Origin of the sequence: Segetibacter koreensis DSM 18137, from assembly GCF_000374045.1 — a bacterium.
In the GTDB taxonomy this organism is placed as follows: Bacteria; Bacteroidota; Bacteroidia; order Chitinophagales; family Chitinophagaceae; genus Segetibacter; species Segetibacter koreensis.
Genome location: NZ_KB893315.1, coordinates 346,028 through 403,698, shown reverse-complemented (window position 1 = coordinate 403,698; position 57,671 = coordinate 346,028). Strand labels below are relative to the sequence as shown.

At 37.5% G+C, this 57,671-nt stretch carries 43 protein-coding genes and 1 pseudogene (1 of these 44 cut by a window edge); 21 read left to right on the top strand and 23 right to left on the bottom strand.

Annotated elements, in window-relative coordinates; all coding sequences use genetic code 11:
* Window positions 1-205: 205 nt before the first annotated feature.
* Window positions 206-421 (bottom strand): hypothetical protein, encoded by a 216-nt coding sequence (locus B154_RS0104340; protein ID WP_018612097.1) that lies wholly within the window; start codon window positions 419-421, stop codon window positions 206-208.
* A gap of 70 nt (window positions 422-491) precedes the next feature.
* On the opposite strand from B154_RS0104340, the gene ligD reads away from it, so the two are divergent.
* Window positions 492-3,128, top strand: a complete 2,637-nt coding sequence (ligD, locus tag B154_RS0104335) for a DNA ligase D (protein WP_018612096.1) — start codon at window positions 492-494, stop codon at window positions 3,126-3,128.
* 213 nt (window positions 3,129-3,341) lie between these two features.
* Here the strand turns inward: ligD and B154_RS0104330 are convergent, their stop codons facing one another.
* Window positions 3,342-4,052: a hypothetical protein gene (locus B154_RS0104330; RefSeq protein WP_018612095.1), complete on the bottom strand. Its 711-nt coding sequence runs from the start codon at window positions 4,050-4,052 to the stop codon at window positions 3,342-3,344.
* A gap of 86 nt (window positions 4,053-4,138) precedes the next feature.
* Here B154_RS0104330 and B154_RS0104325 point away from each other — a divergent pair, with 86 nt between their 5' ends.
* From B154_RS0104325 to mobC, 4 genes are all read left to right on the top strand, one after another.
* Window positions 4,139-4,357: a helix-turn-helix domain-containing protein gene (locus B154_RS0104325; RefSeq protein ID WP_026259953.1), complete on the top strand. Its 219-nt coding sequence runs from the start codon at window positions 4,139-4,141 to the stop codon at window positions 4,355-4,357.
* Window positions 4,358-4,937: 580 nt separating this feature from the next.
* Window positions 4,938-5,423 carry a plasmid mobilization protein gene (locus B154_RS0104315; protein ID WP_018612092.1) on the top strand — a complete coding sequence of 162 codons (486 nt, stop codon included), beginning with the start codon at window positions 4,938-4,940 and terminating at the stop codon, window positions 5,421-5,423.
* Window positions 5,408-6,670 carry a relaxase/mobilization nuclease domain-containing protein gene (locus B154_RS0104310; protein ID WP_018612091.1) on the top strand — a complete coding sequence of 421 codons (1,263 nt, stop codon included), beginning with the start codon at window positions 5,408-5,410 and terminating at the stop codon, window positions 6,668-6,670. The genes B154_RS0104315 and B154_RS0104310 overlap by 16 nt, the downstream gene beginning before the upstream one ends.
* Before the next feature lie 10 nt (window positions 6,671-6,680).
* Window positions 6,681-8,666 (top strand): conjugal transfer protein MobC, encoded by a 1,986-nt coding sequence (gene mobC / locus B154_RS0104305; protein WP_018612090.1) that lies wholly within the window; start codon window positions 6,681-6,683, stop codon window positions 8,664-8,666.
* 474 nt (window positions 8,667-9,140) lie between these two features.
* Here the strand turns inward: mobC and B154_RS0104295 are convergent, their stop codons facing one another.
* Entirely contained in the window at window positions 9,141-9,836 is a 696-nt protein-coding gene (locus B154_RS0104295) for a hypothetical protein (protein ID WP_018612089.1), read from the bottom strand.
* A gap of 387 nt (window positions 9,837-10,223) precedes the next feature.
* Window positions 10,224-10,673, bottom strand: coding sequence for an SRPBCC family protein (locus tag B154_RS0104290; RefSeq protein WP_018612088.1), 450 nt, complete (start codon window positions 10,671-10,673; stop codon window positions 10,224-10,226).
* 107 nt (window positions 10,674-10,780) lie between these two features.
* Between B154_RS0104290 and B154_RS0104285 the strand changes: the two genes are divergently transcribed.
* Together B154_RS0104285 and B154_RS0104280 are read left to right on the top strand one after the other, a co-directional pair.
* Window positions 10,781-11,281 carry a hypothetical protein gene (locus B154_RS0104285; protein ID WP_018612087.1) on the top strand — a complete coding sequence of 167 codons (501 nt, stop codon included), beginning with the start codon at window positions 10,781-10,783 and terminating at the stop codon, window positions 11,279-11,281.
* A 266-nt stretch (window positions 11,282-11,547) separates the two neighbouring features.
* Complete coding sequence (locus tag B154_RS0104280; RefSeq protein ID WP_018612086.1) at window positions 11,548-12,045, top strand: nuclear transport factor 2 family protein; 498 nt, start codon at window positions 11,548-11,550, stop codon at window positions 12,043-12,045.
* A 749-nt stretch (window positions 12,046-12,794) separates the two neighbouring features.
* On the opposite strand, the gene B154_RS30015 is transcribed toward B154_RS0104280, so the two are convergent.
* The 6 genes and pseudogenes from B154_RS30015 to B154_RS33765 all read right to left on the bottom strand — a co-directional run bounded on the left by B154_RS30015 (window position 12,795) and on the right by B154_RS33765 (window position 20,112).
* Window positions 12,795-13,130, bottom strand: a complete 336-nt coding sequence (locus B154_RS30015; RefSeq protein WP_051084275.1) for a DUF5615 family PIN-like protein — start codon at window positions 13,128-13,130, stop codon at window positions 12,795-12,797.
* Window positions 13,130-13,345, bottom strand: a complete 216-nt coding sequence (locus B154_RS33770) for a DUF433 domain-containing protein (RefSeq protein WP_425423101.1) — start codon at window positions 13,343-13,345, stop codon at window positions 13,130-13,132. The genes B154_RS30015 and B154_RS33770 overlap by 1 nt, the downstream gene beginning before the upstream one ends.
* Window positions 13,346-13,670: 325 nt before the next feature.
* Complete coding sequence (locus tag B154_RS0104265) at window positions 13,671-14,144, bottom strand: VOC family protein (RefSeq protein ID WP_018612084.1); 474 nt, start codon at window positions 14,142-14,144, stop codon at window positions 13,671-13,673.
* 325 nt (window positions 14,145-14,469) lie between these two features.
* Entirely contained in the window at window positions 14,470-16,278 is a 1,809-nt protein-coding gene (locus B154_RS0104260) for an ATP-dependent nuclease (RefSeq protein WP_018612083.1), read from the bottom strand.
* A 79-nt stretch (window positions 16,279-16,357) separates the two neighbouring features.
* Window positions 16,358-17,278 (bottom strand): restriction endonuclease, encoded by a 921-nt coding sequence (locus B154_RS0104255; protein ID WP_018612082.1) that lies wholly within the window; start codon window positions 17,276-17,278, stop codon window positions 16,358-16,360.
* A 20-nt stretch (window positions 17,279-17,298) separates the two neighbouring features.
* A pseudogene (locus B154_RS33765) lies at window positions 17,299-20,112 on the bottom strand (type IIL restriction-modification enzyme MmeI).
* A 501-nt stretch (window positions 20,113-20,613) separates the two neighbouring features.
* On the opposite strand from B154_RS33765, the gene B154_RS0104240 reads away from it, so the two are divergent.
* From B154_RS0104240 to B154_RS0104230, 3 genes are all read left to right on the top strand, one after another.
* Entirely contained in the window at window positions 20,614-21,021 is a 408-nt protein-coding gene (locus tag B154_RS0104240) for a single-stranded DNA-binding protein (protein ID WP_018612080.1), read from the top strand.
* A gap of 66 nt (window positions 21,022-21,087) precedes the next feature.
* Window positions 21,088-22,155 (top strand): DUF932 domain-containing protein, encoded by a 1,068-nt coding sequence (locus B154_RS0104235; protein ID WP_018612079.1) that lies wholly within the window; start codon window positions 21,088-21,090, stop codon window positions 22,153-22,155.
* A gap of 53 nt (window positions 22,156-22,208) precedes the next feature.
* Window positions 22,209-22,580, top strand: a complete 372-nt coding sequence (locus B154_RS0104230) for a hypothetical protein (RefSeq protein ID WP_018612078.1) — start codon at window positions 22,209-22,211, stop codon at window positions 22,578-22,580.
* Window positions 22,581-22,795: 215 nt separating this feature from the next.
* Here the strand turns inward: B154_RS0104230 and B154_RS27655 are convergent, their stop codons facing one another.
* Window positions 22,796-23,242 carry an SPFH domain-containing protein gene (locus tag B154_RS27655; RefSeq protein WP_018612077.1) on the bottom strand — a complete coding sequence of 149 codons (447 nt, stop codon included), beginning with the start codon at window positions 23,240-23,242 and terminating at the stop codon, window positions 22,796-22,798.
* 999 nt (window positions 23,243-24,241) lie between these two features.
* Between B154_RS27655 and B154_RS27650 the strand changes: the two genes are divergently transcribed.
* A complete protein-coding gene (locus tag B154_RS27650; protein WP_083934916.1) occupies window positions 24,242-27,499 on the top strand; it encodes a PVC-type heme-binding CxxCH protein in 3,258 nt (1,085 codons plus the stop codon).
* Window positions 27,500-28,604: 1,105 nt separating this feature from the next.
* On the top strand, window positions 28,605-29,189 hold the full coding sequence (locus tag B154_RS0104200) for a hypothetical protein (protein ID WP_018612072.1): 585 nt from the start codon (window positions 28,605-28,607) through the stop codon (window positions 29,187-29,189).
* 333 nt (window positions 29,190-29,522) lie between these two features.
* On the opposite strand, the gene B154_RS0104190 is transcribed toward B154_RS0104200, so the two are convergent.
* Complete coding sequence (locus B154_RS0104190; RefSeq protein WP_026259947.1) at window positions 29,523-31,997, bottom strand: glycoside hydrolase family 95 protein; 2,475 nt, start codon at window positions 31,995-31,997, stop codon at window positions 29,523-29,525.
* Between the two features lie 505 nt (window positions 31,998-32,502).
* Here B154_RS0104190 and B154_RS0104185 point away from each other — a divergent pair.
* Entirely contained in the window at window positions 32,503-33,336 is an 834-nt protein-coding gene (locus B154_RS0104185) for an MBL fold metallo-hydrolase (RefSeq protein WP_018612069.1), read from the top strand.
* 28 nt (window positions 33,337-33,364) lie between these two features.
* Here the strand turns inward: B154_RS0104185 and B154_RS0104180 are convergent, their stop codons facing one another.
* Window positions 33,365-33,796, bottom strand: a complete 432-nt coding sequence (locus tag B154_RS0104180) for an SET domain-containing protein (RefSeq protein ID WP_018612068.1) — start codon at window positions 33,794-33,796, stop codon at window positions 33,365-33,367.
* Between the two features lie 259 nt (window positions 33,797-34,055).
* Between B154_RS0104180 and B154_RS0104175 the strand changes: the two genes are divergently transcribed.
* Window positions 34,056-34,478, top strand: coding sequence for a secondary thiamine-phosphate synthase enzyme YjbQ (locus B154_RS0104175; protein WP_018612067.1), 423 nt, complete (start codon window positions 34,056-34,058; stop codon window positions 34,476-34,478).
* Between the two features lie 68 nt (window positions 34,479-34,546).
* Here the strand turns inward: B154_RS0104175 and B154_RS0104170 are convergent, their stop codons facing one another.
* From B154_RS0104170 to B154_RS33575, 3 genes are all read right to left on the bottom strand, one after another.
* Window positions 34,547-35,527: a 3-keto-disaccharide hydrolase gene (locus B154_RS0104170; protein WP_018612066.1), complete on the bottom strand. Its 981-nt coding sequence runs from the start codon at window positions 35,525-35,527 to the stop codon at window positions 34,547-34,549.
* A gap of 254 nt (window positions 35,528-35,781) precedes the next feature.
* Window positions 35,782-36,204: a hypothetical protein gene (locus B154_RS0104165; protein ID WP_018612065.1), complete on the bottom strand. Its 423-nt coding sequence runs from the start codon at window positions 36,202-36,204 to the stop codon at window positions 35,782-35,784.
* 59 nt (window positions 36,205-36,263) lie between these two features.
* Window positions 36,264-36,395 carry a hypothetical protein gene (locus tag B154_RS33575; RefSeq protein WP_018612064.1) on the bottom strand — a complete coding sequence of 44 codons (132 nt, stop codon included), beginning with the start codon at window positions 36,393-36,395 and terminating at the stop codon, window positions 36,264-36,266.
* A gap of 198 nt (window positions 36,396-36,593) precedes the next feature.
* Between B154_RS33575 and B154_RS0104155 the strand changes: the two genes are divergently transcribed.
* From B154_RS0104155 to B154_RS0104145, 3 genes are all read left to right on the top strand, one after another.
* Window positions 36,594-37,208, top strand: a complete 615-nt coding sequence (locus tag B154_RS0104155) for a hypothetical protein (RefSeq protein WP_018612063.1) — start codon at window positions 36,594-36,596, stop codon at window positions 37,206-37,208.
* Between the two features lie 487 nt (window positions 37,209-37,695).
* Window positions 37,696-37,995: an RNA recognition motif domain-containing protein gene (locus B154_RS27645; RefSeq protein WP_018612062.1), complete on the top strand. Its 300-nt coding sequence runs from the start codon at window positions 37,696-37,698 to the stop codon at window positions 37,993-37,995.
* Window positions 37,996-38,317: 322 nt separating this feature from the next.
* The gene (locus B154_RS0104145) at window positions 38,318-40,825 is read left to right on the top strand and encodes a hybrid sensor histidine kinase/response regulator (protein WP_018612061.1); all 2,508 of its coding nucleotides are present in this window, start codon (window positions 38,318-38,320) and stop codon (window positions 40,823-40,825) included.
* An 8-nt stretch (window positions 40,826-40,833) separates the two neighbouring features.
* Here the strand turns inward: B154_RS0104145 and B154_RS0104140 are convergent, their stop codons facing one another.
* The 3 genes from B154_RS0104140 to B154_RS0104125 all read right to left on the bottom strand — a co-directional run bounded on the left by B154_RS0104140 (window position 40,834) and on the right by B154_RS0104125 (window position 44,724).
* Window positions 40,834-42,159 (bottom strand): sigma-54-dependent transcriptional regulator, encoded by a 1,326-nt coding sequence (locus B154_RS0104140; RefSeq protein ID WP_018612060.1) that lies wholly within the window; start codon window positions 42,157-42,159, stop codon window positions 40,834-40,836.
* A 243-nt stretch (window positions 42,160-42,402) separates the two neighbouring features.
* Complete coding sequence (locus B154_RS0104130; RefSeq protein WP_018612058.1) at window positions 42,403-42,723, bottom strand: hypothetical protein; 321 nt, start codon at window positions 42,721-42,723, stop codon at window positions 42,403-42,405.
* Between the two features lie 795 nt (window positions 42,724-43,518).
* Complete coding sequence (locus B154_RS0104125; RefSeq protein ID WP_018612057.1) at window positions 43,519-44,724, bottom strand: DEAD/DEAH box helicase; 1,206 nt, start codon at window positions 44,722-44,724, stop codon at window positions 43,519-43,521.
* 306 nt (window positions 44,725-45,030) lie between these two features.
* Between B154_RS0104125 and ytxJ the strand changes: the two genes are divergently transcribed.
* Window positions 45,031-45,366, top strand: a complete 336-nt coding sequence (ytxJ, locus tag B154_RS0104120) for a bacillithiol system redox-active protein YtxJ (RefSeq protein ID WP_018612056.1) — start codon at window positions 45,031-45,033, stop codon at window positions 45,364-45,366.
* A gap of 21 nt (window positions 45,367-45,387) precedes the next feature.
* Here the strand turns inward: ytxJ and B154_RS0104115 are convergent, their stop codons facing one another.
* Window positions 45,388-45,798, bottom strand: a complete 411-nt coding sequence (locus tag B154_RS0104115) for a response regulator (protein WP_018612055.1) — start codon at window positions 45,796-45,798, stop codon at window positions 45,388-45,390.
* Window positions 45,798-47,702: a PAS domain-containing sensor histidine kinase gene (locus B154_RS27640; protein ID WP_071595255.1), complete on the bottom strand. Its 1,905-nt coding sequence runs from the start codon at window positions 47,700-47,702 to the stop codon at window positions 45,798-45,800. The genes B154_RS0104115 and B154_RS27640 overlap by 1 nt, the downstream gene beginning before the upstream one ends.
* A 287-nt stretch (window positions 47,703-47,989) precedes the next feature.
* Between B154_RS27640 and B154_RS0104105 the strand changes: the two genes are divergently transcribed.
* Both B154_RS0104105 and B154_RS0104100 read left to right on the top strand, forming a co-directional pair.
* Window positions 47,990-48,748, top strand: coding sequence for a glucose 1-dehydrogenase (locus B154_RS0104105; protein ID WP_018612053.1), 759 nt, complete (start codon window positions 47,990-47,992; stop codon window positions 48,746-48,748).
* Window positions 48,749-49,080: 332 nt separating this feature from the next.
* Window positions 49,081-51,723: an MGH1-like glycoside hydrolase domain-containing protein gene (locus B154_RS0104100; protein ID WP_245542542.1), complete on the top strand. Its 2,643-nt coding sequence runs from the start codon at window positions 49,081-49,083 to the stop codon at window positions 51,721-51,723.
* Between the two features lie 163 nt (window positions 51,724-51,886).
* Here B154_RS0104100 and B154_RS0104095 read toward each other — a convergent pair whose 3' ends face one another.
* Together B154_RS0104095 and B154_RS0104090 are read right to left on the bottom strand one after the other, a co-directional pair.
* Entirely contained in the window at window positions 51,887-53,683 is a 1,797-nt protein-coding gene (locus B154_RS0104095; protein WP_018612051.1) for a RagB/SusD family nutrient uptake outer membrane protein, read from the bottom strand.
* A 26-nt stretch (window positions 53,684-53,709) separates the two neighbouring features.
* The gene (locus tag B154_RS0104090; protein WP_018612050.1) at window positions 53,710-56,913 is read right to left on the bottom strand and encodes a SusC/RagA family TonB-linked outer membrane protein; all 3,204 of its coding nucleotides are present in this window, start codon (window positions 56,911-56,913) and stop codon (window positions 53,710-53,712) included.
* Window positions 56,914-57,335: 422 nt separating this feature from the next.
* On the opposite strand from B154_RS0104090, the gene B154_RS27635 reads away from it, so the two are divergent.
* Window positions 57,336-57,671 carry the 5' end (the start) of a ligand-binding sensor domain-containing protein gene (locus tag B154_RS27635; RefSeq protein ID WP_033411093.1) on the top strand. Its footprint extends 2,859 nt past the window's final position, so only the first 336 of its 3,195 coding nucleotides appear in the window; its start codon is at window positions 57,336-57,338; its stop codon lies off the right edge, out of view.

The window sequence follows — 57,671 nt, the reverse complement described above, 5'->3', positions numbered from 1 at the left end:
GAAAAAGATAAGTTTGAACAAATGCTGCTGGAGAAAGAAGTTGGCGCAGGGGATAACTAAAATACCTTAACTTTTTATTGACGATAAAAAGGTACGTAGACTATTTATTTACGGGAATGAATACTATTAAAAGCTATCATACTTACATCAATTTTGATGAAATAGCAACCCGCACCTATCGTTAATATTTGAACTAGAACAGTCCTTAATTATCGCCTTTATATTTGGGAAAGTTGAGTTCGTCATGTAATCGTAAATCTACAGTCAAGTCATAGACATCCCCGTATTTAGTAACTATTTGTTGAACTGGTTGGGAAATTCCGGCGGCAAAACCTATTTGGGGATCATGAATAACATTTTGTGCAACTTCAATTAATTTATTAATGTCAAGTTCACCGTCCTGTTCGTTATCAAATTTCATATACTGGGCGTTTTTAAAATAGCCATTCAAATTTTATCCCCGCTGGCATAAGATTAGAATTAATGTTTTTATGCCTCTTGAAGAATACAAAAAGAAAAGAAGATTTGATAAAACACCTGAGCCGACAGGCGGGGAAATTATTGATAACAAACTTCATTTTGTTGTCCAAAAGCATGCTGCATCCCATCTGCATTACGACTTCAGCCTTGAACTAAAAGGTGTTTTGAAAAGTTGGGCAGTTCCTAAAGGCCCCTCACTAAATCCGGACGAAAAACGCCTTGCAATGATTACGGAAGATCATCCTTATGATTATAAAGATTTTGAAGGGATCATTCCAAAAGGACAATACGGGGGTGGAACTGTTATTATTTGGGACGAGGGAACTTATGAAACACCCCAAGTGGATAAGGATGACAAAAAAGCCCAGGAGCATTCATTAATGGGGCAGTTCTTCAAAGGAGGAATGTTATTTAACCTGCATGGGAAAAAACTAAACGGTCAGTTCGCATTGATAAAGGATGCGGAACGTGATGAAAAATCATGGTACCTATTGAAGGTAAAAGACAAGTCAGCATCAAAGTCAGATGTAACAAAAAAGAATAAGTCAGTTGTATCCGGATTGACTGTAGAAGAAATGGCAGAAAATCCAGAGTCGAAAAAATGGCAAAGTAGCCGTGCAGTTAAAGAAAAAACTGCTGAAACAAAAGGTTTGGATATCGGGATTTTACAACAAGGTACCCAGGCACCAATGCCTGAAAGGGTTGAGGCAATGAATTGCACCCTTATTAAAGAACCTTTTAATAATCCTGATTGGACTTACGAAGTGAAATTGGATGGGTACAGGATAATTGCTATTAAAAACAATGATGCCGTTAATCTTTTTACTCGAGCCCGCTTAAATTATTCAAAATATTATCCCGCGGTTGTAGAAGCACTGAAATCCATCTCCTACGATGCAGTAGTTGATGGTGAATTGGTGGTCCTTGATGACAAAGGAAGACCGAATTTTGACCTCCTACAAAAGTATCGGGAAGGAATGGCAGTAACCTATTATCTCTTCGACGTTTTATGGGTAGATGGTTATGACGTTACAGGACTAAAATTAACCGACCGTAAAACATTACTTAAACAAATAATACCGGAAAATGACGTCATAAAATATAGTGATGATTTTGAAGATGGCGAAGCATTGTTTGAGCAAATAAAAGCGATGCAACTTGAAGGAATAGTCGCTAAAAGAAAAGACAGCAAATACCAACCGGGAAAGCGGGTAAAAGATTGGCTAAAACTTCCGACTGAAATACGGCAGGAATTTGTAATTGGAGGCTGGACAGAAAGCGAGAATGGAAGGCCTTTCCGGTCAATCGTCTTTGGCGCTTATGAAAATGGAGAATTAAAGTTTGTGGGTCATTCCGGAAGCGGTTTCCAGGATAAAGTAATGGATGAAGTGATGGACAGGCTACAACCGTTAGAGATCAAAAAGAAAGCGTTTGTTGACGAGGTGGATCACGACACACCTTCTCATTGGGTTGAGCCGAAATTGGTAGGCATTTTTAAGTTTGCTACGTGGACAGCAAGCGGAAAAATAAGAAAACCGGCTATTTTTCTAGGTTTCAGGGACGATAAAGATCCGAAAGAAGTGGTACGCGAAGTACCATTATCTGCAAATGATGAAGAGAAGATTATAAAAGAAATGCCGGAACCGGATCTGGAAAAAGAAAAACCAACATCGAAAACGCTTGCAAAGCCGAAAATCATTGAAAGCGCTGAAGATAGCAATTGGCCTATTATAGAAAATGAAACAATTACGAGCAAAGAGATATTTAATATCGAAGGGAAGGACGTTACGATCACTAATATTGGAAAACAACTTTGGAGCAATGTCACCAAAAGTGAGCTCATCATTTACTATCACAATATCGCACCTTATATTTTGCCTTATTTAAAAGACAGGCCACAGTCGCTCCATATAAAGAACATTAATGCAGGCGCTCCCGGGCTTTATATAAAAGACATGGAAGGAAGGCAACCTGAATGGGCCGATATATTTAGCACACCAAGGAAGCATAAGAAAAAAGGCAAAAGAAGTGAGATTGATTATCTTGTATGCAATAATGAAGCAACTTTATTGTACATGGTAAACCTGGGTTGCGTTGATATCAACCCATGGACCTCCAGTACCAACAGTTATCAACAACCTGACTTTGTAATCATTGACCTCGACCCATCAGATGAAGACTTTAAAAAGGCGATTGAAACGGCTACTGCAGCAAAACAATTTTTTGATGCAAACAAGTTAAAAGCCTTTCCTAAAACTTCTGGTAAAACAGGTATTCATTTATATGTTCCATGTGAAGGCTTTTCCTTTCCTGAAGCGCGAAAAATAGCTGAACATATTTGCGAAGAAGTTCAGCTACTGATGCCAGGTATAACGACAACAGAGGTAGCAATTGCTAAGCGTGGAAATAAATTGTATATAGATCCAAACCAAAATGACGAAGCGGATACGGTGGCCGCCCCTTATTCAGTTCGTCCATTTCATCATCCTTCGGTTTCTACACCCTTACTCTGGAAAGAGATAAATGACAAACTCGATCCATTGAAATTTGATATAAATACAATTTTTAAAAGACTGGAGCAAAAGGGAGACTTGTTTGAAAAGGTATGCGATAAAAAAGATAGCGACCGCCAACACCAAAATTCTTAGCCAGTTTTTGTAAAGATTAGGTTGTCACGTTGAAAATTTAATGAAATTGTCTTTTTAGTAGCTCGTAAATTATTATTGCCATACCAATAAGAAACGAAATAACTCCGATGACAAGGAATGTATCTGATAAGTCACTGTGCCGTATTTTCAAAATGCTTCCCAGAGTTGTTATTAAGAACGAAGCTAACAGTGTATAAAGTCCATACTTCTTTTTCATTGTAATGTATCTAAGGGTAAAGCCAATAAACTGTCTTTATTTAAATGTAATATAGAGTCTATGCCGGAACCAAGTAAAAAATCGGCAGAATCCACTAAATGTAAAGAAGGATAGGGTTTAGCCTTACAAGTGCATGCAATTGCTATCACAATCACTACAAGCGGCTGAGTGTCGACTGCTATACAAGAGATAAAGGAATCACAAAATTCATCCGCTTCAGCTTTATAACAGTTGGAAAAACTTTCACCCGCCATCCTTTGACAAAAACCGTGTCCTCCGTGATACTGTGCTGTAAAATAATACTTCCATTGCTTACGATCTAAATCGTCAATCACAGCTACACCGTTAGAGACAGTTATGAGGACGGCCTCTCCATTCTTCAGAACTGCCATCCTCCCATTGCGTCCATCTGGCTGCATCATTCCAGAATACAGGACCTCCTGCCCGAAGCTGCTTACTGCATAAATTCGGTTGCCGTTGCTCTTGAACCTAACCATGTAAATTTTAATACCCTCTGCCGCAACAATCATTTTCGTATGAGTTAAATCCAGTGAATCCTTAAACCGTTTGAACATTGGTCCAACGTTACTCAACATTTCCTGGCTTTGCGTTTCAACAGCATTTAAAAATATTTGACGTTTTAACTCTGTCCGCTTACAACCCGTTAATACGATTAATACAATAAGAAACAAGATAAGCCGTTTCATAAAATATATTTTTAGTGCAGACTAAAGGTAAGCAAAAGCAACGTATCTGTTGTCATCAAACTAATATTTATTTCCAACCTTGCGTTGTGACCAAATCAGAATATCTTGCTAAACTAGGCAAGCATATTGCCAATAAGCGAAAAGAAGCAGGGTTAAACCAAACTCAGCTTGCGGAGAAGTGCGATAAAGACAGGCAAAGTATTCAACGACTGGAAAAGGGAGGCATGAATCCGACAGCTTATTATCTCTGGGAAGTTGCAAAAGCACTTAATATTCCTACCAAAGAGTTGCTCAATTTCGACTAAATTGTAAATATCTAATTCCCTCAATTGGGTAATTCTTGCGTGTTACCTATTGCTGCACTCGCATTATCATTACCTGTTCAATAATTGAATATCTTGTTTAAAGCCTGTTCCACTACTTACATTTACAATTGAAATAATCTGAAAAGTGTTAAAGAAAATTGAGGTACTATGAAATTCAGAATTAACTTTTGTAACAAGTATCAAATTAGCAAAAAGTACAAGAAATGTGTATTGGCAGCTAAAAATAATTTCAACAGCATTATTGTGATTCTCCAATCGCACTCTGACAAATTTTCACTTTATATGAACCCAAATATTTTCAAATTCCACTGCTGCAAATTACTTTTCCAATTTCCTCATTTCTTATTTCTTCAGAAATATTAATTACTGGATTTATTAGAATGAACGGACAAAAGCATAAAAGTTTTAGAAGAATGGTTTCAAAAAATAGTTTAATAAGTCTTGGTGTATTAAAGCAAAAAGTCTTTAAAAAATTATTAAAAAAGGTTTGTGATTCGTGGCATTTTAGAGAATTAAGTTGCTGTGTCTGCAACTGGCAAGATGTTCAATTGTCCGACAATTGGGAAATCTTTCCCCTTTTGCCTCGGAACTCGGAGGTGGAAAAGACAAAGACATTCAACGATTTTTTAAAGTTAAACTGAGAGAGAAAATGAAAGCGGAAATAAAATCTAATCCTAACTTAAGGGTAACAATACGTTTTAAACCCGAAGAATATAACCAGGTACAAAAGAAATTTCTCGTAAGTACTTGCCGCAAACTAAGTGAGTACATTCGTAAAACTTCTTTGAGTAAACCCCTCGTTTTTACCTACAGGAACCAATCAGCAGATGAATTTTTGGCAGAGATGGTTAAGCTAAAAAATGAACTTAATGCTATTGGAAACAACTTTAACCAGTCAGTAAAACGTCTGCATACTTTAGATCAGGTTAATGAAATGAAAGCCTGGGTATTGCTTAACGAAGTCAGTAAGCAATCGTTATTCAGGAAAATTGAAGAAATTAAATGCCGAATTATTCAACTGCATGAACAATGGTTGCAAAAATAAAAACACCGACAAGCATTGTTCGTGCGCTTAACTATAACGAACAAAAAGTTCAGAAGGGAGTGGCGGAGTGTATTTACGCAGATAATTTATTGCGTGATGTGAATGACCTGAATTTCTATCAAAAACAGAAAAGGTTCAATACGTTAATTTCTTTAAATGAAGCTAAAACAAACAGTCTACACATTTCTCTCAATTTTGATCTATCTGACAGACTGAGTAAAGATAAGTTAGTTGAGATAGCCTCTCACTATATGGAACGAATAGGTTTTTCCGATCAACCTTACCTTGTCTACCAACACCATGATGCAGCTCATCCTCATTTACATATTGTTACCACCTCAATTAAAAATGATGGTAGTCGGATAGACACTTTTAACATTGGACGAAACCAATCAGAGAAAGCCCGCAAAGAAATTGAATTAGAATTTAATTTGGTTATTGCTTCAGGCAAAAACAAGCTAGCTAGCCAACAAATAAAACCGGTCAATATACAAAAAGTGATTTACGGCAAGTCTGAAACTAAACGGGCTATAACTAACGTATTAGATGCCGTATTAAATACTTATAAATACACTTCTATAGCTGAACTAAACGCGGTCTTAAAACAATACAACGTAGTTGCAGATAGAGGGAAAGAAGTTTCAACAACTTTTAAAAAAGGAGGAATTGTGTACAGGATTTTAGATGAAAAGGGAAGCAAAGTGGGTATTCCAATCAAAGCAAGCTCCATTTACAGCACACCAACACTTACTCATCTCGAAGAGAAATTTAACGCAAATGAGGTAAAGAGAAAACCGGATTTAAAAAGAGTAAAAACATCGATTGATTGGATACTGGTAAAGCCTCCCCGGACATTAAATGACTTTATAAAATTGCTTGAAAGAGAAAAAATAGCAACTGTAGTTAGGCAAAACGAAGATGGACTGGTTTATGGCCTTACATATATTGATCATCAAACAAAAGCTGTTTTTAATGGCAGTGATATTGGAAAAGAATACAGTGCCAAGGGTATTATGAACAGATGCGGGATATTGCAATCATTTCAGTCAGCCATCAAGGAACGTTATTCCGAGAAATCAGATCAGGAAGCTGCAGATAAGCATGTATCTCCTGCCAATCCCTTTGTACAGGGAGCCTCGAAAGTTTTTGGAGCACTTCTCAAGTCTTCTACCCAAAATGATCAAATGCCTTTTGAATTAAACCAAAATCAAAAGCCCAAGAAAAAGAAACAGCGTTCACATTCTTAATGCAATTGTCATGGCATCACCGACAGGAGAAAACGAACAGGGACTCAGAAAGATTATAGATTTAACCAGGATGATAAGTATAATTATTCTGCTTTTACATTTTTATTTTACCTGTTATGCGACTTTTAAAGAATGGAATTTAACAAGTACAATCAGTGACAGGATTTTAAATAATATTGCTCACACCGGTCTGTTTACAACCTTTCATACATCAAAACTTATTGCTCTTGCATTTCTAACAATTTCTTTGATAGGTGTGAGAGGAAGAAAAACAGGAGCCCTTAATTATAGGCTTGCCTTTACACATATCGGCATTGGCTTATTAATTTATTTGGCCAGTGCTTATGTTTTCAGTCTTTCCGTTCCTTATTCAACAATAGCTATCACCTATATAGTTGTAACAACCGTCGGTTTTTTGCTTTATATAACTGGTGCTGGTTTACTAACCCGTATTATTAAATTTAAATTAAATAATGACATTTTTAATAAAGAAAATGAAACGTTTCCACAGGAAGAAAGGTTCATTAAAAACAATTACTCCATTAATCTACCTGCACGATACAAGTTAAAAGGAAAAGTAAGAAAGAGCTGGATAAATATAATTAACCCTTTTAGAGGTTTGCTGGTTATGGGATCACCGGGAAGTGGAAAGTCTTATTTTGTTATTCAGCATATTATTAAGCAGCATATAGAAAAAGGCTTCAGCATGTTTGTTTATGATTTTAAATATGACGACTTGACGAAGATCGCTTATAACCATTATTTAAAACACAAGAAGTCGTATCCTGTTACCCCCAAATTTCATATCATTAATTTTGATGACATCAGCAGGTCTAATCGCTGTAATCCACTTGATCCTTCCTCGCTGTTTGATTTGTCAGATGTAGCGGAGTCAGCAAGAACAATTATGCTTGGGCTTAACAGGGATTGGATAAAAAAACAGGGAGATTTCTTTGTCGAATCATCTATCAATTTTGTAACTGCTATTATCGAGTTTTTACGACTGTACGAGAAAGGGAAATACTGCACATTACCGCATGTAATCGAGCTTATCCAGGTTCCATATGATAAACTTTTTTCGGTCTTACGCACACAACCCCAAATTGACGTCCTGGTTAACCCATTCATCTCCGCATACCTGCATAACGCCATGGAGCAGTTGGAAGGCCAGATTGCAAGTGCTAAAATTAGCCTGGCAAGGTTGTCTTCACCGCATTTGTATTATACGCTTTCGGGAAATGATTTTACTCTGGACATTAATAACTCGACAGATCCCAAGATAGTATGCATGGGAAATAATCCGCAAAAAACACAGGTGTACGGAGCGGTTATATCCTTGTATATTGCAGCATTAACAAGGTTGATAAACAAAAAAGGACATTTTAAATCCAGTCTTGTTTTCGATGAATTTGCAACCATTTATTTTAATGGCATTGATAGCCTGATAGCTACGGCAAGGTCCAATAAAGTAGCGACCACTATAGCGGTGCAGGATGCCAGTCAACTGATTTTTCATTATGGAAAGGAACAGGCAGAAGTAATCATGAATATTACGGGAAATGTTATTTCAGGGCAGGTGACCGGGGCAACAGCCAAAACCCTTTCAGATAGAGTTGGTAAAACCATGCAGGATCGGGAAAGCTTTTCAACAAACAGTAGCGATACTTCCGTCAGCCAATCCAAACAGCTTGAAATGGCAATACCGGTATCAACTATTGCATCTTTATCTTCAGGAGAATTTGTTGGAATGGTCACCGACGACCCTGACGAAAAAATTGAATTGAAAGCTTTTTACTGTGAAATTGTAAATGATCATAAGGAACTTCAAAAAGAAGCCGCTGTTTACAAAAATTTAGAAATAGTGTCAAATGTTGAACAGCGGCAAATAGTTGAGAACTACTTGGCTATTAAAAAAGACGTAGCAGCCATTGTCGAAAATGAACTGGAGAGAATGCTGAATACTCCGGGATTAGAAGCTTTAATGGTTAAAAAGTAGATGAATTTAAGACGCCGATAATAACTCTGAAGGCGACTAGCCAGTTTAATGTTCGGAAGCTTCTAATTTTGATGTTTTGCAGGTACAATGCTTGCAAAAAAGTCTTGTTGGGACAAAATCCAAATTAATGGCAAAAACTATAATTGAGTTTGCTGTTTTCTTTGTTTAAAAAATACTATTAAACTTAAAATCAGAAGTCCAAAGGATATCCCTTTTATAAAACCGTCCGTGCCATCTGATAGCGACATATACCGCTTAATAATAAAACTTGAACTCAGTAATAATGTTCCTAAGAGTAGAAGTGTAACATTGGTTTTGTTAAGTTGCGTCATTTTTATGTAGTTATAGTATTAGAAAATTTTGTTAATCGTTATTTGTTTATGTTCGCCCACTTCGCTTGGCGCTAACAGCCTATAACAAAAGTAGGAACAAAGGAGTGACCAGGTCAGTCCACTTCGCAATTAATAATTTTGCCTACAATTGCCCTACGAATTGAATGAGTTTCTCCAGGTTCTCTTTGTTATTAAAAACTGTTGTGTTTCCCTTTAAATAGCTATTAATAGATTGTTCTTGTTTTGGAAAAAGTTTTATGAAGTTCTTTTTAGTAGCTAAGACAAAATGATTGTAATTATCTGCAATAAAATATTGCACTTTTTTTGCCAAAATAAGGTCCTGCATGACTGTTAAGCGAAAATCTTTTGATCCGTCATTATACGAGTTGTAGCTAACTACATCGTCATTGGAACTCGTCATCCCATACGCCCCTAATTTTTCTTTGTCCATAACCCGCAGTATTTGTTTTATCCCGAGTTTTACATTGGCAGCCCTACTCAGCAATTTGATATATCCCTGGTCGTAGAAAAAGGTGTCTTCAGCAATATTAATAAAGGCAATGTTTTTTTGGTCGATCAGTGTAAGCGTGTCTCCTTTAATTGTAATAAACTGCATCTCATCCAAAAAGCGGTTGTAATTCATCTGTGCCCCGGAACTTTTACCATTCTTGAGAAATACTCTTCCACCTGTGAATTGAGGATACTCGTATACATCAATAGCCGGTACCGATTCTTTAATCGAAGTACCGGCTTTTACAATTATAAAAGTGTTGTTCTGTGCAAATAAATTACAGTATACTAAAGGAAGCAGAAACAACAAAAGGTGTTGTATTTTCATATTGATGGCTTTAATTTGCGCATTTAAATTTATTTGAGTTACAGGAATTTATTTAAGCTAAAAGCTCTAATTATTACAACTTAGAATTTTTTCTTTATTCTTTAACCATATTCCGCTCCCTTAATTGGGCAAATGCCGGGTGTTCATGTAACAATTAATTTATAGTCAGCATTAAAAAACTATTCTCCCACATATTGCTTTACGACATCTTCACTCAATTGCAGATTATTATTCAAACGGTTTCCGACTGGTTATCAAGCACAACGCCGGATCGCTTTTCAAAACTGGCTATCGCTCTTCCGTCATGCCTCACTCGCCCAAAACTGCCTCTTCAGCAGTGCTTAACAGTTTATTTAAAAATCTTTTAGGAAACGCTGCCAAAATAAATTACATGTCTGGAATTTCCGGCTCCACTAATTTCGCCAACTTCTCCAAAGATTCTTGCCAACCTAAATAACACATTTCTACAGGTATCATAGAAGGAATATTCTCCTGCAAAATTTTTATTTCCGTACCCACCGAAACCTTTTGCAGCCAAACTGAAGTAGTCATTTCACCTGGAAGGTTAGGGTCATCAAATTTATCTGTGTACTTTAAAAACTCATTAGGTTTAATCTCAACATATTTACCTCCGAAGGAGTGGCCATTACCAGTGGAAAAATTATGAAATGACATTTTATACGTCCCGTCTACGCGCACATTCATTTCATGAACGGTACAAAGGAAGCCATAAGGAGGTATCCACGAAGCAAGTGCACTCGCTTCAGTAAATGCACGATAGACTTTTTCGGAAGATGCCTTAAGAACTCTATGTAACGAAACGCTGTTGCTAGGCATAAAATTTAGTTTTTTAGGTTTACTCGTTTTATTAATGGGTGACCTGAAGGCTTTGTAAATCTAAATCATTTTCTTCGCAGATTGCCACTTGCTTTTAATTGTTTAAAATGTCAATTGCCAATATTTCTCTGCAGAAAAAGAACGGCAGGCTTTCGTATTCGGGTAGGAAAAATGCCTGGTCAGGGCAGGTGACCGGGGCAACAGCCAAAACCCTTTCTGACAGAGTGGGCAAAACTATGCAAGACAGGGAAAGCTTTTCAATAAACAGCAGCGATACTTCTGTAAGCCAATCCAAACAGCTGGAAATGGCAATACCAGTATCAACCATTGCATCTTTATCTTCAGGCGAGTTTGTTGGAATGGTAACTGATGATCCTGATCAAAAAATTGAATTAAAAGCTTTCTGCTGTGAAATTGTAAATGATCAGGAGGAACTTGAAAAAGAAGTGGCATCATATAAAAATTTAGAAATAGTGTCAAATGTTGAACAACGACAGATAACCCGTAATTATTTGTGCATTAAAAAAGATGTAGCAACCATTGTTGAAAGTGAACTGGAGAGAATGTTGAACACTCCGGGTTTAGAAGCGTTGATGGTTAAAAAATAAATATACAGATTTAAGTCTGCCAATGGACAGCTCTATGTGCGCCTTATTTATACGGAACAATCTGCAAGAAATTGCATCAGTTCTTGCTAACAAGCTTATCAGCTTGCTAAGTTTGAAAAAATGATTACGAAAAATTTCAGCAGCAAAATTTTTCTTACTGGACATTTAATTAATTATACTGTTTTTACCCTATCCAAGCATTATTTCGAAGCCTTTGCATAATAGATGAAATTTAATAACTTGGCCACAAATCAAAATGCAAAAAGATGTTTAAGAAGAAAAAAATGTATCTCGCGGCATTGGTACTAACTGTTGTATCTGCATGTTCAGACAATACCTCCACCGCAATATCTAATACGCCTAAAAGTCAGGAGATCGTTAGCAGTCAGAGTTCCGCCAACAGTATAAGTGAGGATAAGACAAAAGAGGTACTTGACCACCACTGGAAGGCTTTTATGCAGAACAACCTGAATGAGGTAATGGCTGATTATACTGAGGAATCCGTTTTAATTACTCCCGATGAGACTTTTAAAGGACTGGATGCGATCCGGAAAAACTTTCAAGATGCGTACACAAAATTCCGGAAAGATAAAACAGCCTTCCAGTTAAATAAATCAGTGATAGATAGGGATGTGGCATATATTCTCTGGCAGGCAAAAACACCCACCTTCAACCTCACCTACGCAACCGACACTTTTATCATAAGAGACGGGAAAATCATTAGACAGACGTATGCCGGAGTAGCTAATGTTTTCGAAAAATAACGTGGCATTTCATCATTAGAATACTTCAATCTTTTTCTTATTGTAAAGCTCAACTTATGGCGTGCCACTATTAACTTTTTTTGATTTTTCCATCCCTAATTCAGTTTCACAATTTACTTGCAATGGGGAAGCGGTTCATAGTTAAAAAAACGCAAAGAGGTTTATTTGTTTTTGTCATACCAGGTGTCTTTGAAGTCTGCGGTCGCCCTGTTGCGCCTAAGGGACCGACTTACCTTCAGAATATCGGATCACATTGAACTAAAGGCACTGATCAACGATGCTATTGCGCAAATATTTGAATTAGGATGATGTTGCCTGAAAAGTGCGGTTGTGATGGTACTGACTAATTAGTAGTGCGTTAATATTCTCGCCTTTCAAATGTCCCAAGGAATGGAAATCAACAGCAAGTAAAAATTGCTAAGACAATTAATAGCCTGGTCTACGACAGCGAATGTAGGTGGTTTTAATCGGCCGTTTTATTAGAACCTACGCAAGTAATGGTATCATTTCTTGCTGAGCAACTTGTTAGTAATCTATATTTTATCGGATACGGGCTAATATCCGTGAAGGACATTTTGAAGGCAAAATTGTTAACTTGCACGAGCAAAACCTTTTTAATACAATCTGATCCAATGAAATTTGCAGGTGAAAGACATCTGGAAGGCGGAAAGACTCGCTTTTGGGGACACTACAGGGGCAGAAGAGGCCGAAAATTGAATCAGCTGACCTGAATCAGTACTTCCTTTGCCTCACGTTCTTCCCATCGTACACAGTAAGGCTTCGGGCAGTTTGAATGCCGAGGATTGCAAGTAGTTCGTGAACATGTTTGGCAGGTTCTTCACGGCTATAACTATCAAATCTAAGATAAAATATTCCCTATTCCACTTATAGTTGTGTTTATAGATCAGTTCTCCGTAATCTCTGTCGAACGTCTGAATTATTCGTTGTTCTGCTTCCGCAATTTGCATTACGGATCGGTCACTTATGCTGGGACTATCTTCTCCGATTGAGGTCACGTCATATCCTAAACTTCGTAACAGTAAAACACTTGCTTTCGGAAAGTTTTCATTGGCTAACAGCTTCACTAAGCAGATTTTTTAAAGGAACCGACAAACATGCCATCTTGCATGCATTCGTAAATATAAGCAAAAATAGCTTTAAGGCTGTCCTGAGTTAGCCGTGGGGAGTTGTTTAAAACCTGCTGTTCGGTCCAACCCTGGGCGAAAAGAGAGATGACGTGATCAACGGAAAGCCGGTGCCCCTGATAGTTGGTTTCCCCACTAGTCCGTCGTTGTCTGATACGATATAGTCCTGCCAGTTCATAATGAAATTGCCTACAAAAAGTAGTAATTTACTACAAAAAGTAATAATTTGTTACAAAAGCAATTTATAAAGTAGACCTGAAGATGTAAATATTGACGTTGGGTAAAGCACAGATTTGCACGCCAAGAACATTTGCACATGCGAAGGGAAATGGTATTCTAATTTTTTTTAATAATCCGCTTCTTCAAACTCCATCTTACCTTCCGCAGGAGCGATTGCCTACATTTCCAATTTAAAATTCCGCCCTTGAAAAAACCGTAAGGAACCCAGTTGCGGACAAAGCGAAAAAAGTCTTAGGAGCCTCACTGCTCAATTGCATCTTTTATTTTTGCAACGTCAATTTTCTTCATTGTCATCATTGCTTCAAATGCCCGTTTTGCTACTTCGCCACCCCTGGCTATTGCATCAGTCAGAACACGTGGAGTGATTTGCCACGAAAGTCCCCATTTGTCTTTGCACCAGCCACACTCGCTAGGTGTGCCTCCGTTGTCTATAATCGCATTCCAATAAAGGTCGGTCTCGGCCTGATCATCTGTAGCAATTTGTAAGGAAAACGCTTCGCTATGTTTAAATACATCGCCGCCGTTAAGTCCTATACAAGGTACTCCACAAACAGTAAACTCTACTGTAAGCACGTCGCCTGCCTTGCCTCCCGGAAAGTCTGAAGGCGCCTGAAATACCTTTCCAACGGAACTATCTGGAAATGTGTTTGCATAAAAGTGAGCGGCCTCCACGGCGTCGTTATTGTACCATAAATAGATCGTGTTCTTTTGCATGGCTACGTTTTTTTATATTTAATCGTTGTTTGCCTTTTATTAATTGAACATATTAATCCAACAAATCTATAAGCAATATACCCTTTGCTTATAGAATTTGAAAGTACGAGTGGTAGATTTTCAATCTAGCATCGTCACTCCCTTGCAATACAATACGATTTAGCAACTATGTCTAGTAACGGGATTTTTGAATTAAGCAAGAATTTCCATTAGCGCTTATTCCGCAAATAATCATGTGACAAAGAGTGCCACTAATAAGCATTTAAAACTTTGAGCAATCTAGGGTAGATCCTATTTATGCCCGTCCTGTAGAATTCATTGCTTGTCAACCTGCCTTTTTCACATCAATCTTTTTTTGCAAAAAGGCTATCACTTTTTCAAACTTATCTATTGTTTCTACTGACAATTGACATTTTTCATTCTTTACGTACAGTTCTTGAATACTTCTATTGAAAAGCTTTTTGTTATATTTTTTTTCAAGAGGATAACTTTTAGCTTGAATTTGTAATAGTTCATCTTTTGAGAAGAGCTTTTCCGTCTCAATATTGTCCCAAGTACTATCAATATCTTTATAACTACTAAGATTATCCAAGACAGAAAGTCCGTACTCTTCTTCATACCGTTGTTTTTGCTCATTCCCAGCCTTGTCAGCGTCCAACAATACAACAAAAGGGGTTCCCCAGCCAAGATAAAGGCTTATAAGTGTACCTAGGTTAGTTGAACTTGTACCTGGAATAAATTTCAAAACGTCTCTTTTTTCGAGAATGACTTCTTGAATATAATTAAAGGTATAAAAGTCATTTTTACCCTCGCTGATAACAACTTTCCCAACTAATTCAAGATTTGTCGGACGGTAGTCAAGGACTTCCAAAATGGGCTGAAAATAACTCGTTTGATTTGGATGGTTAACAGCAAATTCTCGATATTTAGAAATTCGGATATCTGTATTTTTGGATTTGAAGTTTTCTTCCTTGTCATAATCTATAGCCTCATTTTTTATAACGAATGTATTTTCTAGCCACTTGGGATTTATTAAATAATGACTATGAGTAGTATACAAAACTTTAGGAAGTCTCTCAAAACTTTTTAATAGTTCTTGCTGTGCAGAGGGGTGCAAATTAGATGCTGGTTCATCAAATAAGAAAAAGACATTGTCATATGATTTTCTGTAGCTTCTAAATTGAGTTAATAATATATAAACAAAAAACCATCTAAAACCCAAGGATCTTTCTATAATTCGATAGGTATCAACATCGTCCTTTATGTTAAATTCTAAGAATGTTCCTTTATCATCTGATCCCGTATATAGAATAACTTCAATTTTAGATAATTGCTTTTTAAAAATTTGGTTCCATTTACTAAATATTACTTCAGTTAACTGCCTTTGCATTTTACCCAACAGACTATTTAGATTCCTTTTTTCTTTTTCATCATTTGATTCGATTCTTGCTATTAAATGTTCTGGGATGTTTGTTTCGTTATTTAGAGAATCTAGAACATCCTGAATTATCGTCTGAAAGTAAAGATGTTTTGGGTCGGTAATAGTTGTGCTTAAATAGATTTTTTCCGGAAATTCAAAAAGAAAATTTGGGAAATATAAAATGCTTGGCATTCTTTTGATAATAATTTCATGTGCTGTTAGCGCATTTACATTTTCTAACGGTTTTGCTATTCTGCTTCTACCGGTTTTCCCTTTAAAATCATAAACCCAATTTCTTTTGTCTTTCTCTTTCTGATGCAAAGAATTACTAAAAAAATATTTTTGTGTATATATAATTTTTTTAGAATATTCTGCCAACGAAATACCCTTTTGCAAAAAAGCTTTTCTTATCTCATCAATATCTTTATCATCAAGCTCGATTCCAGCTTCGATCGTTATCGCTCCATTAAAATTATCCCTTTTATTAATTGGAATTAGGTTGTGAATATCTTCAACTTCATAACTTTCTAGTTTTAACGCATTTAGTGTTTCACGCTTATAAGCAAAATAATTTATAGCTTCTAGTATTGTAGTTTTTCCACTTTCATTCAATCCAACCAAAGTAAAGACCTTTGAATCCGGGTTTTTTGATAAGTCTAATGTTTGGCTTTCAACCCCCTTAAAATTTTCAAACTTGAAATAAGTAAATTTCATAAATACCTGTTTTAAAGCAACTATAATTTCTTTTTTATTATACTAGAGCGTATGCGGGCTTCTAATAATGGCTGCATTATTAATCGTTTGAACCCAGAAAATATATTGGTTGTAGAGGCAATAGGTTCTTGTCTTCGTCACTTAACTTATCATAGAATTTCTGCCAAAGCGTTATAAGTTCTTCGCCATTTATTAGTTTTATGTGAACATTTGCTTCCCTTGCAAATCGTTCTGCTTCGTTGCTAAACCTTCCACTTGTTACAAATAAACCTGCCTCGTCAGCGTTATTTATTAGACCTTTTAGACTTCTTATAGCATCTGGTGGAACCGGGTTATCCGGGTAATGTTTTACTTGTACCTTAATTCGGGGCGTTTGAACACCTAGAGGATCTTGATAAGCAATTATATCGATCCCTCCATCTCGCCCTTTTGGAGAAATGAATGGAGTATAGTATCCCATTGCACGTAATAGCGCTGCAACAAAATCCTGAAACTCATAAGGTCCTTTACTTATTAAAAACTGCCTGATTCCTGCGACTGCTTGCTCTTCTAATTGGTCAAGGTTTGCTTTTTGTGTTTGTTCAATATTGTCTTCCAACTCTGATGGTTCATCGGTTGGTGACTTCGTTTTTGTTTTATTTTCTGCTGCCCATTTTCGATATGCCGTACTTGCAGATTCTAATAATCCTATAGCACCTTTTTTAATTGCATCTTCACCTTCTGGAGTTAGATACCATGTGCCTTTTGATTTTCGTAAATATCCAGCCTTCATGCAATCAACAGTATAAAAATGCATAATTGACTCCCATCTTACATACCCTGTTTTTTCATAAACTTCTTTTTCCCAATCAGAAAAAGTTAAGTTTTCCCTTACTTTATCAATTACCGTTTTCCCGGGCAATTCACCGCCTTCAGCTTTCAGTATCTTGAACGCTTCATAAATTGTTTTAGCCGCAACAGCTTTCGATTTTGATAATTCTTTAGGTGCTTTTTCAGACATTATTTTAAATTTTTGCCTTTTTACTTTTTACTTTTTACTTTCTCAAACATCCCATACGTATACTTATCATACAGCTCAAACAAAAACTCTATTCGCTTGGTTTCGTTGATGAAGGGTTGGGGGCGGTAGCAGAGATCTACGGCTTTGTCTAATGCCTGGTGGGCTTTTACTAATACGGGTGGCATTGTGTTGGGGTCGTATAGGTCTGCAAGACTTGCATGGGGAAATTGTGCCCGTGCATCTAATACATTTTGTGCGGCGGCTTCTATGGCTTGTACCTGTTTTTCATTTGGATTTTCTGGCCAGGGGAAATTGTTATAGACAATATCGTTTGAATAACGATAGTCACTTTTTATTCTACCACACACATACTTAATCCAGATGTTATGCATCAAGGAATTCAATACACCGAAATGATATTTGGTTGCATTAGGAATAGAGTTGCAGCTATCAGAAACAATATAATCTTTAGAAAAGAAACCAAAAGGAATGTACTGTCTATTTTCAGAAGAGTGCCTCGGGATTAGTATATAATCAGAATTAGGTTGTCGTATTTCAGTAAACATTGTTGGCATTTGCGCCCACTTTATTGTAGCTGCTTTTGTGCTTTTTAATCTGAATTGTTTTACTGCGTCTACTCTATTTATAAGATTCGGGCATTGTTTTAATTCTGAAGGATTTGCATTTTGAAGCCAAAAGCACCAACGCCTTTGATTATTTAAAAATTCTTTTGCACTGTTTAATGGTTTAATAAATTTTTCTGCCTGTGGTTCTTTGGTTATAAACGCAATCTTTTCTTCATCATTCAGTATAAGATTTCCATCATCCGTCGGCTGACAGCCTTTTATCATTTCAGGAACATTTGCAATCGATTTTTTTCGTGTTGTTATTGCAAAATCTTTTCCTTCGACCAAATAAGGATTGATGTTTTTAGCATTAACGGCATGTGGTTCGCCTTTTATATTTTCGTACTCGTAAAATACTTTGTTAGGTACATCGAAGTTTGAAAATCCAATTATTACAACGTGAACTGCTGCATTGCCTCTCGCTTCATTACTCCAACTAAACGTGCGATGAGCGAAATGAATTTTTACTTTATACTTGTTGAATAATTCGTTCCATAGCAATCCAACCTGTTCCCCTTGCGATATCGAATTGGTTGATACAAATGCTGTTTTTGTTAGCGGCCCATTGTTATCTTGTATAAGAGTGCGACGCGACGGCTGTTCAATCGAAGTATCTTCTGCCTGGTCCATAAAATTGTATTCCTGCATGTACTTCGCTGCTTTGATGTGCCATGCAGTTACATAATCTAAAACACCTGCTCCGTTTACGCCGTTAAAGATGATATCCTGTCTGCTTTTTGTGCAGTGTTCATTAAGCTCTTTCCTATAAAAGGCGGATTACCTAATATATAATCATACTTCGGCTGGCCTTTCTCAAAGGGCAGTGGGTCAATAAGACTTTGCCAATCGGTTCTGAGTGCATTGCCGTGTTTTATAGTGGCGCTTTTGCGTAGGGGCAGGCGCACATAATACTCACCAAAGGTGTTGCTTACAAGTTGGTTCATCTGGTGGTCGATCAGCCACATGGCTACCTGTGCTATCTGTGCCGGAAACTCTTCGTACTCTATGCCATAAAATTTATCTACATCGCATTGTACCAGGTAGCCTACATCCATCTTTGCTTCACGAAGCACTTCTTCCCTGAAGCCTTCGAGCTTTAGCCTTTGTTTGATGATATCTATCTCGAGCAAACGCAGTTCACGATAGGCAATGATTAAGAAGTTGCCGCATCCGCAGGCCGGGTCTAAAAAGCGAAGACGGCTTATTTTGTCGTGGAAGTTTTTGAGCTTTTGCTTGCTGTCTTTTACACTGTTGTATTCGCTGTACAGTTCGTCGAGAAACAGGGGCTTGATGAGCTTGAGGATATTTTTTTCGCTGGTATAGTGTGCGCCTAAATTTCGACGTGCCTTTGCATCCATCACGCTTTGAAACAGGGAGCCAAAGATGGCGGGAGATATCTTGCCCCAATCGAGCAGGCAGCAATCCATGAGTATCTTTCGCATCTGGCTGTCGAAAGCAGCAGTGGGCAAATGTTCTTCGAACAGTTTACCATTTACATAAGGGAAAGCATTGAGGCTTTCGTTGATGTTGCGAAGGCGCTTTTCTTTCGGTGCGTTAAGTACCTCAAAAAGTTGTGCAAGATGGGCGGCAAGGTCGCTTCCATCTTCGTCAGTAGTTAGATCAAGGTAATCGTAAAAAATACCTTTCTCAAAAATGTTGGTATCGTCGGCAAACAATAAGAACACGAGGCGAACGAGGTATAGCTCGAGCGCATGACCTTCGTAACCGATTTCTTTTAGTTTGTCGTGCAGCCGGCCCATTAGTTCTGCAGCTTCTATATTTACCGGGTACTGCTCTTTATAGGTGCGTTTTTGGTAACCTACGATAAAGCCAAAAAGGTGCACATGGTCTACCAGTTGCGCCAGCTTGAAATCGTATTGCTGTCCATCTTCGAGGTCGTATAATTTGAACCGTTCGAAATCGCTTACCAGTATATATCTCGGAAGTTCTTTTTCGGTCAATCCAGGGAAGTAGTCTTTGGCTTGTTTGTAGGCTTTTTCCAGATCTTTTCCCCGGCTCTTGTGTTCTATGAGGATAACGCCTTTCCATAGGAGGTCGATGTAGCCTTGTTTGTCGTCAATCTTCTTTACTTGTTGTTCAAAAGATGCAACTCTTCTCCGGCTTATTCCGAAGACGTTGAAGAAATCATCCCAAAAGGATTTGGCTTCGGCATCTTCGCTTACTTCGTCTTTCCATTCTTGTGTAAATAATAAAGCTCTGCTTTTGATCTCGTTCCAGCTTAAAGGCATCTATCGTTATAAGATTAGTTTCAAAACCGAAATATAAGAATTTCTTTTAAAGCCATGTCAAAGTTTAAACATATATTTTTTTGACAGTAGGAATTGCAATATCCAGAACGTAAAACACTCTTAAACTGAAACGTACTCAACAATTTTCTTGATAGTTTGCTCACGGTATTAGGAGAATAAAAGCACTCATTCATATCAATCCTTCGCAAAGTTCCTAACAGCATTTCTGAAAGCAAGGTCTACGCCTTCGTGCCTACGGCTTGCCACTGGTTTTTCAAAAATAATCTCCACCGCCTGAACGCCCATTTTTTCAATTGCAGGCGGTAGTATTTTTTTTGAAAAAACCTTGCTTTCTGAAATCCTGTTTTTAGGGCCGGGTAGCTACGATTAGAACGAACGAGGTATATGCCGAGTTCCTACTACATACAATTTATTCAATCACCATTTAAAAATTACAGTCATGGAAATCACAGGACGAATCACAAAAGACGCTGTTGTTAATCAACTAAAAGATGAAAGGCAGGTTATCAATTTCACTGTTGCCATTAATGACTATTATAAGCCTAAGAATAGTTTAGAAGGGAAAAGGAAAACCACGTTTATTAATTGCAGTTATTGGCTAACAAGCAAAATAGCACAACGGCTGACAAAGGGAACACTGGTAGAACTTTCCGGACGTATCGGGGTAAATGCTTACGTCGATTTACAAGGTGAAGCAAGAGCTACACTCACGTTTCATGTGAACAGTATCAAAATTCATGGTTTTGGAAAGTCAGCAAGCGAAACATCTGTTCCAACTTATAATGAGGTAAGAAATTCATTAGCAGCAAGCAGGATAACAGAACCTGCAGACGATTTACCTTTTTAAACCAATCAATTAAACAAAACCGCAGAAGTACCGCCTGCGGAATATAAATAAGCTGGGTAACCAATTATGGCACATAACATCAATTTTAACGAACGAACAGGAAAACATAGTTTTTTTTCAGTGAAGGAAAAAGCGTGGCATGGACTGGGACAAATAGTAGAAGGGTATCCTACAAGTGCCGAAGCAATTCAACATGCGGGTTTAGATTATACAGTAGAAAAAAGACCCATATTTACCTATGGAAATGACAACATGATACCTGATGATGACATCTGTATAAGAATACCGGAAATAGAAGTACCAAACTTTTTTGCAACAGTAAGAACAGATACAGAACAGGCTTTAGGTGTGGTAGGTAAAGAGTATGAAGTAGTACAAAATAAAGATGCTTTCACTTTCTTTGATGCTATTATACGTGGAGAAGGGATTATGTATGAAACTGCGGGAGCATTAGGCAAAGGAGAGCGTATTTTTATCACAGCTAAACTTCCCAATTATATTAAGGTTGGCAATGAAGATTTGATAGAGCGATATTTATTTTTAACAACATCACATGATGGATATGGAAGCATAACAGCTGCCTTTACTCCCATCCGCATTGTTTGTAACAATACTTTAAATGCAGCCCTTAGCAATCATTCTAATAGTATTAAAATCAGGCATACAGTAAATGCAAAAGAAAGGCTGGAACAGGCTCATATAGTAATGGGCTTAGCTAATAAACTATCAGAGAATTTAGAAGGCATTTTTAACAAGTGGTCAAAGGTTAGCATCACAGATAAGGAAGTTAGAAAATTAATCCAGCTTGCTATGGTTCCTAATAAAGAGGTACTAAACAACCTTCAAAGTGGAAAGGAAGACGAACTTTCAACTGTTTTTAAAAACATGTGTGACAATGTTTATGATTATGCTATGAGTAGCCCTACTCAGCAAACTACTACCACTGCAGGAACTGTCTTTGGTGCTTATAACGCAGTTGCCGGATTTTTCCAAAATGTACGGACTTATAAAAATGATGAAGCAAAATTGAAATCATTTTTATTTGGAGGTATAGCACAACTGCGCACACAAGCAGCATTTGATTTATGGGAAGCATATTCTCAAAAAGGCTCGCACATATTTCTTCTTAATTAATAATCGGGGGAACATTCCCACCGCTTTTCTCCACTTTTTTAAAAATACTTTTTATGAAACCGCTAAATAAATTAACTCCTTTAGAAAAGGCTGAATTGTTATTTGAATTATTTCCGCAGGAGATGCCAGGCCTTATAGAATTTTCAACGGAACTAACTCAGTCTATTATAGACAATCCAGAAGAGATGAAAAAAAGCATTAACCTGCTACATTCTACCCCGTTTTGGTTCCAATTAGTACACAAGGCCAAAATTAATTTTGATACTTATGGCAACAGCCTTGCCGAAATAAGTAGTTTGTTTTCCAAACAGTTATTCGACAGGTATGACCATATCTATGCATCTTATTGCCTCCATCAGTACCTAATAAAAGAGAAATGGACGAACAGAAAGTTTAGAGATGCGATAATGTTACTTTTTTTCTAAACAATAATGCCCGGGAACTAGCCAACCTTGAAGGGTCGCCTCGTTTGTTCTTTTATTAAAAATAAAATTCTGCTACTGCTAGTACCATTGGCTCTTTACCATATGGAAAAGCTTCTTGCATATATAATCCTAGTTTAATTTATTTTAATTATTTAATAAATTTAGCCATGCCGGAAATTGAGTCTTAATTGGCATCCTGCTCTAATTTTTGCGTTTTATTTTCTGTCTGAAGAATCTACTTTTTGAAAACGATCATTCAATCGTGCCATTGCATCAATTCTGCTTGCATTGAATATGGGTAGATTTGATTCAGTAGGGACATAAAAAACAGCATTAGGATTTTTTTCCATATTATCAATCCAAAGCCATTGAAGGTATTGAGGGTTGTTTTTTAACGACTCTCCGATAATCTTGTTAGATTTTGCTATACCTATCGCTCTTATAGTATCTGCCTGTGCATTGTAAGCTGCAGATTCCATCTTGGCCTTTGCTTCAGCCACTGCAACTTCTTTAGAAGCTTGCGCATGCGCCAATAAAGCCTCCCCTTCCATTCTTTGAGAATAAACACGGTATTTTGGGCAGCCCCACATTGATAATATGATCACGGAGATAATTAATAGAAATGCCAGTACGCCTGCTGTGATTGTTCCATTTGGTGTCATAATAGATTTTATAATTTTTCGAAAACTACGTCAAGTTTTATTAAGATTTTGGTGTCCTTTTAAAAGCTTACTTATTCAATCATTTTTCAAGCCTTGGCAATAAAACGGCTAGCGTTTTTTATTTGTAACAGAAGTTGAAGACGCGATTAAAATAAGTGTTGACGCAATACTTTTAATAATAGCAGCTGTGCCAATAGGATGATTAGTTGGAAAATCCTTTCAACAGTGCCAACTTCCGCGCCTCCATATTTCTTATGTAAAAACAGATCGTTAATCAAACACCTACTTTGGCAATCATTATTTTAAAACTATTCTAGATGGGACGACACCTCATATTTCTGTTGTTGCTAATACTATTATCGTTGGCCTGCTTCAACAACTTCCAAATAAGGTCAATATTGTACAAGTAATGTTTTATAAAGTGTTACCGTGGCAATTGTATTTCAAATAAGTTTGGAAGTGCTATAAACAATTTAATGTTCCATGTGATTAATATCAATTAGTAAGTCAGTCAGCATGCGAACGTCCTAAGGGAGCATATTTATGTAGAACGAGTTTTTGGCTTTTTGGAAAAAAATGATTGCGGAAGGCGCAAATTGTATTGGTTATGACATGGCTTAGCCTGCATCCTGTCTTAGCAATGGTATTGCAACAACTTACGAAAAATAACTGTGCACCATTTGTATTAGATATAGAATTAAATTTTAGAGATAAAATAAATACATTGGGATTTAAGAAGGCGGAAAACTCCGGTTAATGTTTTGAATGGAAAAAAATTGGGAGCCATGTACATAAGCAAACTAGAAAATGATTCCTATACTTACGAAAGGAAACCAGTAGATGGTTCTCCTTGTGTGTTCCAGGACAAGATGTACTTTATACCTATTCTGCAAAGAGAAATTGAAAAAAAAACAACCTTGAACAGAATCCGGGCTGGTAAAAGAATAAGCTTTTTCCTTTAATGCGGTTGTCCGACAATCTATAAAATAATAGTAATTTATGTTAAGAAAGTGTATGTTTCAGAGCTTCTATCTCGCATTATGTTTTTCTTTTTTTCTTTTATCTTCTTGTTACAACAAACATAACAATGTAAAGGAGTTGAAACCCGAACAAAACAGTCACATTGTTTTTATAGGAAATACTTTTGCAGAGCGCTTACAACACTTTAATTATTTTGAAACGTTTTTGTATAAAAGCTTTCCAGAAAGAAACTTAGTAGTAAGGAATATGGGATGGAGCGCTGATGAAATAAATCTTCAGCCTCGTCCACTTAATTTTGGTTCGCTCGATGAACACTTGACTGAACAAAAAGCAGATATCATTGTCGCCTGCTTCGGGCTCAACGAAGCATTTAAAGGATTGGATAGCCTGGAAAGTTTCAAGCGGCAGCTTGGCAAATTTCTTATCCATTTGCAGCAACAAAAATATGATGGACAAAAAACACCTGCGGTCATCCTTGTTTCACCTGTTGCTCACGAAAAGTTGGGAGGTTTTTTGCCTGACCCAAGTCAGCATAATAAGAATTTAGAAATGTATACTAATGGTATGCAGCAGGTGGCGGAAAACTTGAAAATTTCTTTTATTGATCTTTACCATCCGACTAAAGAGAGAGAAGCTGATTCCGATTCATTAACCATAAATGGCATTCATCTGAATGAGAACGGATATAAGGAAGTAAGCGAAATGATGGCAAAAGCTTTGGAGCTCCCAGTTTCTTCCTGGTCGTCTGGTAGTGATTTTACCAATCTTAAGAAAGTAATTGATGACAAAAACAAACAGTTTTTTTACCTATTCAGGGCAGTGAATGGTGAATATATTTATGGAAGGCGTAAGGAACCTTGGGTTCAGCCAGCAGGGGGACCAATCTCATACCCAGGTGAACTTAAAAAATTGAACGCCATGGTAACTCGGCTTGACAGCGTTGTCTGGAAAGAAAGCCAGGCTGATGCGGATATCAATTTGGTAAGGGTTCAACGTATTATTAAGGACACTGTACAATATGAATTATTAGACAGGAAAGCTCCTATCAGCGAGCCTTCCACTGCGCAGTTCCTATTGCCTAAAGGATACCAGATCGAGCTTTTCGCTTCCGAAGTGGATTTCCCGATTGCCAATCCCGTAAAAATTACTTTTGACCCTAAAGGAAGATTGTGGGTAGCTAGTATGCCTTCCTATCCGCAGTATTTACCTGGTGCCCCACCGAATGATAAGATTATCATTTTGGAAGATACGAATGGTGATGGCAAAGCGGATAAACACACAATATTTGCCGACAGCCTGTATCTGCCTTTAGGATTTGAATTAGGTGATGGAGGCGCGTATGTCACCCAGGCACCTGACCTGGTATTTTTAAAAGATACAGACGGTGATGGGAAGGCGGATCTTAAAAAGATCCTGCTTCATGGTTTCGGCACGGAAGACATCCATCATTCTATTAGTGCTCAAACCTGGGGACCAGATGGCGCATTATATTGGCACATGGGAACTTTCTTGCATACGCAGGTTGAAACACCTTATGGACCAAAGCGTGACGAGTATGGAACTACCTGGAGGTTTGAACCTCGTACATTAAAACTAGAGCCTTATATTTCTTACCCATATGCAAATCCCTGGGGAAATGTATTTACCCGTAACGGCACGCATTTGATTGGCGATGTGTCTACCGGTATGAATTACTTTGCACCACCCCTTACTGTAGCTACTGACTATCCAATAAAACATGCGGCGATGAAAGACTTCCTTACATCGAAGGTTAAACCAAAAACATGTGGAATGGAAATCATTTCGAGCAGACAGTTCCCCGACGATGTTCAGGGTGATGTTCTCTTCAATACTTTCATTGGCTTTCAGGGGATAAGAGAGCATAGTATTGCTGAAGACGGAAGTGGAATTATCGGTCATGAAAAAGAGCCTCTGTTACAATCGTCAGATCCAAATTTTCGGCCTGTTGACCTCCAGTTCGGACCAGATGGCGCCTTGTATGTAGTGGATTGGTTCAATCCAATTATCAACCATGGAGAAAGAGCATTGCGTGATCCAAAACGAGATCATTCCCATGGCCGAATCTGGAGAATCACCTATAAAAACAAAAAACTATTACCTCGCATTGATCTAACGAGGCTTAACGTTGATCAACTGCTAGACCAGCTAAAGGCATATGAGGACAGGCAAAGATACAGGACCAGGATGCAACTGTGGGAGTTACCTGAAGGCCAGGTACTGCCTGCAGTTCAAAAATGGATCACCGGGCTTAATCCTAATGACAAGGATTACGAGCAAAACAAACTGGAAGGATTATGGTTGTACCAACAATTTAATCGTCCAAATCAGGAACTTGTTACTCAATTACTTAAAAGCAGGGATTACCACGTCAGAGCGGCTGCCACCAGGGTTTTGTTTTATTGGAATGACCAAATAAAAAATTCTGAACAAATGCTCATTGGGATGAGTCGCGATTCTTCTCAAAGAGTAAGATTAGAGGCCATTATTGCCTTAAGTCATTTTAAAACAGGAGCGTCGGTAAAGGCTTTGCTCGCAACAACAAATCTCTCAATGGACGGTTACATTACGTATGCTTTACAGGAATCCTTCAAACAACTGAAACCCGTGTGGATGGCAATGTTCAAAAAGGACAAAGATTTTCTATCAAATGACCCCGAAAAAGCAAAGTATTTACTTGAGCCACTTTCTTCAGACAAGTTAGCAGATGTCCCTGGTTTTATAAAAGATGATCCTGAATGGCGAAAATATTTCAGAACACCTTTTTCAAATGAAGACTATAAAGTTCTATCCGACGTTCCAGCCGTAACCAAATTCGTTGCTAACCAGAACATGCTTACGTCTAATACTTCAGAAATAAAAGATATTGCAGGAAAAGGTAGAAGAATTATTCACTTGTCTACACTATCGGCCAAAATGCTATTTGACAAAACATCCTTTACTGTGAAGGCAGGAGAAAATCTTTCTCTTATTTTCAATAATCCTGATGATATGGCCCATAACGTAGTCATTTCAAAACCTGGTAGCCGCGAAGTCGTGGGTAAAGCGGCTGATGCGATGGCTGCAACAAAAGTTGGTTACGAAAAAAACTTTGTGCCAGATATACCTGAAGTTTTATTTGCTACTCCATTGGTAAGCGGAGGAAAGAGTTTTCAACTTGATTTTAAAGCTCCCGTAAAGCCTGGGGAATATCCTTTTATTTGTTCCTTTCCCGGCCATTGGCAGATGATGAAAGGCGTGATGAAAGTAAATATGTAATAAAGTTTTTAGTATGACTCATCTTTTAGTATTATTTTTTTAGTGGTAACAAATTGTTGTCTTGCACAGCAGGAGTTTCCTTTGTATCCAGGCAAAATTCCTAATGCAATTGAGTCTTCAAATCTGGAAGTAAAAAAAGCAAACGACGTCGTAGACTCCCTTACTTACAATGTATCTTTTCCTACGCTGTCTGTTTTTCTTGCTTTCAAAGGTAAAATCGAACGGTTCCGCGGTTGTTATTTGCGTGGGCGGTGGGTATCATGTATTACTGACTAAACGTGAAGGTACAGATGTCGCCAGGACTTCAATAAAATGGGAATTAATGCTTTTGTATTGTAATATTGGCGGCCGTTTTGCTTACTTCATCTTTGCTAGTAGAAGGCATGTCGGCAGGTTTAACGACAAGGCATTTAATCCCTTTGTTGTTAAGTTGTCGATGTGTCCAGTAACCAAATTTACGGCTATGGTAAGTACATACTCAAGAAGCGCAAGGATAGTGTGTTGATAGATACTTACAATGCGTCTGTGGAGAAGGTGGTTGATAAATGTTGCGCAAGTAGAGATGGTTTAAAAACAAGGCAGCATTCCAGCTACGTTTGTACATCCAGACCAACAAAAATCGTTTGTTCGTTGACGTTTGCCGTAACTTTATTCGGGGCGTTTAGATTTAGTTGTATTCAACGGTTGTTACTTGTGGTCAAAGCTTAAATTTGATCTACTTCGCTGTCTAAACGCCTCTTTTTCTTATAGCGCAAGGGCTTTAAGGAGAATAAGGATAAGACAGTGTAAGTATCTAAATAACAGGGTAGAAGGGGACCGTACTTGGATGACTCATATTTCTGTCGTTAATAACGTCAATATTGTACAAGTAATGTTTTATAAAGTGTTACCGTCGCAATTGTATTTCAAATAAGTTTGGAAGTGCTACAAACATTCATTGTTCCATCTCTGTGATTTCCGGAACATAGTTGTGCACCATTTGTATTACCTTAAATTCAGATGACATAGAATTCAATATTAGATATAAAATAAATAAAAGAAATCTTATAACTAACCAAAGGAGCAGTTAGCGCTTCACCTTCGCTTAGTTTTTTAATTAGCTCCTATGAATCGATTGTTTGCTTTTGTATTTTCTTTTTTTGCATTTGGATCCGTGACTAACGCACAGGTTTCTTTAGAGCAATTACCGATGGAGTTGCAAAGAAAACCTTGGAATGCAGAATGGATAACAGTACCCAATACTCCCGAAAAAGAGTATGGTGTGTATCAGTTCAGAAAGGTTTTTAGCATCAGTACAAAACCTGCATCTTTTGTAGTGCATATTTCGGGAGACAATCGTTATAAATTATTTGTAAACGGTGAATTAGTTTCATTAGGCCCTGCACGTTCCGATATTTCGCACTGGCATTTTGAAACAGTGGATATTGCACGTTACCTGAAAGGGGGAAAAAATACCTTGGCGGCGGTGGTATGGAATTTTGGAGAAAGCATGCCATTCGCGCAGCAATCTTATCGCACAGGATTTATTCTGCAGGGTAACGGCAATGGGCAGCAAGTGGTTAATACAAATCAATCCTGGAAGTGCATCAAAGACGAAGCATATTCGCCAATTCATACCAATCTGAACGTTTACTTTGTAGTAGGGCCAGGTGATAAAGTAGATTTTAGCAAACATGCCTGGGCACCGTAGGTATAGATGAAGAAAAGATTAAGAGATATGTAAAGTATCAAGAAGGTGAGGAACGGAAAGAGTATGGGAGTGACGGGAGTACACTCTTCTAGGATACTTACCCCTTATGGGATTATTTCCATTTTAAACCCCCACCTTTGGTGGGGGTAGTTAATTTCCTCTTCATTTAAATAAATAGCATCAGACGCTTCATCGACTATTTTAAATTCTCCGAGATCAATAGTTGTGATTATTTTCTTTCTTATCATATTTACCATTCTAATGGTATAATTGTAATTTCTAACTGTTACTGCATTGCTTTATATTGAATAACTGCAATGACCATTTACCGTATTATTCTGCAACGAGTGTATATGCTTTTCCACTTTGCGTTGGTAGGTCATACAGTATTGTTTCTTTTAACTCAGGAGCCACATTCGTTACACTTGGTGATACAATTGGCGCAGGTGTTTCTTCTGTTTGATAAAACGGATTGGCATTTGTGCCCTTTGCTTTTTTTAAGGAACCTACACCGCTTACTTTTAATGCATTTTGAACCCGCAAACGAAGATTGCCTCCTAGTTTTGACCGTACAACTACCTTTACCAGTTTTGAGTTGCGCCATTCCATGCTCACCAGTTCAAAACCGCCCCTTGCCCTCAGTCCGCTAATGTTGCCGGTTTGCCAAACATCGGGCAGCGCAGGCAGCAAATGCAGCGCGCCATCAGCACTTTGCATTAGCATTTCAGTAATTCCCGAAGTGCAACCAAAATTGCCATCAATTTGAAACGGCGGGTGGGCATCGAAAAGATTGTTGTAGGTACCTCCGCCTCCTTCGTAGCGCACCTCTGGAGTAGTTGCGACCGGTGAGAGTTGGCTTTGAATAAGCTTGTAAGCATGGTTGCCATCCAGCATCCTTGCCCACCAGTTTACTTTCCATCCCATGCTCCAACCTGTCGATATATCACCCCGTTGAATGAGCGTATTTTTTGCCGCACTATATAATTGCGGCGTACGGTAGGGTGATATCTGGTTGGATGGAAACAATCCATACAAATGAGAGATGTGGCGGTGATTGTCTTTCGGGTCATCAATATCATCGAGCCATTCCTGCAACTGACCATATTGACCGACATGCATTGGTGCCAAACGGCTCCGCATCTGTTTTAAGCTGTCTACAAAAGTCCCATCTTTCTTCAAAACTTGCGCGGCGCGGATAGCCGTACTGAATACATCAAAAACAATTTGGTTAGACATTGTTACACCGGCATCAAGTGAAGAACTTTGGTGCGCCTGAGGTGCATTCTCAGGCGATTCGTCGGGGCAAATGACAAGCCAGTGATATTTTGGATGTTCAATCAGAAAATCAACATAAAACAATGCTGCCCCTTTTAAAATGGGATACACTGATGCCAGAAACGCTTTGTCACCCCCGTACATGTAATGTTCCCACAGGTGCTCACTAGTCCATCCCCCACCGTTGCTCCATGCACCCCAAAAAGCGCCATCAACAGCACCCGTAACCCGCCAGATGTCGGTGTTATGGTGCGCCATCCAGCCCCTGGCTCCGTACATTACTTTTGCCGTCTCCTTCCCTGCTTCTGACATGTCTTTTACCATTTGAAGAAACGGTTCGTGCAGTTCGGCAAGATTGGTTTTTTCTGCCGGCCAGTAATTCATCTCAGTATTAATGTTAATCGTGTATTTACTGTCCCAGGGCGGATTGATACCCCCGTTCCAGATGCCCTGCAAGTTCGCAGCCTGTCCACCGGGCTGAGAGGAAGAAATCAACAAGTAACGACCAAATTGATAGTACAAGGTGACAAACGAAGGATCGTTAGTTAATTTGAAATTTTTCAACCGTTCATTGGTAGGAAGGTCTGTCGCACCAGCGTTCCCCAAATCGAGTTTTACCCGGTTAAAATATTTTTGATAAGCAGCAACATGAGCAGGTAAAATAGCGGCAAAGGATTTTGAAAAGGCTTTATCCAGATAGCTCGCCGCTCTTTTATTTTCATCACCGCTAATGTCATGATAATTATTGAAGTTGGTGGCTATAGAAATATAAATGGTTGCTGCATTGGCGTTGCTGATTGTAAGAGAGGTATCGTTTGCAGTAAGCGCACCGCCATCCAGCTTTATGCGCACGATACCTTTGTAATTTACCATGCCTTTAACCGTTTCGTGATCCGAAGTAGTTCCAGAAATGGTCAGTTCTTTAGCAGGTGTGGTTTTAATTGTTGCTTTTTTCTGAGGTGTTGTAAAAAAAGCTGTAAAGGAAATATTGCCTGGTTTGCTTGCAGTTAATCGCATAACAATAACACGGTCAGGAAAAGAAGCCAACGCTTCTCGGGTGTAAGTGACATCTCCAACTGTATATGAAGTTTTGGTTACAGCTCTTTCTATATCTAATTCTCTATTGTAGTTGGAGAAATCATCATGTCCATTAAAAGTAAGCTGCAGACTGCCTACCGGTTCAAATTTTTGGCCTTGTGATGTTTTGGAAACAATAACTCTGTTGGCAATTCTTTCTGCATCTTTTTGCTTGCCTTCAAAAATCAATTGCCGGACGATGGCAAGAGAATCAAGCGCTAATGGGTTATCATTACGGTTTGGACTACCGCTCCAAACCGTATTTTCATTTAACTGAATCGTTTCTTTTTCCACATTACCATAGATCATGGCGCCCAACCTGCCGTTACCTATTGGCAAGGCGTTCTCCCAGGTTTCCCCGGACGGGGTTCTATACCAAAGCTTCAGTCTGGATTTAGTCTGCGAAAAACTTACAATCGTTATCAACAAAAAGAAAGCTGAAAATAAATGTTTCATTTCCTGTTTTTTTATCATTATACAAATGCTGCTATTCAAAATTTAAAAGGCCGACTATCCTTTATTTAGCGTTAATCATTAGTGTCCAATTTGCGGGCTACATAAGCAATTATAAAAGAATAAATTAAAAATAAGAGTTTCTTTGTAAGAACAAGTCTAACTATGCGAGGGAAATGTAAGATTTGACAAATTGTCTTGTAAGTAATGGTGAGGGTATAAAAAACAATACCTTTTGATAGTGCAGTTTTTGTAAATTCATACACAGAATTTGTGCAACTGGTAAAATCAAAATATCCGGCTGCTGACATAGCTCGTTAAGTAGCACGATGATCAATGGAAATTTCGGATTACTTTGCAGAAATCTTTGGCTGCAGTAACGGAAAAAATAGATTCTGTATATCCATCAAAAAAAACAATAGTATTATATCTTTTTGAACGAAAGACTTATTCCATTCTTTAAAAAACTATTGGAATAGATTATTGGTAAAGTTTTATATAGTTTGTTATGTCATTATTCATTACATCTTTAAACTCAGGCAGCAACGGAAACTGTTATTATATTGGTAACGATCGTGAAGCAGTACTGGTAGACGCAGGCATATCGTGCAGGGAGATAGAAAAACGAATGAAGCGGCTTGGATTGAGTATGCAAAAAGTAAAGGCAGTTTTTGTATCGCACGAACATACGGACCATATTAAAGGCATACCAACTTTAGCTAAGAAATATCAACTTCCCGTATACATAACTGCAGCTACACTTTTCAATTGCGGATTTATTTTAGATGACCACCTTGCCTCGACCTTTGTTGTTAATGAACCAGTCATAATAGGTAACCTTGCCGTTATAGCTTTTCCAAAAGTACACGATGCTTCAGACCCTTATAGCTTTATCATAACGTGTGATAAAATAAAGGTTGGGGTATTTACAGATATAGGCATACCATGTAAAGAGGTGATCAAGCATTTTAAACAATGTCATGCAGCATTCCTCGAAGCAAATTACGATGAGGAAATGTTGAATGCCGGTAATTATCCTTATTATTTAAAAAAGCGTATCACAGGGGGTAAGGGACACTTAAGTAATAAACAAGCGCTGGGAGTTTTTAAGGAACACAAACCTGCTTATATGACTCACCTGCTGTTATCTCATCTATCAAAAAATAATAATTGTCCTCAGGTTGTAGAGAAGCTATTTAATGAGCATGCTGACGGAGTTGAAATAATTGTGGCTTCAAGGTTTGAAGAAACTGCGGTGTTTCATATTAAGGAGAAAAACAACTCAAATGTAAGACGCAGTAAACAAATTTTTGCTCCACAACTTTCATTTTCGTTTGGGTAGTTTTTTTAATAGTAGGCATTTATCATTATTAACTTTCCTTTTCCTTCCTTTCCTCTATCTTCTTGTTTTTACGAATCACGGCCCAATAATCCTTTCCGTAGCTAACGAATATCTCGGCTCCTGCCGCAATATTTTTTGTTGCCTGTACAAATACCTTCAACCCGTCAATAACAAATTCTGCATTATTGTGCAGTCCATTTATTTTCTGCAATCCTTTTGCATCATTAATGTAACGTCCAAAGGATTTTTTATGACGAGATGCATCAATAATGTGATTTTCTGCAACAAAAAAAATATAGTAATTGAAGTCATCGTGCTGCACCTCTTTCCATGTTCGGATTCTACCTTTGTACTCTACTATTCTTGCGCCTTTGGGGATAAACTTATTTGTAAATAAGCCCTTGCCGGCGCCGGGTATATTTGATTCTTTTACTTCAAGTTGCTTCTCCAGTAACGCCATTTAATACTGCTTATTATTTGAATTTTTTTTTAAAGTTTTCTAAAGGTGAAATCGTACAAAGTAAGTTTAAACCGCAATCATAAATTTCTGTTTGTTTTTGGTGCATTTTTATTTTCTGGCTGCGTACATCAGATGTAAATATCTAAATAATCAATTTTATTTTTGGAGCCAAATGAAATTAAGTTTTTAAAATTGCCACTGTCATCATAATTGTAAAATCTTCGCTTATTGCTATTGAATGTAATAACAAATAAAAGGCATGAAAATACATCAGCAAATACTAAGGCTACCAGAGAGAAAAAGAGGTTTTCACCTTATTACTAACGAAATCATTCAAATAATACCACAAATAAAAGAACTCAAAGCAGGAATTTGCCAGGTTTTTATTCAACATACTTCTGCTTCGCTAACTATTAATGAAAATGCTGACCCAACTGTCAGGAAAGACTTCGAAATGTATTTTAACAAAGCCGTTCCCGAAAACGATCCGGGTTATTTGCATGATGATGAAGGTTCTGACGATATGCCCGCGCATTTGAAAGCTGCATTGCTCGGCAGTTCTGTGTTGATCCCTGTTTGTAATGGTCGGCTTGCACTTGGTACGTGGCAGGGTATTTATTTGTGTGAACACCGCAATTTTGGGGGAGCAAGAACACTGGTCATTACAGTATGGGGTGAATAATCCGCCTGCAAAATAATGAGAAAAAAACCTGACATAAGTAACGAAATTTCCACTCCCCCTTGATGTATTTATTTTGCTGGCGTAAGTACAATATTGCGAAATTCAATAGGTCCATGGTCACCCTGAATAAGTAAAGGACCTGGCTGACTTTCTTTACTATCGATAGCGCCCCCCGTAATGCCCGGAATTTCCTGGTTACAGATAATAGTCTTTCCATTACAAGCTACTGTTACCATTCTTCCCACCAGTGTTATATCAAATGATTGCCACTCCCCCGGAGCCTTCGCCATCATTTCACTTGGAGATATAAATCCATACACTGCACCTAACTGATCTTTTAACGGTTCTAATCCTTTGCTGTCGGCAATCTGTACTTCATACCTGCCCCGTAGATAAACCCCGCTGTTGCTGCCTTTTGGGTAACGAAACTCAATATGCAGCTTAAAGTCCTGGTAAGCTTCATCAGTCACAAGATTGGAACCAGACTTTGGACTTCGCAGAATACCATTTTCTGCTTTCCATTGATTCTCTCCGAGTGCATGCCATCCTTTTAAATCTGTTCCGTTAAATAGCTTGATAGATTTTCCCCAAACAGGTGTTGTCTGGCGGCGAAGAGACGGAGCACGAACCGCGGTCCAGGTATAATTTTCACCATTACTGGCAATCATTGAGCCCGTTAAACTGTTTCCCGCAAACGTTCCCTCAACTGAAAGATCTTTGTTTTCCGGCTCCCATTGTGGAGGAATTGAAAAACTCATCTTTCCATCGTCGAAGTTGACCTTTGAAATTGGCCGCGCACTTCCTCCTCCTCCCACAAATGAACCAACAAGTGTATGGAGACCGGAATGCCGAATCTCCAGCCATGACGGCACTTCTTTTCCTGCCATGTTAACTGTCATGTCCCACCTTCCTTCAATAGAAGAAGAATCAGGATTTTCTACAGCAAGCTTATCAGCCTTAGCATCTGGCAGTGTAAATAGTAGCGGGATCGCTACCATCAACACGTGATGGAAAATTTGCTTCATCATTGATGCTGGTGTTCTTTTCATATTTTTCTTTTTATTGTTCCCGATTTTGATATTAACCTTAAAAACAACTTATTACAAATATCTCTTTCCAATCAAAAACAACATCCCACTCTTGTTCTGTTCTAATTAGCAAAACAATATGTGCTTGTTGGCACTCTCGAAAACAAATATAGGAAATGTGGCTTTGATCTTTTTAGTTAATCAATTTCTGTTGTTGCACGTCTAATTCTAAGCTTGTAAACCAGGTTGATAAATACTATCCCGAGCAGGGTTTTTTAATGCTGGCTGTCATTTTTCTTTTTTTTATTCTGTTCAATAACAGTTTCGGCAAGAAATTCGTCGCAGCTATACTTAATATCGAGGTATTCTTTCTCGGTGCGGTGCATTTTAGCCCGTAATTCGTTCTGGTGCTTTTTTAAATCTTCGGTCACCATCTCATTCTCTACCGGCCTTTCTTCTTTATATAACTTCAATTCCAGGGTTTGAATGTTGTATTTCATGTACAACAAATTCTGTTGCGACAAGAGAAGGGCGTTTAAATAATGTTCTACTTTAGCTGCAAGTTTAAGTATAGTATTAAACTGTAAGATCTCGTTTAGCCACTCTTTCGATTCTTCTATTTCTTTCAGTTGCAAATCAATAGTTTTTTTCCAATCGTCGAGTTCGTTTATATAATATACTGCAATTAAATTGGTCATATTAGTAGGGAGTTTATAGCAAATCTATTTTCAACATTTTAATTTTAATATGAGCATGGTCAGCAACCAGTATGATAATAATTACCATTCATTTCACCCATTTCATAATCAATGTAGCCGTCAAAAAATGGAAGCTGATTTGCAGTTGCCGACATTTGCAAGTTGCTGAAAACCGATATCAGCCTTTTCATTGACGTGAAATGACTAAAATATAGTTGAATTCGGCGTCTTTGGCATGAAGGTGAAAAATGCTTGAGGAAAAGCCATTTGCAGGTAAAATGAATAAATTGAAACTCTTGCCGAAGTTTTCGTTACTAATTAAAATGCAGACAGTGATATCTTTATAAAACTCTTCTTGTAACAGTATAAAAAATCAGATTATAAAAATAATGTTCTCAATTATTACAGGTAGTTTAATTATCAGTTTACTACATGCAGTTATACCTAATCACTGGCTTCCTATACTTGCTATAGGTAAAAAAGAACGATGGACAACTGCGGAAGTGACCAAAGTAACATTGATTTGTGGTTTGGCGCATGGCGTAAGCACAGTTTTAATAGGAGCAATATTAAGCATAGTAGGTGCTAAACTAGAAGGTAGCTTAACTCATTTTACAAGTGTTATTGCACCGATTATTCTTATTTCAATAGGCATTGCATTCATATACCGACACCACAAACACAAACATTTTCATATAGATGAAGAAATAAAGAAGAAAAAACCTAAAGCGGCGATAATAACAGCATTAGTTATAGCAATGTTTTTTTCCCCATGTATGGAAATTGAGGCGTATTTTCTGCTGGCAGGGGCATACCCGTTATGGCTGGCTTGGTTTATCGCTTTACTGTATTTATTTATAACGATGATAGGAATGTTGCTTTTGGTGAGATATGCTTATAAAGGTTTATTAAGACTAAACTGGCATTCGCTGGAACACAATGCCGGCATAATTACAGGAGTAACGTTAGTGGCAACAGGTATACTCACATTCTTCATTCAATAGTTTAAAATTATCTATTTTACAGCTGCATCGTTATTTTAATCGAACTTTACACTTTTTTGATAAACAAATTCTCAAAAAGCTTTAAGTAATTATTTAAACCGTTTCTGTAACTTTAATTTTAGTAATTAATTTAAAATATTTATAATTATTAAGGGGGCCGCCTAATGCCTGTTGGGAAAATGATCCCCAATCCTGACAGACTGCGCCCCCTTTTATTAAAGATAGATATTTTTTTAATATATTTAAACTTTTATTCCTCAAATGGCGGTATTTTTTGTTTAAATAAAAAACAATAAATAGGCTAATCTTTTAAACACACATACTTCTGCGATAAAAGTTTTTTTTAGTAAAAGTGATTGTTACGAACTAATTATTATTTGTTCAAAATATCTTATTCTAAAAGTTAAAAAAGAAAAACAGGAATTTTAAATAGTTATATATTAGCTTAGTTAGTGCGATCTGTGTAATTTTACTTTAAACTAATAAAATGAAGCTTTTTGTTGCCGGACTTCCAAACGATTTTGATGACGTTGATCTAAAAGAAATGTTTGAATTATACGGGGAAGTAAAATATGCAAAGTTGGTTGTAGATAAGGCAACAGGAAAAAGCAAAGGATTTGGTTTTGTAGAGATGCCAAAAAGAAATGAAGCTGAGGAAACGATAGAAGCCTTAGATGGAGCAGGACTTAGCCGCGGAAAGAAAATGACTGTTAAAGAAGCTGAGGAACAACCCGTCAATAATGGTTTTGGACGAACCAATAATAAAAGATTCAATAACAGGTATTAAGCTTTACTGGTTTTTAGATTCTTCATCATTCATAAAAGGGATAGTTAACAATAAACGTTTTATTGTTTATTATCGGCAATTGACCTTAATTAGCCCTGTAAAACTTACGATAATTTCTACGTTATAGACCTTTAATAAAATAAAGTGTCGGGCTTGCCCCCCTGAATACTTTATTTCTCACTAAGCCGGTAAATTTTTAACAATTTTCCGCTGTTAACTTTACTTCTGATAAAATGCCCCTGTTTGTTTTAAGCTATTTTTGAATTTACGGTTGAATTAGTTTTTAAATTAAGCTTGTAAGCAGTCATGCAAAAGGTTAGGAATGGAAAGACACGCAAGATTTGTTGAAACAATGAAAGGAAAAATTATCATAGTACTCGCTTTGATTTTTATTTCTTTAGGAGCTATGTGGGCGGTTAATCGTCTTGCGTTTCAAAAAATAACACTGATAGTAAAGGAACTTGCGATGCCTAATGAAAAATTAAGCATATCAAGAAAGCTATTTATAAATGTTTCAAGGCTTCCGCATTTGCAACAAACGGAAGTTATTAAAGGGAAGGAAAAACCTTCTTTAGCATTTATAAAACAAACAAAGGAAATTAGCGGTAATATTGCCTCGCTCCGCCAGTTCCTGCTCGATGAACCGCTGCAATTATCGCGTCTTGACTCTATTACCTCACTATTACGTTCAGACAACAAACTGTTTTGTGATTACCTGAAATTACGTTATCAAATTGAACAAAAGAAAGTTTATGAACGGCAGTTGCACGCATTGTCTGAGCAGATAGACAGTCCAAAAGTACTGGTAGACAGTAATGTGGTTACCAGTGAGAAGAAGACAACCACCACTACAATTATCCCTTCTGATACTGTTGTAACCCAGCAGAAAAAACAATCGTGGATAAACAAAATTTTTGGGAAACCTAAAGACGAAGCGATCGTTATACCAAAACAGCCGCAGGTAATTATTGAGGAAGAGATCAAAAGCAGGGTAGATACCCTTTCAATAGCAAAAAGCGATACTTCTATAGCCAGTATTGGAACATCGCTGAGAAAAATTGAAAGCTGGAGAATACAGAGATTAAATCGATTAATAGAGAGTGAAGGGGATTTGCTAAAGGCAAACAATGTTTTAATACATAAGCTGTTAAACAATCTTAACGAGGTCGAAACCCAGGAGATGGAGCAAGTGAAGGAAAAAACGGCATCGACCGTTATACTTGCACGTGAAACAATTAGCCGTACAAGGCTTATTACTATTTTGTTTATTATTATAGCCCTGGTTTTTGGCATATTGATTTTGATAGACGTTACCCGAAGCCGTAGGTACCGCAAAGAATTGGAAGCTGCTAAATCTGAGGCAGAATATCACAGCATGTCGAAACAACGTTTTTTGACGAACATGAGTCATGAGATCAGAACACCGCTGCAATCGATAATTGGGTATGCCGAACAACAATTACATCAGGAAAAACAATATGATGAAAATGTTCGGGCTATCTATAACTCTTCTCAACATCTTCTGCAGATTGTAAACGAAGTATTGGATTATAGCAGAATTACATCGGGTAAGTTTAGCATTGAAAGTAAAACTTTCTCATTAGGCAAAGTAATTACAGAAGTTGTTTCGGGTTTGCAGTTGCTCGCCGGGCGAAAGTCGTTAAAGTTGGAGTTGTTGGGTACCAACCTCTCATCACTGCCCTATATCAAAGGAGATCCGTTTAGACTAAAACAGGTATTATTTAATTTATTAGGAAACGCGATAAAATTTACAGAAGAAGGAAGTGTAAAACTGTCTGTTGTAGCAACAAACAAAGGCTCACGGCTTACCTGTTCTTTTGTTGTAGAAGATACTGGTATCGGGATGAATGAAGAAGAAATAAAATACATCTTCAACCAGTTTGAGCAGGTAAATAAAAATTCTTTTAAAGGGCAAAATGGAACAGGCCTTGGACTAAGCATTGTAAAAGAATTGGTAGAGGCACAACAAGGCACCATAAAAGTCGAAAGCCAACCCGGAAAAGGATCGAGATTTGAAGTGATAGTACCTTTTGAATATGCAAATGAATTGCCTGTTGATGAAACAAATTCATTGCCTTTTAATCCGTCCTCATTTAAAGGGAAGGTATGGTTAGTGGATGATGATGAACTTATTCTTCGTCTTAGTTCTATAATACTTGACAAGTACAACATTAAACACACCTGTTTTAATACTGCTGAAAAGTTATTGGATGAACCGTGGGATAATGATGTAAAGGTTGTTTTTGCTGATATGAGGCTACCGGGCATTAACGGCGCAGAGCTATGTGTATTGCTTAGGAAAAAAATACCTGCCAGTACACGAATAATTGCACTTACAGCACAGGTACTGCCGCAAGAAAAAGCTTCAATACTAAAGAATGGGTTTAACGATTTGCTTTTAAAGCCTTTTAATGAAGCAGAATTGATTACGGTACTACAGGAAAAGCCGGACACAAAGGTTTTGCCAGGTACGTTAAATTTAGAGAGATTGGCACAGATGGTAGGAGACCGCCAGCAGGTAAATTCGATCTTGAAGCAATGTCATAATGATACTACTTCGGATATCGAGGAACTATCAGTTGCAGTACAAAAGAATAATTTAGAAAAAACAAGTTTAATCATTCATAGGTTAGCGGGCAGAGTAGGGCAGGTAGGAGAGAAAAAGCTGGCAACACAGTTACGCAGAAGTGAAGCAGCGATAAGAAGAAACTGCCAGGTGGAAAGCTTAAAAGACGAAATAGACGATATATTTTCTGAACTAAATAGCTTCTTAAAAGTACTTGAAATTGAATTGGAGACACCTGCATAGGTCACAGCCTAATCAATTCCGTACAGTTCCATTTTGTAGTAAAGGGTTTTTCTATCTATATTTAAAAGTTTTGCAGCTTTCGTTTTATTGTATTTTGTTTGTTGCAACACTTTTGATATAGTCTCTTTTTCGCCTGCTTCCTGTATGGCCTTTAAGTCATGCGTTTGTTTTTTTGGTTGCTCATATACAGAATCAATCATTTCATCAGGCAAAACATCTTTATCTGCTATTGCTGTTTTTGAAAGCAGCACCATTCTTTTAATTACATTTTTTAATTCGCGCAAGTTTCCAGGCCAATCGTAATTTTTAAAAATCTCCATTACTTCTCCGGTAACTTTTTCTACTGATTTCCCAAGTTCCTTATTAGCAAGTTGTATAAAGTGTGTTATAAATAGTTCCAAATCTTCCCCGCGTTCCCTTAATGACGGAACTTGTATTTTAAATTCATTTATTCTATGATAAATATCTTCCCTAAAACCACCTTTTGATATACTGGAGATTAAGTTGTCATTGGTCGCAGATACCAACCTGATATCAATATCTATCAGCTTGTTGCTTCCCACGGGTTGTATTGTTCGCTCTTGCAGCATTCTCAACAACTTTACCTGCACGTCGTACCCCAGGTTACCTATTTCATCTAAAAAAACAGTTCCGCCATTGGCAATTTCAAATGCGCCTTTTTTATCGGTCAAAGCACCTGTAAAGGCTCCCTTCAAATGTCCAAACAATTCACTTGCAGCCAGATCTTTTGATAGTGTACCACAATCTATGGCCACAAATGGTTTATCCTTCCGTTTACTTAATGTATGGATTGACCTTGCGACGTACTCTTTGCCCGTTCCACTTTCGCCTATTATTAAAACTGACATGTCAGTTGGTGCAACCAATTCTATGTGTTCGGTAAGTTTCTGTGCAACTTTGCTTTGCCCTTCAATAAACTCTTTGGTTGTTTCCCGTTCTAAGCCCTTTTGATCTCCTTTATTTAAAGCTTCATTAATGACCATTAATAATTCATCCGGATTCAAAGGTTTAATAATGTATTCAAAAACTCCCGACCTCATAGCTTTAACGGCAGTTCTGACATCATTAAAACCTGTCATCATAATAGTGGGCAGGTTGCTACAATCCTTAGAGCAAGCAGTTAGAAAATCTAAACCGGTTCCATCTGGCAGGCGATAATCAAGCAACAACAAGTCGAATTTGGTTTCATTAATCGCTTGTAAGCCTGATTGTACGTCGTGTTTAATATTAATGTTAAACCCATTTTTGACCAAAAAACTTTCCAATATTTTAGAAAAGGTTTGGTCATCCTCAACTAGCAGAATATTACTCATATCAAACTTGTAAACTGTAAAGCTACATCTAAATTAATCAGCGGGTTTCTTGCCTGGCCTGTAACGCCTCGCCTTGCTTTTTTTACGTGGCAATGTAACAGGCTTTTTTGTGGTGTATCTTAATGAAAATCAATTCCTATTTTTTTAAATCTATTATTTACGCCGGGTTAACAAAAGTTGTGCTAAAAAATAAAAGACCGGGCATGCCCGGTCTTTTATTTAAAAAACTGTGTTTGAAATAGCTTAGTCTACTTTCTTACCGTCTTTATCAAACTTTACGATATTTGCTTCGCTTCCTTCCTTAGTTAGTTTAACTTCATAATATTCTTTTCCGTCTTTCGCTACTAAGAATGCACTGCTCGGAGTCCATCCTTTGTAATCATCACCTGAAAGGGTTTGTTGTACAGTTGCAGGAAGTTCTTCCGGTTTTACTGGAGTTCTTTGTTCTGTAGTGTCTGCTTTTACACTAGTTGTAATTTCAACTGCAGTATTAGTAGTACCGGCCTTAACGTTTGAAATTGCTGCAAAAAATAGGGCTGCTGATGCAATGATTACTTTTTTCATTAATTAATTGTTTGAGTTGATTATTTAAATTGTTTTGTTCCTTATGAAGGAAAAATATGCCAAAAGATTTCTTACTGCTAACTAACTGATAATCAGAAAGTTTTTTTTCTGCATTGATTTCTTTATTGTCCTACTTTACCACAAAACGTGGACTTTTACTACATCGCACGAGGATTCTTCCATTTTTGCCCTGGTTCTGTTACCATAGCGGTAGTGCGAGCAGTAAAAACGTTTATATGCTTACTCAATCAAAATAAAAAAACGCCGGTTTTTAAACTAATTGAAACTTTCAGTTAACTAGGCAAAATGTAACTATAATTTTACGAATAAGACTTTTTGGCGTTTTTGTAAAACAGTTTTGACGTGATGATGGATTGGAATTACAAAAAGTTATATCAATACTTTCTCCTGTTATAAATTTGGCATAATAAATGTTGATATAATTATATCCTTTGAAAGATTTGTTTTCCAATATCTCGATCCCCAAAAAATACCTCTGCTATCGTGGAGGTTTTTTATTTACAGATGTTTCTGTTGTTAATCAAAAAGGGTCAAAAAAAAATTTCTTGTTTGAATAATTTAAGATTGAGTTCGCGTGGTCGATAAGTATTGTTAAGTGTACAAACTTGTGCCGAGGAATGTGGTATAAGAGTGTACAAAGCTGATTGATTGAGACATTACACTTCAGACTCCTACAGCGCTGTGGGAAATTAAGTAAAAAATGAGGATGCCTTTACCTTATTTTAAGCCGGTAAATTCAGCAAAGTATTTCATTTTCATTATTAGCCTTACATCTTACGGTTTATAATTACGCTTATTACTGAATCTTCTGTTATCAGCTTTAAAAGTGCGCGGTTGATAAGCGGGAGTTTCACCTAGCCCGGAAGGAACAGGAGTTTTCATTACAGCATGACCTAACAATTTTTCTATTGCTGCAAACTTGTTTTGCTCTTTTTCGTTAATTAGGGTATAAGCTGTACCCTCATTTTCCGCCCTGGCAGTACGCCCGATTCTATGAACATAATCTTCCCCATCATTGGGAACATCATAGTTAATAACAAGGTCTATATTATCAATATGTATACCTCTCGACAATATGTCTGTTGCAACCAATATTTTTACGCGTCCATTTATAAAAGCTGACAGTACCTGTTCTCTTACGTTCTGCTCCAGGTCTGAATGAATTTCTTCCGCAGAAAATCCTGCTTTCTTTAACTCCCGTGCAAGCTGCTTTACATTATTTTTTTTAGAGCAGAAAATAATAACGCTTTTAAACTCTTTTTGTTGAAGGATATGTTTGATAAGTGCAGGCTTTTGAGAGTCGTAGATTACAAAAGCTTCCTGCTTTATTCTCTCGGGCGGTTTCGATAAAGAAATATTTACTTCTACAGGTTGCCGCAATATTTTACGGGCAAGTTCCCTGATCTTATGCGGCATGGTTGCAGAAAATAACAGAGTTTGCCTATCTGCAGGAAGATACGAAATGATCTTCATGATATCTTCATTAAAACCCATGTCCAGCATCCGATCTGCTTCATCCAGTACTAAATAATCAAGTTGCTTTAGCTTTACATAGCCCATAGCCAGATGTCCAATTAATCTTCCCGGCGTACAGATAACGATATCTGCCCCTGCTGACAGAGCCTGTCGTTCCTGAACAAAGGTTCCGCCACTGCCACCTCCATACACTGCGATTGAGCTAATGGGGGTAAAGTATGACAGTCCCTCCAGGTTCTCTGCAATTTGTATTGCCAGTTCCCGGGTAGGAACAATAATCAGCGCATTTATGTGATCGTGATTGGGGGCAGAAATAATTTTATGAACAATAGGCAAAAGAAATGCGGCAGTTTTACCCGTGCCGGTTTGTGCTGATGCTATAATATCTTTTCCTGCCAGTATGTGCGGAATAACCTGCTCTTGAACCGGAGTTGCAGTTTCATATCCTGTTGCCTCAATTCCCTCAAGCAATCTTTCATCGAATCCAAAATCTTTAAATGTCAAACCTGTAGTATATTAAGTATAGAAATTTTGTTAGTGATATCTTCAAAGATAACGAAATGAGAAGAAGCAGATAGAATAACTGTTTATTGTTTTGGTAACATTCGTCAATTTCACTTCATAGTTACACACTTCAACTTCTTATTAGCTTTCTGCCGACAAAAATCAACATTATTTTCTCACTTAAATGCTGTGTTATTTTTATCTCATTTTAAAATACTGGTGTCCTTTTTTGATTTAAGTTAGAAAGCCGACATGTTTAAGCTGGAACAGTATTGGTACAATAACCGGTTACAAATAAAATAGTTTATGGAATTTATACCATTAGAACGGATAGAGCAACTAGAGGAAATAAAAGCGGCTAAAGGATTTAATGTAATTTTTAAACACAATACCACATGTCCCATTAGTAAAGGGGTAAGGAGGCGATTTGAACAGGAGGCAGATTCTCTGTCAGATGTGCAATCGGTTTATTTTCTGGATCTGCTTGCTTATCGGGACATATCAGATGCTGTTGCAGAACAGTTTAATGTTGAACATCAATCTCCCCAGCTATTATTAATTCAAGATGGTGAATGCACGTACAACGAAGCGCTTTATGATATTTCAGCCGCCTCGACTGCAGATGCCATCCAAAACAATTAAGTAAAATTGTAACCGAGATTATTACTTTACTAACTGCTTTTGCTCAATCAGGTTGTATAATTCTTTCACGTAGGGCACGTACTGTACAAATGTATCAGGTTTTACTACATAGTCTGCGGCTCCCTTCGCTAAGCATTTGTCAATAATGGTCTTTGTAGAGGAAGTGGAGGTAATAATAACCGGGATATGTCTATATGCAGGATTGCCTTTTATAAGCTCAATAACATCGTAGCCATTTTTGCCGGGCATGTTGAGATCAGATAATATCAGATCTGGTAATGTTGATTGATGTTCTTCCAGCCAGTCCAATAAATCATCACCATTTAATACTTGTGCAATAATTTCAAACAAGCCTGTAGAGGCAAACCCTTCTTTCATAAAGAGTTGTTCGTCCTCATCATTCTCAACGATAATAATTTTATACTTCTTCATTATGCATGTTGCCTTTCAGTTGTTTCTTCTTTAAGAGTAAAATAAAAAGTAGTCCCTTTTCCTAACTTCGATTCTGCCCAGATATGGCCACCGTGGCGATCGATAATCTTCTTGCAAATTGCTAAGCCAATTCCCGTTCCCGGATATTTTTTTTTCGTGTTTAGTCTTCGGAAAATTTCAAACACTTTATTTACATCATTCTCTGCAATACCAATACCGTTATCAGATATTGTAAATTTAATATTCCCCTCTTCATTGCGGCATTTAATTTTTATTTCAGGAGTTTTAGTATCAGAAAACTTTACCGCGTTAGTTAATAAATTTTGTATAAGTTGTACCAATTGAATGCGATTGCCCTGTACTGTTGCCACTTCATTTTCGATTGTTATCTGCGCCTTGCTGGCTTCTACAGAAGTCTTTATATTTTGCAAGGCTTCACTAAAAAGTTCATTTACACTTACTGTTTCTTTTACTATTTCAACTTTACTTAACTGAGAATACTGAAGAACATTCTGAATTAGTTCTTTCATTCGGTTGGCTGCAGTAATGGCCTTGTGTATGTAGTTTTTGAGATCTGCGGTCTGCCTTTCATTTAGATTCATATCGAGCAACTGCAAAAAACTTTTAATGGTTCTTACGGGCTCCTGCAGATCATGTGATACTATAGAAGTAAATTGTTCTAATTCTTCATTTGCATCTGACAATTCTGTATTCGATACTTTCAGTTGATTTGCAATTAAACGATAACGATTGTAACTTTCCCTTAATGCTTTTTCTGCTTCTTTTCTTTCTGTAAGGTCCCTTGTTACTTTTGAGAAACCCAGCAAGCTACCATCCTTATTATAAACAGCGGTAATTACTATGTTGGCCCAAAACCTGCTTCCATCCTTTCTAATTCTCCATCCTTCTTCCTCGTACTTACCTTCTGCTCTTGCAATTTTTAATTCATCAGCAGGCTTTCCTTTCAGAATGTCTTCTTCGGGGTAAAAAATAGAGAAGTATTTTCCAATTATCTCATTTGCTGTATAACCTTTAATTTTTTTTGCACCGGCATTCCAACTGATGATCCTTCCCTTTTCATCCATCATAAAAATTCCATAATCAGCTACCTGCTCTACTAATAAACGGTATCGTTCTTCGCTCTGTAGCAGGGCTTCTTCATTTTTTTTACGCTCGGTAGTGTCAAGGGTCACTTTTGAAAGACCGATCAAGGCGTTCTGTTCATTGTATAAAGCAGTAACTGCTATATTGGCCCAAAAAATAGAACCATTTTTCTTAACTCTCCAACCTTCTTCTTCATACCTTCCGGTTTCAATGGCAATTTTTAATTCTTTTTCCGGCTTTTTGCTTTCTGCATCTTCTTTTCTATAGAAAATTGAAAAATGCTTACCAATTATCTCGTCCGGATTATAGCCCGTAATGCGCTTAGCACCTTCATTCCAGCTCATAATATAACCGTGAGGATCCATCATGAAAATTGAATAGTCCTGTATACCTTCTACCATTAAGCGAAAACGTTCTTCGTTTTCCCTGACCTCCAGCTCCTTTCTCTTTTTATCAGAAATGTCGTGAAGAATACAACTATAACCGGTCCATTTGTTTTGGTCATCATATAGGGGAGACAAAATCATTTCTGCCCAAAATTTGCCATCACCTTTTTTTGTTTTCCATCCTTCCGAAATTAAACTTCCTTTTTTGAGCGCTAACCCAAGTTCGTAGTCAAGTTTAGTTGTATCGCCCTTATAATTATAAATAAACGATAAAGGTTTTAGTAATAACTCCTGGGCAGAATAGCCTGTAATAGCTGAGGCGGCCGGATTGCAATATGTAATATTTCCATCAACATCGAGCATAAAAATACCAACGGTGATCGTTTGAAGAAGTGACTGGCAATTTGACAACATAATTAAACTGAAAAGTTTCTAATGCTTCTTATAGTGCAAAGGTAAAGAACAAAGTTTATCTCGTGGATTTATGATAGAACTCAGCAGGTATGATGATAGAAAACATGTAAAATAGGTGAGGAGATAAATAGTTTTACCTTATGAGTAAGCGTTGATTTCAAGTGACTTTACTCAATCGTACATTTAAAAAACAACTTTAATATAAGTAACTGTTAATGCAACAGCCACTAGTCTTTTGAATTACACTTATTATAAAAGAAAATTAATTAATAAAACGAAATAAACATATGGAAAATGATTTAAAAGGTAAAGTAGCCATTGTAACAGGAGGAGCATCAGGTATTGGAAAAGCTACCGCGATATTATATGCCGAGCATGGCGCAAGAGTAGTTGTGTCTGACATACATGAACAAGCTGGAAACGATGTAGTGGCACAAATTAAGCAAAAGGGTGGGGATGCCGTTTTTGTAAAGGCAGATGTAAGCCAGGCGAGAGACTGTGAGCAATTAGTAAATAAAACAATTGAGGCATTTGGAAGCCTTGATATTGCCTTTAATAATGCCGGTATTGCAGGAGAGGAAAATGCTATAAGTGACATGAGTATAGAGGGGTGGGACAGGATCATAGCAGTAAACCTCAGTAGTGTTTTTTACTGTATGAAATACGAATTGCAACAAATGCTGAAACAGGGTAAAGGTACTATTGTCAACAATTCTTCTATTTTGGGTTCGGTTGGTTTTGCCAATTCAGCGGGTTACGTCAGTGCCAAGCATGCAGTTGTTGGATTAACAAAAAATGCTGCGATCGAATATTCAAGAAAAGGTATCCGTGTCAATTCAATCGGACCTGCTTTTATCAATACGCCTTTATTAGCAGAAGCTGGTATTGATGACGCAGCAAAGAAAATGTTAGTGCAACTACATCCCATTGGCAGGTTCGGAGAATCAATTGAAGTAGCGGAGTTAGTAGTATGGCTAAGTTCTGATAAAGCATCTTTTGTCACGGGTAGTTATTATGCTATAGATGGTGGATATTTATCGCAATAAGTACGTCTATATATAATTGCAAAAACTTTTACTTTTTTATTTTAATCTGCAATGGCTATTGCTAGAACCCTGAATGCAAAAAATTTTCCTTTCGCCAATAAATGCATTAATTCCCCTGTTAAAACAAAGTTCTGGTGAAACCAATAAAGTGGTTTTTCATGTTTTATAATTTAAGATGAACAGATAGATAACCCATTGTTTTTTGCCGGAAGTAATGTTGGGAGTAACTGAGGCTAAATTAAAAAGACAATAAAAGTTGGGTTACTATTCTTCATGCAGAAGCATAAATCTGAAATTCTATTGAAGAAATAGAAGGATATTAACGTTTCTCTATGAAAAACATTATGACAGCAGAACATAAGCGGTTAGCAGAAAATGCCATCAAAGAAATTCCGCTGGAACAATGGGGCCCTTACCTGAGCGAGCGGCAATGGGGAACTGTCCGCGAAGACTACAGCATGTACGGGGATGCATGGAATTACTTTCCGTATGATCATGCGCACAGCAGAGCATATTTATGGGGGGAAGATGGACTCGGGGGCATATCGGATTATTTTCAAAATCTATGCTTTGCAGTAGCCCTATGGAACGGTAAGGATCCTATACTAAAAGAAAGACTTTTTGGCTTGGGGAATAACGAGGGTAATCATGGGGAAGATGTGAAGGAGTTGTATTATTATATTGATAATATTCCATCCCACTTCTACATGGAATATTTGTATAAATATCCGCAACAGGAATTTCCTTACGAAGATCTAAAATCAGAAAACCGAAGTCGTTCTAAAGATGAGCCTGAATACGAAATATTGGATACAGGTATTTTTAACGACAATCAATACTTTGATGTTACGGTAACCTATGCAAAGCAAGACTCAGAGGACATTTATATCAAAATAAATATTCATAATCGCTATTCTAAAAGTGCAAACATTACTGTACTTCCAACCTTATGGTTTTATAACCGCTTAAGCAACCGCCAGCTGGCAGAGAAACCTGTTATTACCAGGAATAATAAAACGTCGGTGAAAGCATCCCATGAAAAAATGGGTTCTTATTACTTATATTTTCAGCCTGCAAAGGTTTCTATGTTTACCGAAAATGAAACCAATACAGAAGTCATAAAAGGAATACGAAATGCCACTCCTTTTGTAAAGGATGCCTTTCACAATGCCATTGTTAAAAAGAAGCATGTTGCGGCTCTTCGGAAAAAAAAATCGGGAACCAAGTTCGCACCTGTCTATAACTACGACATTGATGGTGGAGAAACAAAAACCATTTACCTGAGATTATGCAATAAAGAATTAAAGAAACCTTTTGAGAAAGAATTTGAAAATATATTCACAAAACGAAAAGCTGAAGCAGATGACTTTTATAAAGCCATACTTTCTTCTGATATTAGTGAGGAAATGCTAGGCATACAGCGGCAAGCAATGGCGGGACTGTTGTGGAGCAAACAATATTACCATTATGATGTTGAGCGATGGCTTAGCACTGGCGATGGCATCACAGAAGTAAATCCTGGCAAGTTGTCCGGCCGTAATAATGAATGGAAACACCTCAAAAATCAGGATATTATTTTAATGCCTGACAAGTGGGAATATCCATGGTATGCCGCATGGGATCTTGCATTTCATTGCATACCCATGGCGCGTTTAGATCCTGAGTTTGCAAAGCATCAATTGCTGTTGATTATGCGCGAGTGGTATATGAAACCCGATGGGCAGTTGCCTGCTTATGAGTGGCACTTTAGTGATGTTAATCCGCCCGTACATGCATGGGCAGCATTGCAGGTATACCGGGTTGAAAAATCAATGAAAGGTGAGGGAGATGTTTTATTCCTTAAAAAGATTTTTCATAAACTTATTATCAATTTTACGTGGTGGATAAATAGAAAGGATGCCGCTGGAAATAACATATTTCAGGGAGGTTTTCTTGGACTGGATAATATCGGAGTTTTTAACAGGAGTATTGAAATGCCGGGAGAAATGCGTCTCGAGCAGGCTGATGGAACAAGTTGGATGGGTATGTATGCGCTTAACATGATGGAAATGGCGTTAGAAATTTCTATGCACGATAAGTCATTTGAGGATACTGCTACCAAATTTTTTGAACATTTTGTATTAATAGCTGAGGCGCTAAATCAACACGGATTGTGGAATGATGAGGATAAGTTTTTTTACGACTCCCTCACTGTATTTCATTCTCACCCTATTCAACTACGCATACAATCTATTGTTGGACTTACCACCCTTTTTGCTGTTGCAATTATTGAAAACAAAGTGTTTGACCATCTTCCTGATTTTAAAAAGAGAAGTACATGGCTCGAAAAATATCGTATTAAGAACAAACGGTTTTGGCCGAATGAAGAACATACAGGCGGCGAAAAAACCCTGCTGTCGCTTGTACAACAGGAGAAACTAAAAAATATACTGGAGCGCTTACTAAATGAAGATGAATTTCTTTCTCCCGGCGGAATCAGGGCTTTATCAAAATACCATGAAAACGATCCTTATTCCGTTACAATTGATAATGTTGATTACACTATTCAATACGATCCCGGAGATTCTACATCAAACCTTTTTGGAGGCAATTCTAACTGGAGGGGGCCGGTGTGGGTTCCAATCAACTATTTGATCATTCAATCTATACGGAAGTATGGCGAATTTTATGGTGATAGTTTACTTGTAGAGTGCCCTGTGGGTTCTGGAAAGCAAATGAACTTACAACAGGTAGCCGATGAATTAACTCGTCGTGTAGTCAGTTTGTTTGAGAAAGATTCACAGCAAAAACGACGACTGCATGGAAAGTATAACTGGTTTTATGAACAGCCGGGTAATGAGCACCTTGTATTATTTTATGAGTATTTTCATGGTGATGATGGAAATGGTCTTGGGGCAAGCCACCAAACAGGATGGACATCATTGGTTGCACAACTAATCAGTGAATTACATGAAAGAAAAATTCAACTTACATGAGTTATCCTTCCACTGCTTTGCTGTTCCTTTTCATCATTAATCACTCAATTATAACTCCAGGTAAATCCATTTAAATGACATTACCTGAAAAACGTACTATATAAAGCTAAAAATGAGCTGCCTTTTCAGCAGCTCATTTAATTGGTACATTCAGCTTTATGCATTAATAACCCGGGTTCTGAATTATTTTTTTATTTTGGTCAATTACCGTTTGCGGAACGGGGTTTAAATACATTTTTTGAGAAAACACGTGTGGATGGTTCAACCCGACAACCTCGTATATCCATTTACCGCTATTATCAGTTGGTGATGAATTAGTGATCTTCATACCGTGTAAATCTTTGTTCAACACATCTTCGCCAATTTTCCAACGGATGATGTCGTAAAATCTTTTAGCTTCAAAGCAAAGTTCAACTCTCCGTTCCCGGTATATGGCAGCACGCATTTGTGACTGGCTTAAACCAGCGGGAAGGGCAGGTAAATTTGAGCGACTCCTGATTTTGTTAATTGCATCATAAACAGAAGCATCAGGACCGGCTGCTTCATTTTGAGCTTCAGCATAATTTAATAAAACTTCAGCATAGCGATAGTATACATAATTCTCACCGCTTGCAGCGCCTCCTCTTGGTTTTAGCGGATTGATCTTCTTTTTAAAATAATAACCCGTGTTCCCTACATCGTCAGTACCGAAATCAATCTGGTTTTTTGATGGGTGAACTTTATCAATACGGGTATAAATGGTATCTGGCTTCTCCATCCAGTCCTGTTTATAAATTGCGCCATCATAAACAATAAAATCGTAAAATCTTTTTTCGCGCCCTAGATAAGGGTTTTGAGGATCGTAGCCGGATGTTGGATCGGAAATAGGTTTTCCATTGGCCATGGCAAACTGGTCAACCAGTTCCTGTGTAGGATCGTAATTACCCCAAGTATAATATACCCCGTTTATCCATACCGGTCCACCGTATTGTTCGTAATTTGAACCCATAATAATGGGAACTACCTGCCGGTCCCAGATGACTTCAGAATTATATTCATTTTTCTCCCACCATAAGGAATTTAGATCTGGAAACAAGCTGTAAGTGCCACCGTACAAATCCATAAACTTTTTATTTGTAGCTGCTGCTTTTGCCCATCGTGCAGCATCGAAGTTACCAAAGCCGGCAAGTTTATTAGGATCCGTTCCGGAAGCAGGTGTAGGAGCATTAAATGCAGGACTTGCCGCATACAGCTCAAGCCATCCTTTCAATGCAAGTGCAGCTCCTAATGTTGCGCGCCCCGCGTCATTATCTCCGTTTTTATATTTAACGGGTAACGTATTATTATTAACGACAGTATCTAACTCAGACGTTATAAAATTAAATGTTTGCTCAAATGTATTCCTGGCATTATAAATTTTAGTACTGTCCATAGTGCCTCTGTCTAACACATTTGTAATGATTGGCAGCCCACCTAAATGCATAAATAACTCGCTGTAAAAATAAGCTCTTAAAAACCTGGCTTCATCAAGTCTTTTTTGCAGGTAAGCATCTGAAAAATTAGAGGAGTTCTCTTTTAATTTCTGTATGAAAACATTGCATTCTCTTATTTTAAGGTAGCCCGCAGCCCAGTTTGCATAGTTAACAGCATTGTCAGTATTATTTCCCATGGGAGCGCCACCATTAACAGTCGGATCTACAATGCCTTGTCTCCATGCATATGACAGCCAATAAAAACCCGCATCGTTATCATCTGTATAATTATCAAGGTTATTTGGAGAGTTCCATTTATTAGAAAGATCAGCATAAATATCATTTAGAAAAATATCAGCGTTCCCTTCCGATGCCCACTGACTCACATCGGTCAATCTTGTCTTATCGGTATTTTCAAGAAAATCTTTTTTACATGAAAAAAGTGTTGCCAGGAAAAGTCCTAAGAAAAGTTTATAAGTGATCTGTTTTATATTAATTGTATTATTCATAATGTATCTTATTATCGTTTACTATATTAGAAAGTTATATCCAACCCTACTGTATACACCTTTTGGTTAGGGTATGCAGTCTCACGATCAGTATAACCAACTTCAGGATCCATAAATTTAAGTTTGCTTATTGTCAGAAGATTTTGACCTGAGACATAAAATCTCACAGCCTGTATTTTTAATAATTGCATTGCACTTCTTGGAAGCGTATATCCCAGGTTTGCATTCTTTAGTCTTACGTATCCTGTATTTGCCATCCAGAAGTCAGAAGCCTGTGTATTATTTGCGTAAGGAGCCTGTGTAGCTCTTGGATACCTGGCATTTGGCGTAGTAGGTGTCCAATGGTTATTGTAATATTCATAACTGGAGTTACTATTATTATTGTTGAATGGAATGGTCTGAAATTGTCTTATATCAAGACTCGATTGCGCAGAACCCTGGAAAAACAAACTAATATCAAATCCCTTCCACGATGCGTAGGGACTGATGCCATAAGTCGTTAAAGGATAAACAGGATTACCTATTACAGTTTCATCTGATGAATTGATTTTACCGTCAGGTTTACCATCGGGGCTGCCTCCGAGATCGGCATATTTAATATCTCCGGGGTGAAGAACACCAAATTGTGTGATATTGTACCCATCGTCGGCATTAATAACTCCATCCCCGTTTTTATCATCGGCAGTACTAAACAATCCAAGGGCATGATAGCCAAACGGAGTACCTAAAGGTCTGCCTGTTCTGCTACGATTTGGACTATTGCGGGTAGCAGCAGTTTCAAAAACCTGGATCATTTTATTTTTAGCATAGCTAAAGTTTGCATTAATGCCTATTCGAAGACCGTTTGCAAATTTTTTCGAATTACCAACGCTAAACTCAAAGCCACTGCTTTGCATAATGCCCGCATTCTGATCAGCAAGAGGTAAACCATATTCAACAGGAACGCTTACAGCCGGCGGCAATAACATTCCCTCTCTTTTTTCATGAAAATAATCTGCTTCAACGGTCAGCAGACCTTTCCATAAGCTGCTTTCAAAACCTATATCTGTTTTTGTAGCTACTTCCCAGGTAATATTAGGGTTTGCTTCTCTTGGGTTAAAAGAACCCTGAACCATGTTTCCGAGACTAAAAGCGTAAGCATTGCCATAAACATTATAACCAGGTAAGTATTGAAAAGCGGTACCGGTAAGATTACCAGATTTACCCCAGGAGCCGCGAAGTTTGAAATTATCGAAAAAGGGCAGGGCTTTATTGAAGAAGTCTTCTTGTGACAGTACCCATCCTGCTGAAAACGCTGGAAAGTAGCCCCACCTTTTACCCGGAGCGAAATAATAATGCCCGTCATAACGGCCTGATGCTTCAAACAGGTATTTCCCGTCATAACTGTACCCTACTCTGTACACGTAACCAATCTGGCTACCGGTTGATGAGATGCCACTGTTATCGAAATCATTCTTATTCGAACTTCCTAATGTTAATTCATCTATGTTGAGAGCAAAATTATTACGGCGGGCAGAAAAGGTTTCAAAAGTATTATTCCGTGCTTCAGCAACAATTAACCCTGTAAAATCGTGTTTACCAAAGGTGTTATGATAATTTAGAAAGCCCTGGTAAGTAAAAGTCTGATTTTTAGTATAATCCTGGCTCAGCCAGGTATAAGCTGCAGCACCTCCTTCAGAAGTCGAAATTTCCCTGTTATAAGTATATGGAGTTGTTGAAGTATTCTGAGTATAATAATAAAACGGAGTATGCCAGTTTTTACCTGTTCTTTGATTAGGATCGTAGCTGAATGTTCCTTTTAAACTTAATCCTTTGATAAAAGGTAACTTTTGTTCTACGGCAAGAGTTGTAAGTAATGTATTGTTGACATTTCGTGCATAACCGGCCTTCAGTACTCCTACGGGAGAATTACCGGCAAATTCACCCCAAAGGCCATTGCTGTAATATAAGCTTTGAATGGGTATATATTTAAAGCCATTACGGAAAAGATTACCTGCCGAAACTGCAGCGTCAACAGATTGCGTATTTTCTACCGAACCGATCAGGGAAAGTGACACAGTAGTAGTTTTAGTAGCCTGTGCCTCAAGGCTCATGTTATAATTATAGCGGGTGTATTTTACAGGGTCAAACATTCCATCCTGTTTATAATATCCCAACCCTGTAAAATATTTTATTTTTCCCGACCCGCCACTTAGCTGTAAATTATAATTCTGCATTGGGGCATGCATTTTTACTAAATCTTTGGTATTGCTTATAGGGTATTTGTCGGGATCTTTTGCATGTAAAGAAATATAGTTTTCTACCAGGTCTGTTGCAAAAGGCGCATTAACCCCAGTTGGGTTTTCATTTAAATATGCTTCATTCTTCAATCTCATATAATCCTGCGCACCTAACAGCTTGGGATAATAGGTAGGAGTTTGGGTACCATAATAAGAATTTAAGGTTAAAGTAGGTTCACCATTTCTGCCCTTTTTTGTAGTAATCAGAATTACCCCATTAGCTCCTCCTAATCCATAAGGGGCTACAGCTGCGGCATCTTTTAAAACCGTTACTGCGTCAATAGTACTTGGATCAATCTGGTTAATATTGCTTCTTATAACCCCATCAACCACAATTAACGGTTGATTATTGCCCGTAGTTCCGATACCTCTTATGTGAATGTCTGCTGCATCTGAACCGGGTTGCCCACCGTTGGGCCGCATGCTTACGCCTGCAATCCGCCCGGCAATTGAATTAGAAATATTAGAAACCGGTGTTTCGGCAAGTTGATTACCTTTTACAGTAGAAACTGCCCCTGTCACGGCCAGCCGCTTTTGTGTTCCATAGCCCACAACTACCACATCGTTTAAAGATCTTACATTTTGAACCAACCTGATTTTAAAAACTGTCTGGTTATTTACTGCAATTTCCTGCGTTTCGTAACCAACATACGTAAAAACGAGTGTTCCTTTATTTGGGATATTGAGGGTAAATTTTCCCTCCGCATTGGTAGTTGTTCCAATAGTTGAACCCTTAAGATTGATGCTTACACCAGCCAGCGATGCACCCTGGGCGTCGGTAACAGAGCCACTTATTGGTGTAGCAGCAAATGCTACTGTAGAGGCAGTTAAAAAAAGTAGTAAAATTATGGCTGTTTGCATAATCTTTTTTCCACAAGAATTATCGGTAAAAAGCTTAGGAAATAAAAAGTTTTCCTGCAACCGGGAAGGAAGAAGTGAATATTTTTTCATATGTATTAATTTAAGCAATCAAAGCGATTATCGCTATTGAAAAAGAGAGCAAGTCAAAAGCTTGTAATGAGCAAGTCGGAGGTTTTAAAGTTGAATTATTATAGGTGTTTCAATTAAAATGTAGAATATTAAGGATCCATAATTATTTGTTTTTAAAAAAAGGATTTAGGGAAACAAAACATTTTGTTAAAGAAACCATTATTTTTTGGGATTAATGTCAAATCGCTTTCTTGAAATTTCAACTATTTGTCTCAAATGTGAATTATTTTAAATGTAAAAACACTACATTTTTTGCTGCTTTTTTTACTTTTTTCAATATCGTTCTTAATTATTTTAAGAATTTTACAGGCGATTTTTGTATATTGTAGCACTTGTTATTTACACCCGACTGTATTAATTATCTACCTGATAACTTGCCTGATTTGCTGAAGAAAATAATATCACTTGCCTTAATACATTTTCTAATTCTGATAAATGCTCTTTCCGCACAAGAGTATTATTTCAGGCACTACCAGGTTGAGAACGGGCTTTCGAGCAATACTGTCTTTTGTAGTTTACAAGACAAAAAAGGGTTTTTGTGGTTTGGAACAAAAGACGGTTTAAACAGATTTGACGGATATACTTTTAAAGTCTTTCACAATGGTGCTGATGCTATTTCAAGTTTAGCTTTCAATTTTATTTATACCCTTTATGAGGATAATAATAACGCGATATGGGTAGGAACTGACAAAGGATTGTATAAATATGATGAGACGACT

Bases quoted from the DNA above. Each gene is read 5' to 3' on its own strand.
- B154_RS0104200 (WP_018612072.1), top strand. From the start codon at position 28,605: ATGAATCGATTGTTTGCTTTTGTATTTTCTTTTTTTGCATTTGGATCC.
- B154_RS0104285 (WP_018612087.1), top strand. From the start codon at position 10,781: ATGTCAATTGCCAATATTTCTCTGCAGAAAAAGAACGGCAGGCTTTCG.
- B154_RS0104330 (WP_018612095.1), bottom strand. From the start codon at position 4,052: ATGAAACGGCTTATCTTGTTTCTTATTGTATTAATCGTATTAACGGGT.
- ytxJ (WP_018612056.1), top strand. From the start codon at position 45,031: ATGGAATTTATACCATTAGAACGGATAGAGCAACTAGAGGAAATAAAA.
- B154_RS27655 (WP_018612077.1), bottom strand. From the start codon at position 23,242: ATGACACCAAATGGAACAATCACAGCAGGCGTACTGGCATTTCTATTA.
- B154_RS0104090 (WP_018612050.1), bottom strand. From the start codon at position 56,913: ATGAAAAAATATTCACTTCTTCCTTCCCGGTTGCAGGAAAACTTTTTA.
- B154_RS0104260 (WP_018612083.1), bottom strand. From the start codon at position 16,278: ATGAAATTTACTTATTTCAAGTTTGAAAATTTTAAGGGGGTTGAAAGC.
- B154_RS0104295 (WP_018612089.1), bottom strand. From the start codon at position 9,836: ATGAAAATACAACACCTTTTGTTGTTTCTGCTTCCTTTAGTATACTGT.
- B154_RS0104175 (WP_018612067.1), top strand. From the start codon at position 34,056: ATGAAAATACATCAGCAAATACTAAGGCTACCAGAGAGAAAAAGAGGT.
- B154_RS27645 (WP_018612062.1), top strand. From the start codon at position 37,696: ATGAAGCTTTTTGTTGCCGGACTTCCAAACGATTTTGATGACGTTGAT.
- B154_RS0104185 (WP_018612069.1), top strand. From the start codon at position 32,503: ATGTCATTATTCATTACATCTTTAAACTCAGGCAGCAACGGAAACTGT.
- B154_RS0104230 (WP_018612078.1), top strand. From the start codon at position 22,209: ATGAAACCGCTAAATAAATTAACTCCTTTAGAAAAGGCTGAATTGTTA.
- B154_RS0104165 (WP_018612065.1), bottom strand. From the start codon at position 36,204: ATGACCAATTTAATTGCAGTATATTATATAAACGAACTCGACGATTGG.
- B154_RS0104145 (WP_018612061.1), top strand. From the start codon at position 38,318: ATGGAAAGACACGCAAGATTTGTTGAAACAATGAAAGGAAAAATTATC.
- B154_RS0104105 (WP_018612053.1), top strand. From the start codon at position 47,990: ATGGAAAATGATTTAAAAGGTAAAGTAGCCATTGTAACAGGAGGAGCA.
- B154_RS0104140 (WP_018612060.1), bottom strand. From the start codon at position 42,159: ATGAGTAATATTCTGCTAGTTGAGGATGACCAAACCTTTTCTAAAATA.
- B154_RS0104170 (WP_018612066.1), bottom strand. From the start codon at position 35,527: ATGAAAAGAACACCAGCATCAATGATGAAGCAAATTTTCCATCACGTG.
- B154_RS0104115 (WP_018612055.1), bottom strand. From the start codon at position 45,798: ATGAAGAAGTATAAAATTATTATCGTTGAGAATGATGAGGACGAACAA.
- B154_RS0104255 (WP_018612082.1), bottom strand. From the start codon at position 17,278: ATGTCTGAAAAAGCACCTAAAGAATTATCAAAATCGAAAGCTGTTGCG.
- B154_RS0104190 (WP_026259947.1), bottom strand. From the start codon at position 31,997: ATGAAACATTTATTTTCAGCTTTCTTTTTGTTGATAACGATTGTAAGT.
- B154_RS0104130 (WP_018612058.1), bottom strand. From the start codon at position 42,723: ATGAAAAAAGTAATCATTGCATCAGCAGCCCTATTTTTTGCAGCAATT.
- B154_RS0104100 (WP_245542542.1), top strand. From the start codon at position 49,081: ATGAAAAACATTATGACAGCAGAACATAAGCGGTTAGCAGAAAATGCC.
- B154_RS33575 (WP_018612064.1), bottom strand. From the start codon at position 36,395: ATGAAAAGGCTGATATCGGTTTTCAGCAACTTGCAAATGTCGGCAACT.
- B154_RS0104280 (WP_018612086.1), top strand. From the start codon at position 11,548: ATGTTTAAGAAGAAAAAAATGTATCTCGCGGCATTGGTACTAACTGTT.
- B154_RS0104235 (WP_018612079.1), top strand. From the start codon at position 21,088: ATGGCACATAACATCAATTTTAACGAACGAACAGGAAAACATAGTTTT.
- B154_RS0104180 (WP_018612068.1), bottom strand. From the start codon at position 33,796: ATGGCGTTACTGGAGAAGCAACTTGAAGTAAAAGAATCAAATATACCC.
- B154_RS27650 (WP_083934916.1), top strand. From the start codon at position 24,242: ATGTTAAGAAAGTGTATGTTTCAGAGCTTCTATCTCGCATTATGTTTT.
- mobC (WP_018612090.1), top strand. From the start codon at position 6,681: ATGGCATCACCGACAGGAGAAAACGAACAGGGACTCAGAAAGATTATA.
- B154_RS0104240 (WP_018612080.1), top strand. From the start codon at position 20,614: ATGGAAATCACAGGACGAATCACAAAAGACGCTGTTGTTAATCAACTA.
- B154_RS27640 (WP_071595255.1), bottom strand. From the start codon at position 47,702: ATGTTGTCAAATTGCCAGTCACTTCTTCAAACGATCACCGTTGGTATT.
- B154_RS0104095 (WP_018612051.1), bottom strand. From the start codon at position 53,683: ATGAATAATACAATTAATATAAAACAGATCACTTATAAACTTTTCTTA.
- B154_RS0104340 (WP_018612097.1), bottom strand. From the start codon at position 421: ATGAAATTTGATAACGAACAGGACGGTGAACTTGACATTAATAAATTA.
- ligD (WP_018612096.1), top strand. From the start codon at position 492: ATGCCTCTTGAAGAATACAAAAAGAAAAGAAGATTTGATAAAACACCT.
- B154_RS0104310 (WP_018612091.1), top strand. From the start codon at position 5,408: ATGGTTGCAAAAATAAAAACACCGACAAGCATTGTTCGTGCGCTTAAC.
- B154_RS0104155 (WP_018612063.1), top strand. From the start codon at position 36,594: ATGTTCTCAATTATTACAGGTAGTTTAATTATCAGTTTACTACATGCA.
- B154_RS0104290 (WP_018612088.1), bottom strand. From the start codon at position 10,673: ATGCCTAGCAACAGCGTTTCGTTACATAGAGTTCTTAAGGCATCTTCC.
- B154_RS0104265 (WP_018612084.1), bottom strand. From the start codon at position 14,144: ATGCAAAAGAACACGATCTATTTATGGTACAATAACGACGCCGTGGAG.